This is a genomic window from Mycobacterium sp. 050128 (assembly GCF_036409155.1).
In the GTDB taxonomy this organism is placed as follows: Bacteria; Actinomycetota; Actinomycetes; order Mycobacteriales; family Mycobacteriaceae; genus Mycobacterium.
Genome location: NZ_JAZGLW010000001.1, coordinates 2,456,204 through 2,510,876, shown reverse-complemented (window position 1 = coordinate 2,510,876; position 54,673 = coordinate 2,456,204). Strand labels below are relative to the sequence as shown.

General features: G+C 67.0%; 57 protein-coding genes, 4 pseudogenes and 1 riboswitch (2 of these 62 cut by a window edge). Of the genes and pseudogenes, 30 read left to right on the top strand and 31 right to left on the bottom strand.

What is annotated here, in order from left to right:
- The 3 genes in view from SKC41_RS12185 to SKC41_RS12175 are tightly spaced (at most 37 nt apart) and all read left to right on the top strand, a layout consistent with a single transcriptional unit that may run on beyond the window.
- Positions 1–221 carry the 3' end of an acetyl-CoA acetyltransferase gene (locus tag SKC41_RS12185; RefSeq protein WP_330977861.1) on the top strand. It extends 1,012 nt beyond the left edge of the window, so 221 of the gene's 1,233 nt are visible here — the last part of the coding sequence; its start codon lies off the left edge, out of view; the stop codon is at positions 219–221.
- A 1-nt stretch (position 222) separates the two neighbouring features.
- Positions 223–1,737: a carotenoid oxygenase family protein gene (locus SKC41_RS12180; protein WP_330977860.1), complete on the top strand. Its 1,515-nt coding sequence runs from the start codon at positions 223–225 to the stop codon at positions 1,735–1,737.
- Between the two features lie 37 nt (positions 1,738–1,774).
- A complete protein-coding gene (locus SKC41_RS12175; protein WP_330977859.1) occupies positions 1,775–2,260 on the top strand; it encodes a VOC family protein in 486 nt (161 codons plus the stop codon).
- Between the two features lie 4 nt (positions 2,261–2,264).
- On the opposite strand, the gene SKC41_RS12170 is transcribed toward SKC41_RS12175, so the two are convergent.
- The 6 genes from SKC41_RS12170 to SKC41_RS12145 form a co-directional block, all read right to left on the bottom strand.
- On the bottom strand, positions 2,265–2,699 hold the full coding sequence (locus SKC41_RS12170; protein ID WP_330977858.1) for a hypothetical protein: 435 nt from the start codon (positions 2,697–2,699) through the stop codon (positions 2,265–2,267).
- A gap of 75 nt (positions 2,700–2,774) precedes the next feature.
- Positions 2,775–4,028, bottom strand: a complete 1,254-nt coding sequence (locus SKC41_RS12165; protein WP_442931594.1) for a class I SAM-dependent methyltransferase — start codon at positions 4,026–4,028, stop codon at positions 2,775–2,777.
- Positions 4,009–4,482, bottom strand: coding sequence for a type II toxin-antitoxin system Rv0910 family toxin (locus SKC41_RS12160; protein ID WP_330977856.1), 474 nt, complete (start codon positions 4,480–4,482; stop codon positions 4,009–4,011). Before SKC41_RS12160 ends, SKC41_RS12165 begins: the two co-directional genes overlap by 20 nt.
- 3 nt (positions 4,483–4,485) lie before the next feature.
- Entirely contained in the window at positions 4,486–4,674 is a 189-nt protein-coding gene (locus SKC41_RS12155; protein ID WP_330977855.1) for an antitoxin, read from the bottom strand.
- A gap of 97 nt (positions 4,675–4,771) precedes the next feature.
- Positions 4,772–7,156, bottom strand: a complete 2,385-nt coding sequence (locus SKC41_RS12150; RefSeq protein WP_330977854.1) for a cation-translocating P-type ATPase — start codon at positions 7,154–7,156, stop codon at positions 4,772–4,774.
- Positions 7,153–8,733, bottom strand: coding sequence for a serine hydrolase (locus tag SKC41_RS12145; protein ID WP_330977853.1), 1,581 nt, complete (start codon positions 8,731–8,733; stop codon positions 7,153–7,155). Before SKC41_RS12145 ends, SKC41_RS12150 begins: the two co-directional genes overlap by 4 nt.
- A gap of 41 nt (positions 8,734–8,774) precedes the next feature.
- Between SKC41_RS12145 and mug the strand changes: the two genes are divergently transcribed.
- Positions 8,775–9,308 (top strand): G/U mismatch-specific DNA glycosylase, encoded by a 534-nt coding sequence (gene mug / locus SKC41_RS12140; protein ID WP_330977852.1) that lies wholly within the window; start codon positions 8,775–8,777, stop codon positions 9,306–9,308.
- Here mug and SKC41_RS12135 read toward each other — a convergent pair.
- Both SKC41_RS12135 and SKC41_RS12130 read right to left on the bottom strand, forming a co-directional pair.
- Positions 9,286–10,404, bottom strand: coding sequence for an MBL fold metallo-hydrolase (locus tag SKC41_RS12135; protein ID WP_330978855.1), 1,119 nt, complete (start codon positions 10,402–10,404; stop codon positions 9,286–9,288). The genes mug and SKC41_RS12135 overlap by 23 nt on opposite strands.
- Before the next feature lie 5 nt (positions 10,405–10,409).
- Positions 10,410–11,141, bottom strand: a complete 732-nt coding sequence (locus SKC41_RS12130) for an enoyl-CoA hydratase (RefSeq protein WP_330977851.1) — start codon at positions 11,139–11,141, stop codon at positions 10,410–10,412.
- A 27-nt stretch (positions 11,142–11,168) separates the two neighbouring features.
- On the opposite strand from SKC41_RS12130, the gene SKC41_RS12125 reads away from it, so the two are divergent.
- Positions 11,169–12,641 carry a carboxyl transferase domain-containing protein gene (locus SKC41_RS12125; protein ID WP_330977850.1) on the top strand — a complete coding sequence of 491 codons (1,473 nt, stop codon included), beginning with the start codon at positions 11,169–11,171 and terminating at the stop codon, positions 12,639–12,641.
- Positions 12,642–12,684: 43 nt separating this feature from the next.
- Here SKC41_RS12125 and SKC41_RS12120 read toward each other — a convergent pair.
- Positions 12,685–13,581 (bottom strand): annotated as a pseudogene (locus SKC41_RS12120) (ATP-binding cassette domain-containing protein); the annotation flags it as partial.
- Between the two features lie 258 nt (positions 13,582–13,839).
- Between SKC41_RS12120 and prrA the strand changes: the two are divergent.
- Together prrA and SKC41_RS12110 are read left to right on the top strand one after the other, a co-directional pair.
- A complete protein-coding gene (gene prrA, locus SKC41_RS12115; RefSeq protein ID WP_090609587.1) occupies positions 13,840–14,550 on the top strand; it encodes a two-component system response regulator PrrA in 711 nt (236 codons plus the stop codon).
- Between the two features lie 22 nt (positions 14,551–14,572).
- Complete coding sequence (locus SKC41_RS12110) at positions 14,573–15,913, top strand: HAMP domain-containing sensor histidine kinase (protein ID WP_330977849.1); 1,341 nt, start codon at positions 14,573–14,575, stop codon at positions 15,911–15,913.
- Positions 15,914–15,917: 4 nt separating this feature from the next.
- Here SKC41_RS12110 and arfC read toward each other — a convergent pair whose 3' ends face one another.
- From arfC to arfA, 3 genes and pseudogenes are all read right to left on the bottom strand, one after another.
- Positions 15,918–16,328, bottom strand: coding sequence for a channel accessory protein ArfC, sunset domain variant (gene arfC / locus SKC41_RS12105; RefSeq protein WP_330978854.1), 411 nt, complete (start codon positions 16,326–16,328; stop codon positions 15,918–15,920).
- Positions 16,328–16,423 (bottom strand): annotated as a pseudogene (gene arfB, locus SKC41_RS12100) (channel accessory protein ArfB); the annotation flags it as partial. The pseudogene arfB and the gene arfC, both read right to left, overlap by 1 nt.
- 79 nt (positions 16,424–16,502) lie before the next feature.
- A pseudogene (arfA, locus tag SKC41_RS12095) lies at positions 16,503–16,883 on the bottom strand (channel-forming protein ArfA/OmpATb); the annotation flags it as partial.
- Positions 16,884–17,150: 267 nt separating this feature from the next.
- Between arfA and SKC41_RS12090 the strand changes: the two are divergent.
- A complete protein-coding gene (locus tag SKC41_RS12090; protein ID WP_330977848.1) occupies positions 17,151–17,408 on the top strand; it encodes a DUF2630 family protein in 258 nt (85 codons plus the stop codon).
- Between the two features lie 2 nt (positions 17,409–17,410).
- Positions 17,411–18,997: a phytoene desaturase family protein gene (locus SKC41_RS12085; RefSeq protein ID WP_330977847.1), complete on the top strand. Its 1,587-nt coding sequence runs from the start codon at positions 17,411–17,413 to the stop codon at positions 18,995–18,997.
- On the opposite strand, the gene SKC41_RS12080 is transcribed toward SKC41_RS12085, so the two are convergent.
- On the bottom strand, positions 18,994–20,286 hold the full coding sequence (locus SKC41_RS12080) for a citrate synthase (protein ID WP_330977846.1): 1,293 nt from the start codon (positions 20,284–20,286) through the stop codon (positions 18,994–18,996). The genes SKC41_RS12085 and SKC41_RS12080 overlap by 4 nt on opposite strands.
- A gap of 181 nt (positions 20,287–20,467) precedes the next feature.
- Positions 20,468–21,139 (bottom strand): pyridoxamine 5'-phosphate oxidase, encoded by a 672-nt coding sequence (pdxH, locus tag SKC41_RS12075; RefSeq protein ID WP_330977845.1) that lies wholly within the window; start codon positions 21,137–21,139, stop codon positions 20,468–20,470.
- A gap of 71 nt (positions 21,140–21,210) precedes the next feature.
- Between pdxH and SKC41_RS12070 the strand changes: the two genes are divergently transcribed.
- Positions 21,211–22,332, top strand: coding sequence for a citrate synthase 2 (locus tag SKC41_RS12070; RefSeq protein ID WP_330977844.1), 1,122 nt, complete (start codon positions 21,211–21,213; stop codon positions 22,330–22,332).
- A gap of 127 nt (positions 22,333–22,459) precedes the next feature.
- Positions 22,460–22,915, top strand: coding sequence for a VOC family protein (locus SKC41_RS12065; RefSeq protein ID WP_330977843.1), 456 nt, complete (start codon positions 22,460–22,462; stop codon positions 22,913–22,915).
- Here the strand turns inward: SKC41_RS12065 and SKC41_RS12060 are convergent.
- On the bottom strand, positions 22,912–24,594 hold the full coding sequence (locus tag SKC41_RS12060; protein WP_330977842.1) for an FAD-dependent oxidoreductase: 1,683 nt from the start codon (positions 24,592–24,594) through the stop codon (positions 22,912–22,914). The two genes, SKC41_RS12065 and SKC41_RS12060, sit on opposite strands and share 4 nt — an antisense overlap.
- Before the next feature lie 17 nt (positions 24,595–24,611).
- A complete protein-coding gene (locus SKC41_RS12055) occupies positions 24,612–25,637 on the bottom strand; it encodes an AurF N-oxygenase family protein (protein WP_330977841.1) in 1,026 nt (341 codons plus the stop codon).
- A 227-nt stretch (positions 25,638–25,864) separates the two neighbouring features.
- Here SKC41_RS12055 and serC point away from each other — a divergent pair, with 227 nt between their 5' ends.
- On the top strand, positions 25,865–26,989 hold the full coding sequence (serC, locus tag SKC41_RS12050) for a phosphoserine transaminase (RefSeq protein ID WP_442931593.1): 1,125 nt from the start codon (positions 25,865–25,867) through the stop codon (positions 26,987–26,989).
- Positions 26,990–27,158: 169 nt separating this feature from the next.
- Positions 27,159–27,932: a septation protein SepH gene (sepH, locus tag SKC41_RS12045; RefSeq protein ID WP_330977839.1), complete on the top strand. Its 774-nt coding sequence runs from the start codon at positions 27,159–27,161 to the stop codon at positions 27,930–27,932.
- Here the strand turns inward: sepH and SKC41_RS12040 are convergent, their stop codons facing one another.
- Genes SKC41_RS12040 through SKC41_RS12030 form a run of 3 tightly spaced genes read right to left on the bottom strand, consistent with a single transcriptional unit; the run spans position 27,933 to position 29,469 of the window.
- A complete protein-coding gene (locus tag SKC41_RS12040; RefSeq protein ID WP_330977838.1) occupies positions 27,933–28,220 on the bottom strand; it encodes a DUF2537 domain-containing protein in 288 nt (95 codons plus the stop codon). It abuts the gene before it with no gap.
- Positions 28,217–29,041: a TrmH family RNA methyltransferase gene (locus tag SKC41_RS12035; RefSeq protein WP_330977837.1), complete on the bottom strand. Its 825-nt coding sequence runs from the start codon at positions 29,039–29,041 to the stop codon at positions 28,217–28,219. Before SKC41_RS12035 ends, SKC41_RS12040 begins: the two co-directional genes overlap by 4 nt.
- Positions 29,038–29,469 (bottom strand): MarR family transcriptional regulator, encoded by a 432-nt coding sequence (locus SKC41_RS12030; RefSeq protein ID WP_090606326.1) that lies wholly within the window; start codon positions 29,467–29,469, stop codon positions 29,038–29,040. Before SKC41_RS12030 ends, SKC41_RS12035 begins: the two co-directional genes overlap by 4 nt.
- A gap of 130 nt (positions 29,470–29,599) precedes the next feature.
- Here SKC41_RS12030 and SKC41_RS12025 point away from each other — a divergent pair, with 130 nt between their 5' ends.
- Entirely contained in the window at positions 29,600–29,875 is a 276-nt protein-coding gene (locus tag SKC41_RS12025; protein WP_330977836.1) for a DUF2530 domain-containing protein, read from the top strand.
- 21 nt (positions 29,876–29,896) lie between these two features.
- The gene (locus SKC41_RS12020) at positions 29,897–30,352 is read left to right on the top strand and encodes an SRPBCC family protein (protein WP_330977835.1); all 456 of its coding nucleotides are present in this window, start codon (positions 29,897–29,899) and stop codon (positions 30,350–30,352) included.
- Positions 30,353–30,561: 209 nt separating this feature from the next.
- On the opposite strand, the pseudogene SKC41_RS12015 reads toward SKC41_RS12020, so the two are convergent.
- Positions 30,562–31,356: pseudogene (locus SKC41_RS12015) on the bottom strand (DUF3027 domain-containing protein); the annotation flags it as partial.
- Between the two features lie 209 nt (positions 31,357–31,565).
- Here SKC41_RS12015 and SKC41_RS12010 point away from each other — a divergent pair.
- Both SKC41_RS12010 and SKC41_RS12005 read left to right on the top strand, forming a co-directional pair.
- Positions 31,566–33,161, top strand: coding sequence for an MFS transporter (locus SKC41_RS12010; RefSeq protein WP_330978853.1), 1,596 nt, complete (start codon positions 31,566–31,568; stop codon positions 33,159–33,161).
- Positions 33,158–33,646, top strand: coding sequence for a DUF2771 domain-containing protein (locus tag SKC41_RS12005; RefSeq protein ID WP_330977834.1), 489 nt, complete (start codon positions 33,158–33,160; stop codon positions 33,644–33,646). Before SKC41_RS12010 ends, SKC41_RS12005 begins: the two co-directional genes overlap by 4 nt.
- A gap of 3 nt (positions 33,647–33,649) precedes the next feature.
- Here the strand turns inward: SKC41_RS12005 and SKC41_RS12000 are convergent, their stop codons facing one another.
- The 3 genes from SKC41_RS12000 to SKC41_RS11990 all read right to left on the bottom strand — a co-directional run bounded on the left by SKC41_RS12000 (position 33,650) and on the right by SKC41_RS11990 (position 37,117).
- The gene (locus SKC41_RS12000; protein ID WP_330977833.1) at positions 33,650–34,654 is read right to left on the bottom strand and encodes a glutathione S-transferase family protein; all 1,005 of its coding nucleotides are present in this window, start codon (positions 34,652–34,654) and stop codon (positions 33,650–33,652) included.
- A 13-nt stretch (positions 34,655–34,667) separates the two neighbouring features.
- A complete protein-coding gene (locus tag SKC41_RS11995; protein ID WP_330977832.1) occupies positions 34,668–36,623 on the bottom strand; it encodes an acyl-CoA dehydrogenase family protein in 1,956 nt (651 codons plus the stop codon).
- Positions 36,624–36,706: 83 nt separating this feature from the next.
- On the bottom strand, positions 36,707–37,117 hold the full coding sequence (locus SKC41_RS11990) for a cold-shock protein (protein WP_330977831.1): 411 nt from the start codon (positions 37,115–37,117) through the stop codon (positions 36,707–36,709).
- A gap of 165 nt (positions 37,118–37,282) precedes the next feature.
- Between SKC41_RS11990 and SKC41_RS11985 the strand changes: the two genes are divergently transcribed.
- From SKC41_RS11985 to SKC41_RS11970, 4 genes are all read left to right on the top strand, one after another.
- Positions 37,283–37,690, top strand: coding sequence for a YccF domain-containing protein (locus tag SKC41_RS11985; protein WP_330977830.1), 408 nt, complete (start codon positions 37,283–37,285; stop codon positions 37,688–37,690).
- Positions 37,687–38,766 (top strand): GTP 3',8-cyclase MoaA, encoded by a 1,080-nt coding sequence (moaA, locus tag SKC41_RS11980; RefSeq protein WP_330977829.1) that lies wholly within the window; start codon positions 37,687–37,689, stop codon positions 38,764–38,766. The genes SKC41_RS11985 and moaA overlap by 4 nt, the downstream gene beginning before the upstream one ends.
- A complete protein-coding gene (locus SKC41_RS11975; RefSeq protein WP_330977828.1) occupies positions 38,759–39,046 on the top strand; it encodes a MoaD/ThiS family protein in 288 nt (95 codons plus the stop codon). Before moaA ends, SKC41_RS11975 begins: the two co-directional genes overlap by 8 nt.
- A gap of 237 nt (positions 39,047–39,283) precedes the next feature.
- Positions 39,284–39,460, top strand: a riboswitch (cyclic di-AMP (ydaO/yuaA leader).
- A gap of 11 nt (positions 39,461–39,471) precedes the next feature.
- Positions 39,472–40,308 (top strand): transglycosylase family protein, encoded by an 837-nt coding sequence (locus tag SKC41_RS11970; RefSeq protein ID WP_330977827.1) that lies wholly within the window; start codon positions 39,472–39,474, stop codon positions 40,306–40,308.
- Positions 40,309–40,338: 30 nt separating this feature from the next.
- Here the strand turns inward: SKC41_RS11970 and SKC41_RS11965 are convergent, their stop codons facing one another.
- The 4 genes from SKC41_RS11965 to SKC41_RS11950 are packed head-to-tail and all read right to left on the bottom strand — an operon-like array spanning position 40,339 to position 41,983.
- Positions 40,339–40,764, bottom strand: a complete 426-nt coding sequence (locus SKC41_RS11965; protein ID WP_330977826.1) for a molybdenum cofactor biosynthesis protein MoaE — start codon at positions 40,762–40,764, stop codon at positions 40,339–40,341.
- A complete protein-coding gene (locus tag SKC41_RS11960) occupies positions 40,761–41,243 on the bottom strand; it encodes a MogA/MoaB family molybdenum cofactor biosynthesis protein (RefSeq protein ID WP_330977825.1) in 483 nt (160 codons plus the stop codon). The genes SKC41_RS11965 and SKC41_RS11960 overlap by 4 nt, the downstream gene beginning before the upstream one ends.
- Entirely contained in the window at positions 41,243–41,770 is a 528-nt protein-coding gene (gene moaC / locus SKC41_RS11955) for a cyclic pyranopterin monophosphate synthase MoaC (RefSeq protein WP_330977824.1), read from the bottom strand. The genes SKC41_RS11960 and moaC overlap by 1 nt, the downstream gene beginning before the upstream one ends.
- A gap of 12 nt (positions 41,771–41,782) precedes the next feature.
- Positions 41,783–41,983 (bottom strand): hypothetical protein, encoded by a 201-nt coding sequence (locus tag SKC41_RS11950; RefSeq protein WP_330977823.1) that lies wholly within the window; start codon positions 41,981–41,983, stop codon positions 41,783–41,785.
- Positions 41,984–42,065: 82 nt separating this feature from the next.
- Here SKC41_RS11950 and SKC41_RS11945 point away from each other — a divergent pair, with 82 nt between their 5' ends.
- The 3 genes from SKC41_RS11945 to SKC41_RS11935 all read left to right on the top strand — a co-directional run bounded on the left by SKC41_RS11945 (position 42,066) and on the right by SKC41_RS11935 (position 47,481).
- Positions 42,066–44,318 (top strand): helicase-associated domain-containing protein, encoded by a 2,253-nt coding sequence (locus SKC41_RS11945; RefSeq protein WP_330977822.1) that lies wholly within the window; start codon positions 42,066–42,068, stop codon positions 44,316–44,318.
- Between the two features lie 95 nt (positions 44,319–44,413).
- Positions 44,414–46,063 (top strand): DNA repair helicase XPB, encoded by a 1,650-nt coding sequence (locus SKC41_RS11940; protein WP_330977821.1) that lies wholly within the window; start codon positions 44,414–44,416, stop codon positions 46,061–46,063.
- A 233-nt stretch (positions 46,064–46,296) separates the two neighbouring features.
- Positions 46,297–47,481, top strand: coding sequence for an FAD-binding domain (locus SKC41_RS11935; RefSeq protein WP_330978852.1), 1,185 nt, complete (start codon positions 46,297–46,299; stop codon positions 47,479–47,481).
- Positions 47,482–47,646: 165 nt separating this feature from the next.
- Here SKC41_RS11935 and SKC41_RS11930 read toward each other — a convergent pair whose 3' ends face one another.
- On the bottom strand, positions 47,647–48,792 hold the full coding sequence (locus tag SKC41_RS11930; protein WP_330977820.1) for a thiolase family protein: 1,146 nt from the start codon (positions 48,790–48,792) through the stop codon (positions 47,647–47,649).
- A 17-nt stretch (positions 48,793–48,809) separates the two neighbouring features.
- On the bottom strand, positions 48,810–49,235 hold the full coding sequence (locus tag SKC41_RS11925; RefSeq protein ID WP_330977819.1) for a Zn-ribbon domain-containing OB-fold protein: 426 nt from the start codon (positions 49,233–49,235) through the stop codon (positions 48,810–48,812).
- A gap of 247 nt (positions 49,236–49,482) precedes the next feature.
- On the opposite strand from SKC41_RS11925, the gene SKC41_RS11920 reads away from it, so the two are divergent.
- Genes SKC41_RS11920 through SKC41_RS11905 form a run of 4 tightly spaced genes read left to right on the top strand, consistent with a single transcriptional unit; the run spans position 49,483 to position 52,348 of the window.
- Positions 49,483–50,289: an ABC transporter permease gene (locus SKC41_RS11920; protein ID WP_442931679.1), complete on the top strand. Its 807-nt coding sequence runs from the start codon at positions 49,483–49,485 to the stop codon at positions 50,287–50,289.
- Positions 50,286–51,023: an ABC transporter ATP-binding protein gene (locus SKC41_RS11915; protein ID WP_330977818.1), complete on the top strand. Its 738-nt coding sequence runs from the start codon at positions 50,286–50,288 to the stop codon at positions 51,021–51,023. The genes SKC41_RS11920 and SKC41_RS11915 overlap by 4 nt, the downstream gene beginning before the upstream one ends.
- The gene (locus SKC41_RS11910; RefSeq protein ID WP_442931592.1) at positions 51,020–52,036 is read left to right on the top strand and encodes an ABC transporter substrate-binding protein; all 1,017 of its coding nucleotides are present in this window, start codon (positions 51,020–51,022) and stop codon (positions 52,034–52,036) included. The genes SKC41_RS11915 and SKC41_RS11910 overlap by 4 nt, the downstream gene beginning before the upstream one ends.
- A gap of 18 nt (positions 52,037–52,054) precedes the next feature.
- Positions 52,055–52,348, top strand: coding sequence for a putative quinol monooxygenase (locus SKC41_RS11905; protein WP_330977817.1), 294 nt, complete (start codon positions 52,055–52,057; stop codon positions 52,346–52,348).
- Between the two features lie 5 nt (positions 52,349–52,353).
- Here SKC41_RS11905 and SKC41_RS11900 read toward each other — a convergent pair whose 3' ends face one another.
- A complete protein-coding gene (locus SKC41_RS11900; protein ID WP_330977816.1) occupies positions 52,354–53,337 on the bottom strand; it encodes an LLM class F420-dependent oxidoreductase in 984 nt (327 codons plus the stop codon).
- A gap of 141 nt (positions 53,338–53,478) precedes the next feature.
- On the opposite strand from SKC41_RS11900, the gene SKC41_RS11895 reads away from it, so the two are divergent.
- Positions 53,479–53,670, top strand: a complete 192-nt coding sequence (locus SKC41_RS11895; protein WP_330977815.1) for a hypothetical protein — start codon at positions 53,479–53,481, stop codon at positions 53,668–53,670.
- 62 nt (positions 53,671–53,732) lie between these two features.
- Here SKC41_RS11895 and SKC41_RS11890 read toward each other — a convergent pair whose 3' ends face one another.
- A complete protein-coding gene (locus SKC41_RS11890; RefSeq protein WP_330977814.1) occupies positions 53,733–54,269 on the bottom strand; it encodes a TetR/AcrR family transcriptional regulator in 537 nt (178 codons plus the stop codon).
- 70 nt (positions 54,270–54,339) lie between these two features.
- On the opposite strand from SKC41_RS11890, the gene SKC41_RS11885 reads away from it, so the two are divergent.
- Positions 54,340–54,673, top strand: partial view of an FAD-dependent monooxygenase gene (locus tag SKC41_RS11885; RefSeq protein WP_330977813.1) — the 5' end (the start) only. It continues 875 nt past the right edge of the window; the window shows 334 of its 1,209 coding nt (coding positions 1–334); it begins with the start codon at positions 54,340–54,342; the stop codon falls past the right edge of the window.

Genomic DNA, 54,673 nt, shown 5'->3' with positions numbered 1-54,673 from the left:
TCGGGGGGCGGCTCCCGATCAACCCCAGCGGTGGGCTGATCGGCGGTGGACACCCGGTTGGGGCCTCCGGCGTGCGAATGCTGCTGGACGCGGCCAAACAAGTCAGCGGCGGGGCCGGCGACTATCAGGTCGAGGACGCAAAGACCTTCGGAACGTTGAACTTTGGCGGCAGCACCGCCACGACGGTCAGCTTCGTGGTGGGCACAACCAAAGGCGCATGACATGGATGTTGAGATCGTTGGCAAGTTCTTGTCGTCGCTGCCCGAAGACGACGACCACCCCTACCGGACCGGCCCATGGCGACCTCAAACCACCGAGTGGGATGCCAACGACCTGATCGCGGTGGCGGGAGAAATCCCGGCCGACCTCGACGGGATCTATCTGCGCAACACCGAGAACCCGCTGCATCCGGCATTGAAGACATATCACCCGTTCGACGGTGACGGCATGGTGCACGTGGTCGGCTTCCGCGATGGAAAAGCCTTCTATCGCAACCGTTTTATCCGCACCGACGGCTTTCTGGCCGAGAACGATGCTGGGCAGCCGCTGTGGCCGGGGCTGGCCGAACCGGTGCAGTTGGCCCAGCGCGAGCAGGGCTGGGGCGCGCGGACGAAGATGAAAGACGCGTCGAGCACCGACGTCGTCGTGCACCGGGGAATCGCACTCACCAGCTTCTACCAATGCGGTGATCTTTACCGGATCGACCCGTACTCGGCCAACACCCTCGGCAAGGAAAGCTGGAACGGGCGCTTCCCCCTCGACTGGGGTGTCTCGGCGCATCCGAAGGTGGACAACAAAACCGGAGAACTGCTGTTCTTCAACTACAGCAAGCAGGATCCGTACATGCGCTACGGCGTCGTCGACGAGGCCAACGAGCTGGCCCATTACGTCGACATCCCGTTGCCCGGCCCGCGCCTCCCCCACGACATGGCATTCACCGAAAACTACGCCATCCTCAACGATTTCCCGTTGTTCTGGGATCCGCGGCTGCTCGAACACGATGTGCACCTACCCCGCTTCTACCCCGATATTCCGTCGCGCTTCGCGGTGATCCCGCGCCGCGGATCGACCGCCGACATCAAGTGGTTCGAAGCGGACCCGACGTTCGTGCTCCACTTCACCAACGCCCACGAGGACGGCGACGAGATCGTGCTGGACGGTTTCTTCGAAGGCGATCCGCAGCCGCTCGACACCGGGGGAACCAAGTGGGACAAGCTGTTTCGCTTCCTCGCGCTGGACCGCCTGCAGGCTCGGCTGCACCGGTGGCGATTCAACCTGGTGACGGGTGCGGTCAAAGAGGAGCAATTGTCGGACTCGATCACCGAGTTCGGGACGATCAACCCCGACTATGCGGGCGGCAGCTACCGCTACACCTACGCCGCCACCGGGAAGCCGGGCTGGTTCCTGTTCGACGGGCTGGTCAAACACGACCTGCGCACCGGGGGCCAGGAGGGCATCTCGTTCGGCGACGGCGTCTACGGCAGTGAGACCGCGATGGCGCCGCGGGTGGGTGCGACCGGTGAGGACGACGGCTACCTGATCACCCTCACCACCGACATGAACACCGACGCCTCCTACTGCGTCGTGTTCGACGCAGCTCGGGTCACCGACGGCCCGGTATGCAAACTGCAGCTGCCGGAACGTATTTCGAGTGGAACACACTCGACGTGGGCGCCCGGTGCCCAGTTGCGCCGCTGGGACACTGCCGAGTCGGCGGCATCCGCCGTGGGCCTGTGAACCCCCCGACTCGGCGACACGTCGTCATAAGATGGCAATGAACTCCGAAAAGCCCCGCCGGACCACACACTGGCCCATGCAGTTGGCCTCGATCGGCGCCATCCGTTTCGCACGCAGGTCGTCGAACTTCGAAGAAACCGTGCATTTTTACCGTGACCTGGTGGGTTTGCCGCTCTTCGAGACGTTCGAGGCCAGCTATGGCAGCAACGGCGCGATTTTCGGTTTGCCCAGCTGGAACCTGACGATGGAGATCGTCGCGGCCCCCGACGGCGACGTCGCCGTCGATCACCACGAACAGCTGTGCCTGTACTTTCCAGACGAGCAGTCTCAGCGCGCCGCGATCGCGCGCCTAAAGGAAGCCGGGGTTGAAGAGGTGCAGCAGCATCCGTACTGGGCAGCAACCGGTGCGGTGACCTATCGCGACCCCGACGGTCGCGAGGTTGTGTTCGCGCCGTTTGTGTTCGGGGTCAACGAGCCCGCCGACAGCTCCATCTCGGGCAAACACGAGTTCCCGTCGCACTGAGATCTCACCGCGCGGCGCGGCCGGCGACGACGGCGGCGATCAGCGACGCGACCGAGCACGCGACTGCGCCGAGCGCGGCGATCCCGCCGACATAAAGCCCGTATTCCGCGGACACCGGCGGGTTGACGTTGAGTTTGTAGTACCACACCACCAACGCCACGATGAGCAGCGAAATCACCAGCGCGACAATCGAAGCAATCCGCACCGACAGGCCGCGGGCCACCATCGCCCCGGCGACCAGCAAGGCCGAGGACAGCAGCACGATCAGCTGGCCCGCGCCGAATCCCGGTGGAAGCTGCAGGCTGCCGTGTTTGCCACCGATCGCGCTGGCCCAGCCACCGCCACCGACCGACGTCGTCAGCCACGGCAACCAGGCACTGGCCGAGACGACCATGGCAAACAACGCCACCAGCCATCCAGGACGCAGGCGGCGGGTCATGGGTGCGACCTTAATAGGGCACCGGACCGACCGCCCGCTCGCCACGCTCGGATCGCCAGCCTGGGCCCGGACCCATCACTCCCGCAGCGAGGACTGGTTGAATTTGACGGCGAGGATCTGATCCACGCCCATCCGGCCTTCCTCGAAGGCCAGCATGCCGCCGGCCAGATACAGCCGCCACACCCGCGCGACTTCCTCGCCCAGCAGCGCGACGAATTCGTCGAAGCGCTCGTCCAGCGTCGCGATCCAGCACTGCGCGGTGCGGGCGTAGTGCTCGCGCATCGCCTGAACGGACGCGATCTCGAAGTCGCCGTCTTGCAGGTAGCGCAACGTCTGCCAGAGCGGTCGCATGTGCATGTCGGGGGCGATGTAGGCCTCGATGAACGCTCCCCCGCCCGGCGCCGCGTCGGCCCGTCGCGACATCTGCTGCAGCAACAGCTTGCCGCCGGGTCGCAGCGCGCGGCCGAGGATCCGCACGTAGGCGGGATACCACTGCTCGCCGACGTGTTCGCCCATCTCGATGGAAGCGACGGCGTCGAAAACACCCGCCCACTCCGGGTCATTGCCGAAGTCGCGGTAATCCTGCAGCCGAACCTCGATGGCCTCGCCCAGCCCGCGCTCGGCGGCGCGGGTTTCGATGAACTCGCGCTGCTGGCCCGACAGCGTGATACCGGTGGCGCGCACGCCGTAGCGCTGTGCCGCGTGCAGGATCAGCGATCCCCAGCCGCATCCCACGTCCAGCAGCCGCATGCCCGGTTCGAGCTCGAGCTTACGACAGACCAGATCCAGCTTCGCGGTCTGGGCGTCGTGCAGCGACTGTCCGGCATCGGTGAAATACGCCGACGAGTAAGCCATGTGGTCGTCGAGCAGCAGGCGGTAGAAGTCGTTGGACAGGTCGTAGTGATGGGCGATCACCGCCCGGTCGCGCCGGCGGCTGTGCAGGCGCCCGGACAACCGCGCCTCGCTGGCCGGGGCTCTCGGCGGCGGCCCGAGCGCCCCAAGCCGCAGCGCGCGCAGGGCGGCCACCAGCGCGCCGCGCGGCGAGATCGAGACGGCGGGGCGCTCGCGCGCTTGACGCCAGGCCCGCCGCAGGCCGTCGGCCAGGTCACCCTCGACGTCGATATCGCCGGTCACATACGCGCGGGCCAGGCCGAGTTCGCTTGGACGCCAAAGCAATCGGCGCAATGCCCGACGGGAACGGACCACCAGGACCGGGCCCTCCGGGGGGCCGGCCTCGCTGCCGTCCCAGGCGCGCAGTCTTACCGGCAGCTCGACACCCACGGTGGTTGCAAGCAGGTCCGCCAGACGGTCAGCGGCCGACGCCACCATGTCCGTTGCGGCCGGGATCGGGAGCGGTGAACACGGTGACGAATCTTTCCAGGGATTCGTCGATGTCGCTTCTTAGCGCGGCGGCCACGATCATGCCGATCGGGCCGAACAGCGCGGGGCCGCCGAGGTGCACATCAAAGCTGACGACCGATCCGTCGTCCTTCGGCTTGACCTTCGCGATCAGTTTGACCTTGACGCCGCCGACGCCGTCGCCGTTGAGCGTCATGGCTTCGGGCGGCTTGTAGTGCACGATCGTCCACTTGATCCGGTTGAGCATGCCCTTGACCTCGACGATCGATTCGATGATCGTGCCCTTTTGCAGGTCGTCGGGCAGCTTGCTGCGCCACACCCGGTGGATGCTCAACCAGTCCTTGAAACGGGACAGGTCAGATGCGTGCGTCCAAGCCCGCTCGGGCGACAGGGGTACGTCGATGGATCCGGAAAGTTTCGCCATGCGCTAGTCCTGCTGGTCGCCCTGAGCCTGAGGCGCTGCCGCCTTCTTGGCCTCTTCGGCCACCTTGTGGATGGTGTCGGAGTACTTGCCCCCGGTCTTGTCGTCGACGAACTCACCGGCCTTGTCGATCGCGTTCTCGACCTTGTCGGCGTTCTGCGCCAACAGATCCTTTGCCTTGTCCAGGAATCCCATGCGCTGTCCCTTCCCCGCGGATCCCCGGGGCCGCCGGGGATCCTGCTTTGCTGGTCAACCCTAGCGGCTGGCCGCACACTCGCGGTCAAGAGTCGGCTCAACCTGGCTGGGGAGCCCGCCACAACCGCGGCTCGATGTTGAGCATTCTGGCCCGGATCCACCATGTCGCCTCGATCGCCACGGCGCCCAATGCCCCGATCCCCAGCGCGGTCGACGTCACGGCCGGATTCGACGGGTCGAGCAGAAACTTCTCCTGAGCCAGCGGGATGCTGAAGATCGCGACGTACGCCAGGCCGCAGGCAGCGATCAGCGCGACCCGCCACCACTGGTAGGGACGCGCCACCACCGCCAGCACCCAGAGCGCGGTCACCAGCAGCGTGATCAGCGCGGCGGTCGACGCCTGGTCCTGTTCGGCGAAGGTGGCATGCCGACCGTGGTAGGCCACCAGGTAGGAGACGAAAGTCGCGGTGCCGACGATCAATCCGGACGGCAGCGCCGAGGTCAGCACGCGCCGGACGAAGCCGGGATAGGCGCGCTCGTTGTTGGGAGCAAGCGACAGGATGAACGACGGAATCCCGATGGTGAACCAGGCGGCGATCGTGACGTGGATCGGCTGAAACGGGTAGAGCAGCGGATCTGCCCCGAGTGGTTTCGCCAACAGGCATTCGATACCCACGAACAGCGCCAGCAGCACCGAGTACACCGTTTTCGTCAGAAACAGGTTGGCGACCCGCTCGATGTTGCCGATCACCCGCCGGCCTTCGCCGACGACGTAGGGCAACGTCGCGAACCTGTTGTCCAGCAACACGATCTGCGCCACCGCGCGCGATGCCGGGCTTCCGGCACCCATCGCCACGCCGATGTCGGCGTCCTTGAGCGCCAGCACGTCGTTGACGCCGTCGCCGGTCATGGCCACGGTGTGCCCGTGCTCTTGCAGGGCGTGCACGATGGCCCGTTTCTGATCGGGCCGCACCCGGCCGAAGGTTGTGCAGGTGTCCAGCGCGTCGGCCAATTCCGCTGCGTTCGTGGGCAATTGGCGCGCGTCCAGCGCTTCGCCGTGCAGCCCGAGCCTCGCGGCGACAGCGCCGACCGATACTGCGTTGTCACCGGAGATCACCTTCACCGAAACACCTTGGGCGGCAAAGTACTCCACCGTTTCGCGGGCGTCCGGGCGTATCTTCTGCTCGAGCACCACCAGCGCGACCGGCGTGACCTGACCCGGCGCGTCCGGGTGGTCCACGGCAACATCGGCGGCGCCGAGCAGCAGTACCCGCAATCCCCGGGCGCCGATCCGTTCGGCCTGTGCGGCAGCGACCGAAGCCGGATCGAGCAATACGTCGGGCGCGCCTATCACCCAGTTCCCGTGGTCGGCGTAGGACACACCGCTCCATTTGGTGGCCGACTTGAAAGGTGCTGTGGCCGTGACGATCCAGCCGGGCGACTCGGCAAAGGTCTCGGCGATCGCCCGCATGCTGGCATTGGGGCGGCGGTCGGCCGCGGCCAGCGCGGCCAGCGCGTCGGGCATAGCCTTGTTGCCGGTGAGTTCGACGACGTCGCATACCCGCATGCCGCTTTCGGTCAGCGTGCCGGTCTTGTCGGCGCACACCACGTCGACGCGGGCCAATCCTTCGATCGCGGGCAATTCCTGTACCAGGCAACGACGTTGCCCCAGCCTGATGACGCCGACCGCGAACGCGATCGAGGTCATCAGCACCAGGCCCTCGGGCACCATCGGCACCAGCGCGCCAACCGTGCGCAGCACCGCCTGCCGCCAGCCCGCATGCGTGGTGGTGAACAGCTGCGTGTAGATCGTCAGCAGACCGGCCGGCACCAACAGATAGGTGATGAACTGCAGAATCCGGTTAATGCCGTTGCGCAGTTCGGATTTCACCAGGGTGAACTTGCTTGCCTCCTCGGCGAGCTTGGCGGCATAGGCCGCCGGGCCGACCTTGGTCGCACGATAGGCGCCGGTGCCGGCGACGACGAAACTCCCCGACATGACGGCGTCGCCGACGTCCTTGCCGATCGGGTCCGCCTCGCCGGTCAGCAGCGATTCGTCGACCTCCAGGTTGTCTTCCTCGAGCACCTGGCCATCGACGACGATCTGATCTCCGGGGCCGAGCTCGATGACGTCGTCGAGCACCACCTCGCTGGGCAGCAGTGTCGCGGTCCCCGATTGCCTGCGCACCAGAGGTTTTGCCTGACCGACGATCGCGAGGGCGTCCAACGTCTGTTTGGCCCGGATCTCCTGAATCATCCCGATGACGCTGTTGGCGATGATCAGCAGGCCGAACAGCCCGTTGATGACCGAGCCGGTCGCGAGCACAATCGCCAGCAGCACGCCCAGGATCGCGTTGATCCGGGTGAAGACGTTGGCGCGGACGATGTCCGCGGTGCTGCGGGCGGCACGTGCCAAAACCGCGTTGCTGTGACCGTCGGCTACCCGCTGCGCCACCTCTGCATCGGTTAGCCCGCGATTCATCGGGTGAACGTTCCCAGCTTGTCGGAGTCGTAGTACTCCAGGTTCAGGGTGTTCCCGGAAAACACAGCCTTGGAAATCGTTCCGGGCGGGGCATTTTCGTCGGTGATCGAGAAGGTGAAGGTGTCGCCGTCCCAGTGCGTGAGTCCGAATGCCTGATTCTTCAGCCCCAGCGCGAGCTGAAGTTGCCCGTTGTTCTGGGTCACGACGGCCGGGCCCCAGTAGTCGCTGGCGTAGACGCCCAGGTAGTCGGTGAGCGGCCGGGCCGGCGCGGGATTCGCGGGGGCCTGCTTGCCGACCAGCGAACCCTCGGCGTTGTTCATCCAGCCGATTGCATGGTTGTACAGCGCAGGCCAATCCTCACGAATTTGGCCGTACTGCACCAGGTCCATGAATTGGGCGGTCAGCGCTTCCGGAATGCCGTAGGGCGCACCGTTGGTCAACGCGATGATGCCGACGTCCTCGGACGGCATCGCGACGAAGTTGGTCGCTGCGCCCGATCCGAAGGCGCCGGAGTGGCTGTACTCGGTGCGTCCCGACGAGGTCACCGACGTGTTGAAACCGTGACCATAGGTCCCGGCCCGGGCTTTTGGCGATGACGCGGGCGACGAAACGACCTGCGGCGTGATCGCGGGCAGCAGAGCTTCGGGCGAGGTGATCTGCTGCCCGTTGTAGGTTCCGTTGGCCATCACCATTGTCAGCCAGCGCGCCATGTCGTTGGTCGACGAACTCACCCCACCCGCCGGGGTCTGCGCGTCGGGGTCACGCTGGAAGCGTGGCTCCCACTTGTCGCCAACCTTGACATGCAGCACCGCGCGGTTGGGCCGGGCCAGATAATCGGCGTACTTCGAACTCGTCGACGCCATACCGAGGGGGCGGTAGAGCACCTCGTCGGACAGGTCCTCCCAGGGTTTGCCCGCGGCTGCCGCCACCGCCTCGGCGGCTGCGGTCAAGCCAAAGTTGGTGTAGAAGTAGCTACTTCGAAAGGGAGCCAGCGGCAGGTACTTCAGACGCTCCAGCACTTGCCGGCGGTCATACCCGAGATCCTCGAGCTTGTCGCCGGCATGATCGGGCAGCCCGGAGCGGTGCGAGTACAGGTCGGCGATGGTCACATGGCTGGTGACGTAGGGATCCGACAGCGCAAACCACGGCAGTCTGGACACCACCGGCGTGTCCCAGGTGACGACATTGCTAGCCACTTCGTGTGCGACCACGGTCGCGCCCACCGATTTCGACACCGATGCCAACTGGAAGACGGTGTCCGCGTCGACCTTGTTGTCTTGGCCGTTGCCTTTGGTCGCGTCCTTCACTCCGAAGCCCTTGGCGTACACCGTCTTTCCGCCACGAACAATGGCGACCGACAGGCCGGGGACGCCGGTGCTGCGCATCAGGTCGTCGACCAGGCCGTCGACCTTCGCGATGGCGGCGTCGATGCGGCCGGCGGGAACGTCCAGGCCCGACACCTCGTTGGGAGGTGCTTCAGACAACGTCGAGAGCGGGCTCGATATGGGATGACCGGAGCCGCATCCGACCAGCGACAGCAACAACACGACAGCGGCGAGGGCCGCGCGTTTCGTCATGCCCGCAGACTTTAGCGTGCTCGCCCGATGGGAGTATCACCATGATGCATTATGAATCGGACATCCTTGCCCCGGGTCTCGACGTCGTCTTCTGTGGCATGAACCCGGCTGCGACGGCCGCCGCCGACGGGCACAATTTCTCGAATCGCAGCAACCGGTTCTGGTCCGTATTGCAGCTGGCCGGCTTCACCGATACGCGGTTACGCCCCGAGGATGAGCGCCGATTGCTCGACTACGGTTGCGGCATCACCGCGGTCGTTGCGCGACCGACTCGAAGGGCCAGCGACGTCTCGACCGAGGAGTTCCGGCACGCCCGAGCCGAGTTCGAAGCGAAGATGCGACGTTACGCGCCGCGCGCGATCGGCTTCCTCGGCAAGCGTGCCCTGGCCGCGATGACCGGCGTATCGAGAATCCCCTGGGGCCGCTACGCCCCCGGATTCGCCGACACCACGGCGTGGGTACTACCCAACCCCAGCGGCCTCAACCGAGGGTTCACCCTCGACGATCTGACTCGCGCATACACCGAATTGCGTTGTGCGTTAACCGATAGCTCTATAACCGCCACCACGGGTTGAATCGCAGCGGCCCGGACGGATCCAGTCGTTGCCCGGGGGCCGGAACCGCCACCGCGACTCCGGCGGCTTCGGCGGCCGCCAGCATCCGCTCGACCGGCTCGGCCCACGGGTGTGGTGCCAGCCGGAAGGTGCCCCAGTGGATCGGCACCAACAGGCCGGACCCGCCGGCCGTGAGATCGAGGTGGGCCCGGACCGCCTCTTCGGGATTCATGTGAATGTCGGGCCATCCCGGGTTGTAGGCGCCGATGGGCAACAGGGTCAGGTCGAACGGTCCGTGCTCGGAACCGATCTGCTGGAAGCTCTTCGTGTATCCGGTGTCCCCGCCGAAATAGGCGCGGTGACTGGGACCGGCGATTCCCCACGACGCCCACAGCGTGGTGTTACGGTCCAGGAAGCGACCCGAAAAGTGCCGTGCCGGAAAGCAACTCAGGGTCAGCTCGTCGACGTGACCACTTTCATTCCAGTCGAGCTCGACGATGCGGTGCCCCGGTATGCCCCATGCGCGCAGGTGTGCGCCCACGCCGAGCGGGACGAAGAACGGCGCCCGCTGGGTGCGGGCCAACGCCGTGACGGTGTCGATGTCGAGGTGGTCGTAGTGGTCATGGCTGATCACCACCGCGTCGACGGCGGGCAGCGCTTCGAGCTCCACCGGCGGCGGATGCAGGCGCTCGGGTCCGACCACGTCCGACGGTGAGCAACGGTGGCTCCACACCGGATCGGTCAGCACCCGGTAGCCGTCGATCTCCACCAGGGCGGTCGAGTGGCCCAGCCAACTGACGGCCAACCGGCCCGGGGTGGCGTCAAAGGTCCCCGGCGCACCCAGCGGGATCGGCCCCGGCGGGCGGCTGCGCCCGCGTCGCCCTACGAATTCCCACGCGATCAGCGCAAACTGCTCGCGGTCCAAGTTGGCATTCGAGGCGGGGTCGAGGTTGACGAAGACGCCGTCGCGCACATTGGGCGAGTGCTGCGTCACGTCGCGGATCGACGACGGGTCGGCACCCAGCGCGGCCGGCGCCCCATGCAGCGCACGCAACATCCACCCCCCGGCGGCGAGCGACACCGTGCCGGCGGCCAGGCGAAGCGCTGCGGGCACCATCACCGTCAGGCCCCTTGGAACCTCGGCGGCCGCTTCTCCACCCTGGCGACCTGCGCCTCGATCACGTCCTGGCTGCCCCACGCCTTGTCGAACAGTTCCTTGTGCACCGGCCAGGCCTCCTCGATCGAACCGTCGTCGTTGAGTACCCGCTTGGCGTGCTGAATCGCCAGCGGCGCCAGCCCACTGATCTCGGCGCCCCAGACCTGGGCGTCCTGCAGCGTCCCGATCCGGTTGGCCATCCCGGTCTGCAGCGCGGTCTCGGCGGTCAACTTCTCCGCCGTCAGCAGCATCGCCCGGGCCCGGCCGTGGCCGACCAGCGACGACAATCGCCGGATGCTCCAATTATCCAGGGCCAGACCGTATTTCGACGTCGGAAATTGAAAGAACGCGTCCGGGGCGACGACTCGCAGATCGCATTGCATGGCCAGCTGCAGGCCGGCGCCGATGGCGGGGCCGTTGATCGCGCCGATCACCGGGATGGGAGCGGCGTCCAGGGCCTTGTGCAGCTCGATGAGCCGGTCCGGGTAGTCGGCGGCAAACGCATCGCCGGACAGGTCCGCGCCGGCGCAGAACACCGTGCCCTGCCCGGTCAGCACGATCGCGCGGGTGGATCCGTCCCCGGCCTTCAGCACCGCCTCCCGCAGCTCGTCGACGAGCTGTGAGTTCAGGGCGTTGCGACGCTCGGGACGCTGCAACTCGATGGTCATTACGGCTTCGACCTGCGTGATACCGATCATGGGCGCCAGCCTATATAGCCTGGCCGCGTGAGTCGCATCACGACCGAACAACTGCAGGATGCAGTGCTGGACGAGGGCTCGTTTGTCAGCTGGGACAGCGCTGCGCTACAGATACCGACCAGCGAGGCCTATGCGCGCGAGCTCGCCGACGCCCGGGCCGCCACCGGCCTGGACGAAGCAGTGCTGACCGGCGAGGGGCGACTACACGGGCGCCGGGTGGCGATCGTGGTATGCGAGTTCGGTTTCCTCGGCGGGTCGATCGGGGTGGCGGCGGCCGAACGAATCACCACCGCCGTGCAGCGGGCCACGGCCGAGCGGCTCCCACTGCTGGCCTCGCCGAGCTCCGGCGGCACCCGCATGCAGGAAGGCACCGTCGCGTTCCTGCAGATGGTGAAGATCGCCGCGGCCGTCCGGCTGCACAAACGGGCGCACCTGCCCTACCTCGTCTACCTGCGCAACCCGACCACCGGCGGGGTGTTCGCCTCATGGGGATCGCTGGGTCATATCACCGTCGCCGAGCCGGGCGCGCTGATCGGGTTCCTCGGGCCACGGGTGTACGAGCAGCTCTACGGCGAACCGTTCCCCAAGGGCATCCAGACCGCGGAGAACCTGCAGCGGCACGGGGTGATCGACGGCGTCGTCGCGATCGACGAACTGCGCCGGACGGTGGATCGCGCGCTGACCGTCATCGCCGACGCTCCCGAGCCGCTGCCCGCCGTGCCGCCCCGCGAATCGATACCCGATGTGCCGGCCTGGGATTCGGTGATTGCGTCGCGGCGACCGGACCGGCCGGGTGTTGGGCATCTGCTGCGCCACGGCGCCACCGACCTGGTGCTGCTGTCCGGTACCGGCATCGGGGAAGCGGCGACCACGCTGTTGGCGCTGGCTCGATTCGCCGGCCAACCCGCGGTGGTCCTCGGCCAGCAGCGCCTGACCGGCGGCCTGGTGGGGCCCGCGTCGTTGCGGGAGGCCCGCCGCGGCATGGCGCTGGCCGCCGAGCTGCGGCTGCCGCTGGTCCTGGTGATCGACACCGCCGGGCCCGCGCTGTCGGCCGAAGCTGAGCAGGGCGGGCTGGCGGGTCAGATCGCCCAATGCGTGGCCGAGCTGGTGACGCTGGACACCCCGACGGTGTCGGTCCTGCTGGGCCAGGGCAGCGGCGGGCCGGCGCTGGCCATGGTGCCGGCCGACCGGGTCCTGGCCGCGCTGCACGGCTGGCTGGCCCCGCTGCCGCCCGAGGGCGCCAGCGCGATCGTCTTCCGCGACACCGCGCATGCGCCTGAACTCGCTGCGGCCCAAGGCATTCGGTCGGCTGACCTGCTGCGGTCCGGGATCGTCGACGCCATCGTGCCCGAGCATCCCGACGCCGCCGACGAGCCGCTCGAGTTCTCCCAGCGATTGTCGGGTGCGATTGCCGCGGAGGTGCACGCGCTGCGCGGCATCCCCGGCGACGAGCGGATTGCCGAGCGGCTGCGCCGCTACCGCGGCATCGGATTACCTTGACGCACAGCGTAATACGCGCTGCATAGTGCAGAAGCGATTGCAGTTAGATCTTGAAGTCTCGTGTGGTGCGGTCTGTGGCGTCGCCGACGGGTCTGCGACGTGTGGTCAATAGCTGGCGATATCGCGGTACTCGAGCGAAAAGCTCTGCATGCCTGCCGACATGGGTGATCGTGGGCCCCGACGCATCCTCGTCCAGGAACGCCACCCGATCCGCGAGCAGCATGGTGGACAGCCGGCGCGCGACGACGATGCCGGTGGCGCCCTTCAGCGCCACCCGCAGCCCCGCGGCGGTCTCGGTCCCGGTATGCGCGTCGAGCCCGGACCGGGCCTCGTCGATCACCAGGAGTCTGGGCGTCGCGACAATCGCCCGGGCCAGGCACAAGCGCTGGCGCTGACCGCCGGAGAGCCGAATGCCCTGTTCGCCGATGCGGGTATCGACCCCGAAAGGCAGGTCGTAGACGAACCGCGCCGCCGCGATGTCGATCGCCGCGGACAATTCCGCGTCGGTGGCATCCGGCCGGCCCATCCGGAGGTTCTCGGCCACCGACATCGAAAACACCGTCGGGTCCTCGAATGCCGTACACACCGCGCAGCGCAGTGACGGCAGCGACATGTCGCGAATATCCCTGCCGTCCAGCAGTATCCGCCCTTCCGAGGCGTCATAGAGCCGGGAAAGCAGCGCTGTCAGTAGCGATTTCCCCACGCCCAGTGCGCCGACCAGGGCCACCGTCTCGCCGGGTTGGACAACCAGCGTGACATGGCGAAGCAACCATTTGTCGCCCGCGACCCGGTCGGGCACCCGAAAGCCCACGTCGTGCAGCTCAAGACGGCCGGCCGGGCCAGGTTGGGCGCTGGGTCCGCCGGCGATATCGCCCGGCGCATCGGAGATTTCGGCGACGCGGCCCGATGCCGCCATCACCTCCTGGTTCATCGACCGCAGGACGGCAGGTGCATCCGGCGGGCGCATGGCCTCAGTCACAACGATTCCGTCTCTCGGAGTTCCGTTACGCGGGGTGGCACCGAAATCGAAGGCCCGCAACAACAACGCTGACCAAGACCTCCAATGTCTTGGCCTGCCATCTGGATTCGATCATGACACGGCGGTACCGATCGCCAGTCGCGGCCGAGACTCGAAAACGTAACCATTTGGGCACCGGGTCACTCCCCGATGACCCGTTCACGGCAACAATCCGGCAAAATGGGCGGCATGGACTCTGGCGTCAGCTCACCTCGCGTCTTGGTCGTCGACGACGACTCCGATGTGCTTGCCTCGCTAGAACGCGGCCTGCGGCTTTCCGGCTTCGAAGTGTCCACCGCCGTCGACGGGGCCGAGGCCCTGCGCAGCGCCACCGAAACCCGGCCCGACGCGATCGTGCTCGATATCAACATGCCGGTGCTGGACGGCGTCAGCGTGGTCACCGCCCTGCGGGCGATGGACAACGACGTCCCGGTCTGCGTGCTGTCGGCGCGCAGCTCGGTGGACGACCGCGTCGCGGGCCTGGAGGCAGGCGCCGACGACTACCTGGTCAAACCATTCGTGCTGGCCGAGCTGGTCGCCCGGGTCAAGGCGCTGCTACGCCGCCGCGGTGCCGTCGCGTCGACCTCGTCGGAAACCATCACCGTCGGCCCGCTGGAAGTCGACATTCCCGGCCGGCGGGCTCGGGTCAACGGCGTCGACGTCGACCTGACCAAGCGCGAGTTCGACCTGCTGGCCGTGCTGGCCGAGCACAAGACCGCCGTGCTGTCCCGCGCGCAGCTGCTGGAGCTGGTGTGGGGTTATGACTTCGCCGCCGACACCAACGTCGTCGACGTCTTCATCGGGTACCTGCGCCGCAAGCTGGAGGCCAACGGTGGCCCCAGGTTGCTGCACACCGTCCGTGGAGTTGGGTTCGTTCTGCGGATGCAGTAAAGACGCGGTAGGCAGCACAGCCATGAAATTCCTGTCGCGGATCTTGGCCCGTACGCCCTCGCTGCGGACCCGGGTGGTGCTCGCGACGGCCATCGGTGCCGCGATTCCGGTGCTGATCGTCGGCGCCGTCGTCTGGGTCGGCATCAGCAACGACCGTAAGGAGCGGCTGGACCGCCGGCTCGACGAGGCCGCCGGTTTCGCGATCCCATTCCTGCCACGCGGCCTGGACGAGATTCCGCGCTCGCCCAACGACCGTGACGCGATCATGACGATCCGGCGCGGCAGCCTGGTGAAGTCGAATTCCGACGTGACGCTGCCCAGGCTGGACGTCGACTATGCCGATACGTACGTGGACGGTGTGCGCTACCGGGTTCGCACGGTGGAGATCCCGGGGCCGGAGCCGACCTCGCTGGCCGTCGGCGCGACGTATGACGCCACCCTCGCCGAGACCAACAATCTGCACCGCAGGGTGCTGCTCATCTGTGGCTTTGCCATCTTCGCGTCGACGGTGTTCGCTTGGCTGCTGGCCTCTTTCGCGGTGCGACCGTTCAAACAGCTTGCACAGCAAACCCGATTGATCGATGCGGGCGACGAGGCACCCCGGGTCGAAGTGCACGGCGCCACCGAGGCCGTCGAGGTCGCCGATGCCATGCGCGGGATGCTGCAACGCATCTGGGACGAACAGAACCGAACCAAGGAGGCACTCTCGTCGGCGCGCGATTTCGCTGCCGTGTCCTCCCACGAACTCCGCACTCCCCTGACCGCGATGCGCACCAACCTCGAGGTGCTCTCGACCCTCGATATGCCCGACGACCAGCGCAACGAGGTGCTCCGCGACGTCATCCGGACCCAGTCCCGCATCGAGGCGACGCTGACCGCGCTGGAGCGGTTGGCGCAGGGCGAACTGTCCACCTCTGACGACCACGTGCCGGTCGACATCACCGAACTGCTGGACCGCGCCGCCCACGACGCGAGCAGGGTCTACCCCGACCTGGATGTCTCGTTGGTGCCCTCGCCGACCTGCATCATCGTGGGGATGCCGGCCGGGTTGCGCCTCGCGGTCGACAACGCGATCGCCAACGCCGTCAAACACGGCGGCGCCACCCGGGTCCAGCTGTCGGCGGTCAGTTCGCGCGCCGGAGTGGAAATCGCCGTCGACGACAACGGCAGTGGCGTGCCCGAAGGCGAGCGCCAGGTGGTGTTCGAGCGCTTCTCACGTGGGTCCACGGCATCGCACTCGGGCTCCGGTCTGGGGTTGGCCCTGGTGGCCCAGCAAGCCCATTTGCACGGCGGGACGGCGTCGCTGCAAGACAGCCCGCTGGGCGGTGCGCGGCTGCTGCTGCGCCTGCCCGCCCCGAGTTAACCCCTCACGTGCCGGAGTTGTTGTGCCACGGCGTAAATCCCGCCCTCAAGGCCGACTGCTCGTCGCAGAACCACACCTGCGCGATCGCGGGGTCGTAATCGGCGGTGTCGGGGGTGTAGTAAAGCCGGGTATCGGTGCGCGCCTTGACCAACCATCCGGCCGGTCCACGGCCGCCGGGGCCGGCCGGCGCGGAGCCGGGCCCGTACGGGGCGGGCGGCGGCACCGCGATCTTCCTGGTCGGCGACTCCCGTTGCGCGACGGGAATCTTCGTCGTCGGAGGGTCGGGTATCACCGGGTGATCGACCGGGACATCAAGTGCCACTTCACGTTTGACGGGCCTGCCCAAAAACGCAAACGTCAACACCAATCCCATTGCGAACGACACGCCGAAGAGCCACCAGTTCAGATGGGTCATCGGCGCACACCCATGGCCACGGCTATCAACCAGGCGACCGCCGAGCCCGCCGCGAAGGCCAGTAGATACCACAACCAGTGGATCACGAGATCCATGCCGGGGTCCTGCCTGACCACCCCACGATTTCGACCCGGCGACTCGTGGCACGACCATCGGCGAGCCGTCAACGGCAAGCTGGTCGACGACCGTCAGATTTGACCACGTGCGGGCGGCCTGCGTGTCAATCGTCGTCTTCTGGTCTTGCGACGCCGCGGTTCCGGTCAAGGTGATCATGTCCCCGTTGACGGTGAGACCGAAGTCGGTAATCGACGCGCTGTTCTTGAAAATCGGCCCGGCATTGGAGAAATCGAGCGTGTCGACATTCGGGTTGATTTGGATTCGGTCGATGATGTTGACGCCGGCGGGCAATGCACCTTTCAGCGCCTTCGTCAGCACGGCTTTCGCGTAATCGTCGGGGAATTCGCCGGTGAGGGTTATGTCGTTGCCGTTGCGGGCAATTGAGAGCGGCGCCAGCGACAACGGCGGCTTGCCGGGCTTGTCTGACGACGCGGCCACCGGGGGCGCATGGGCGGCCGGTGACGGGGCGTAGCCGATTGCGGCTATCAGCAAGGGAATAACCACCAAACCGATCAGCCAGCCCAGCGAACGCCGGTAGGAGATCGGGGTCCGGCGCGACGCGTCGGGCGGCCCGCCGCAACGCGCCCCTGGGCCCACGACCGCCCCCTCCTCGATTCCGGCACCCTGACGCGTCCGTCCCGCGGGCGATAATGCAGCCTACCGACCGCGCCCGTTGTCACCCGATGCGTCGGGCACACTAGAGCAATGGGCAGTAAACCGACCGACAGCGAAACCCTGGCGCACATCCGCAACCTGGTCGCGGAGGAGAAAAGCCTGAGGGCACAAGTGCAGCACCGCGACATCAGCGAGTCCGAGGAGCATGAACGGCTCCGGCGGGTCGAGGTCGAACTCGACCAGTGCTGGGATCTGCTACGTCAGCGGCGCGCGCTGCGCGAAACCGGTGGTGATCCGCGTGAGGCCGCGGTGCGCCCCGGCGACCAGGTCGAGGGCTACCTGGGCTAGCCATGTCCCTCGGTGGCGCGCCGGATTGCGACCCGGATTCCGACGTAGTCGTCGTGGGCGGGGGCCACAACGGCCTGGTGGCAGCCGGCTACCTGGCCCGAGCCGGTCTGCGGGTGCGGTTGCTGGAGCGGTTGGGGCACATCGGCGGGGCCGCGGTGTCGGCGCAGGCCTTCGACGGCGTCGAGGTCCGGGTGTCGCGGTACTCGTACCTGGTCAGCCTGTTGCCACCGCGCATTGTCGCCGACCTGGGCGCCGAAGTACGGCTGGCCCGGCGGCAATTTTCGTCCTACACACCCCAGCCCGCGACGGGCGGGCGTCGCGGGCTGCTGGTCGGGTCCCAGGAGTCGTTCCGCGCGGTCGGCGCCGCCGACGACGAGCACGGTTTCGCCGATTTCTACCGGCGCGCCTGCCTGGTGACCGAGCCGCTGTGGCCGACGCTGACCGAGCCGCTGCGCACCCGCGAGCAGGCCCGCGGCCTCGTCTGCGACCGCGGCGATCCGGCTGCCGACGCGGCATGGCGGTCGATCGTCGAAGAGCCGATCGGACGCGCGATCGCCGACGCGGTGCGCGACGACCTGGTCCGCGGCGTGATCGCCACCGACGCGTTGATCGGCACGTTCGCGCGTCTCGACGATCCGTCGCTGCGCCAGAACATCTGCTTTCTGTATCACGTGCTCGGCGGGGACTGGGACGTCCCGATCGGCGGGATGGGCGCGCTGACGGCTGCCCTGGCTGCCGCCGCTGTCCGTCATGGGGCCGAAATAGTTACCGGCGCAGAGGTTTACGGTGTGGAGCCGGACGGCCAGGTCCGCTATTACCAGGACGGCGAAGAGCGTCAGGTTCGAGGCCGGTTCATTCTGGCCGGCGTCACCCCGACGGTGCTGGCCGAGCTGCTCGGTGAGCCGCCGGCACCGATGGCGCCGGGGTCGCAGGTGAAGGTGAACATGGTGCTGGCGCGGCTGCCCCGATTGCGCGACGACAGCGTCACCCCCGAACAGGCGTTCGCCGGCACGTTTCACGTCAACGAGACGTGGAGCCAACTGGATACGGCCTACGCACGCGCGGCCGCCGGCAGGCTACCGGATCCGTTGCCGTGTGAGGCGTATTGCCATTCGCTGACCGACCCGAGCATCCTGCCGGCCGGGCTGCGCGAGTCGGGGGCGCAGACGATGACCGTATTCGGCTTGCACACACCGCACCCGTTGATGGACACCGTCTCGCGCGACCAGCTGACGGAGTCGGTGCTGGCGTCGCTGAATTCCGTTCTGGCCGAACCGATCCAGGACGTGCTGATGAGCGACGCGCAGGGCCGGCCCTGCATCGAGACGACGACCACGCTGGATCTGCAGCACACGCTGGCGATGACGGCGGGCAACATCTTTCACGGCGCCCTGTCCTGGCCGTTCGCGGACGACGACGAGGCGCTCGACAGCCCGGCCCGTCAATGGGGTGTGGCCACCGCCCACGAACGAATCATGGTGTGCGGCTCCGGTGCTCGCCGCGGTGGCGCAGTGTCCGGCATCGGCGGGCACAACGCCGCGATGGCGGTACTTCAAGCAGTGTTCGCCGGGGCCTGCCCGGTCACCTAGCGCCCGTCGATGGGGGCGTAGTCGCGCTCGGTGTAGCCGGTGTAGATCTGGCGCGGACGGCCGATCTTGCTGTCACCCTCGTCGTGCATCTCACGCCAGTGCGCGATCCAGCCCGGCAGCCGGCCCAGCGCGAACAGCACGGTGAACATCCGGACGGGGAAGCCGAGTGCCCGGTAGATCAGCCCGGTGTAGAAGTCGACGTTCGGGTACAGCTTGCGCTCGATGAAGTAGTCGTCGGTCAGCGCGGCCTCTTCGAGCTGCTTGGCGATATCCAGCAACGGGTCGCCGCCCAGCTTGGCCAGGATCTTGTCGGCCTGCTCCTTGACGATTCGGGCCCGCGGGTCGTAGTTCTTGTAGACCCGGTGGCCGAAGCCCATCAGCTTGACGCCCTCTTCGCGGTTCTTCACCTTGCGGACGAACTCACTGACGTCGTCCCCGCTTTCGCGGATCTGCTGAAGCATCTCGAGCACGGCCTGGTTGGCGCCGCCGTGCAGCGGCCCCCACAGCGCGTTGATGCCGCCCGAGATCGAGGTGAACAGGTTGGCCTGCGAGGACCCCACCAGCCGAACCGTCGACGTCGAGCAGTTCTGCTCGTGGTCGGCGTGCAGGATCAGCAGCATGTCCAGCGCCCGAACCACCTCGGGGTCGGCCTGGTACGGCTCGGCGGGCAGCCCGAACGTCATCCGCAGGAAGTTCTCCACCAGCGACATCGAGTTGTCCGGGTAGAGGAACGGCTGGCCGACCGACTTCTTGTAGGCGTAGGCGGCGATCGTCGGCAGCTTGGCCAGCAACCGGATCGTCGACAGCTCGACGTCCTCGGTGTCCATCGGGTCCAGCGAATCGGGGTAGTACGCCGACAGCGCGTTGACGGCGCTGGACAACACCGGCATCGGGTGCGCGTTGCGCGGGAAGCCGTCGAAGAACCGCTTGAGGTCCTCGTGCAGCATCGTGTGCAGCTGGATTCGCTTGGTGAAGTCGGCCAGCTGGTCGGTGGTGGGCAACTCGCCGTAGATCAGCAAGTAGGAGACCTCGAGGAAGGTCGACTTCTCGGCGAGCTGATCGATCGGGTAACCGCGGTAACGCAGGATGCCGGCGTCACCGTCGATGTACGTGATCGAGCTCTTGCACGCGGACGTGTTGACGAAGCCGTTGTCGAACGTCGTGTAGCCGGTCTTGGACAACAGCGGACCAAGAGCAATACCGTCGGCGCCTTCGGTGGCTTTGACGATCTGCAGGTCGATCTCACCGCCTGGGTACTTCAGATTTGCGGTGTCGTCGGTGTCGGCCACGAGAACCCCTTTGCGCTCTGGCTGGTATGGCTGCGCCTGACTAGGTGCGTACAGCTGAAGGTAGTCGTTCTCGCGGCGATGCGCCTGCCCGGGGTCGGGTCTGCTGACCGCACCGCTTTCCTTGAGGTGAACCGCGCCTTATCGTGCGGTGTTAGGCCTCACAGATGAGCTTCGCATGTGATCAGGGCTGCAGGCGTTCCACGCGGCCGCCGGCGACCCGAATGCGGTTATGCAGCCGGTTTTCCCGGCCCTGCCAGAACTCCACCGCCTCGGGCGCGATCAGGTACCCACCCCAGTTCGGCGGCACCGGGACGCTCTCGGAATCGGCGAACCGGGCGGTCACTTCGGCGAGCTGATCGAGCAGCGCCGCCCGGGATGCAATCGGCTGCGACTGATGCGAGGCCCACGCGCCCAGCTGTGAGCCGCGCGGCCGCTTGGACCAGTAGTCCGCGGTGTTCTGCGGGTCGACCTTGGTCACCGCGCCGCGGACGTGCACCTGGCGCCCCAGCAGGTACCAGGGAAAGGTCGCCGACGCGTACGGCGTCTCGGCCAGCTCGACGCCCTTGGCCGAGTCGTAGTTGGTGAAGAAGGTGATGCCGGTCTCATCGACGCTCTTGCACAGCACCGTGCGGCTCATCGGCTTGCCGTCCGCGACCGTCGCCAGCACCAGCGCGTTGGGCTCGGAGACCCCGAAACGTTCGGCGTCTTCAATCCACGCCCGCAGCAGCGCAACCCATCCCTCGTCGAGCCAGGAGGCGTCGAGATCGGAGCTGCCGTCGCGCTCCGCCGACCCGTATTCCACGCGCATCCGTTGCAGGTGATCTCGGTCCGTCAAGGGGTCTGGTCCGGCCATCGGACCAACGCTACCGGCGGTAGCTACCGGCCGGTAGCGTCGGCAAGAAGCCGAGGTGCAAGAATTTTCCTATGTCTGTTGTCCCGGAAAATTTTGTCCCCGGTCTCGAGGGCGTCGTGGCCTTCACCACCGAGATCGCCGAACCGGATAAAGACGGCGGCGCGCTGCGCTACCGCGGCGTCAACATCCAAGATCTGGTGAATCAGCAGGTGACTTTCGGCGATGTCTGGGCTCTTCTGGTCGACGGTAGGTTCGGCCACGGTTTGCCGCCCGCCGAGCCGTTCCCGTTGCCGATCCACACCGGCGATGTGCGCGTCGACGTTCAGGCGGGGCTGGCGATGCTGGCACCGATCTGGGGCTACAAGCCGCTGCTCGACACCGATGAGAGCCTCGCCCGCGACCAGCTGGCCCGGGCGTCGGTAATGGCACTGTCCTATGTCGCGCAGTCCGCGCGAGGAATCTACCAGCCGGCGGTGCCGCAGCGGGTGATCGATGAATGCCCAACCGTCACAGCACGTTTCATGACCCGCTGGCAGGGTGAGCCCGACCCGCGGCACGTCGAGGCCATCGACGCGTATTGGGTGTCGGCTGCCGAGCACGGCATGAACGCCTCGACGTTCACCGCGCGGGTGATCGCGTCCACCGGCGCCGACGTCGCCGCCGCGTTGTCGGGGGCGATCGGGGCGATGAGCGGTCCGCTGCACGGTGGCGCGCCGGCGCGGGTGTTGCCGATGATCGAAGAGGTCGAGCGCACCGGTGACGCGCGAGGTCTGGTCAAGAAGATCCTGGACAGCGGCGACAAGCTGATGGGATTCGGGCACCGCGTTTACCGCGCGGAAGACCCCCGGGCGCGAGTACTGCGCGCCACCGCCGAGCGACTCAAAGCGCCGCGCCATGAGGTCGCGGTCGCGCTGGAGCAGGCGGCCCTGGCCGAGCTGCGCGAGCGGCGTCCGGACCGGGCGATCGAGACCAACGTCGAGTTCTGGGCCGCGGTCATCCTGGACTTCGCCGAGGTGCCGGCCAACATGATGCCGGCGATGTTCACCTGCGGGCGCACCGCGGGCTGGTGCGCGCACATTCTCGAGCAGAAGCGGCTCGGCAAGCTGGTGCGCCCATCGGCCATCTACGTGGGCCCGGGCCCGCGCAGCCCGGAGGCCGTCGAGGGCTGGGACCGGGTTCTCATCCACGCTTAACCCACTTGTCGGTGCCCGGCGTTTGAATGGGTCTCGCCGCGATGAGTTTGTATCGCGGGCGCAGTCAATATCCGTGAGCCAGTCCCCAGCCGGGGCCGGCGCGCGACACGACAGCAAGGAGATCACAATGCCCATCACCATCGAACCCGCCCTGTCCCCGCACCTCGTCGTTGACGATGCCGCGGCCGCAATCGACTTCTACGTCAAGGCCTTCGGCGCCGAGGAGCTGGGGCGCGTGCCCGGCCCCGACGGCCGGTTGATCCACGCCGCGCTGCGCATCAACGGATTCACCGTGATGCTCAACGACGACTTCCCGGAGACCTGTGGCGGTAAGTCGATGACACCGAAGTCGCTGGGCGGCACGCCGGTGACAATCCACCAGACGGTCACCGATGTCGACGCGAAGTTCAAGCAGGCAGTCGACGCGGGAGCAACCGTGGTGGCCCCGTTGGCGGACCAGTTCTGGGGCGACCGCTATGGCGTGGTCGAAGACCCGTTCGGTCACCGCTGGTCGCTGGGCCAGCCGGTGCGCGAGGTCAGCATGGAGGAGATCGAAGCGGCGATGTCGGGGCAGGCAGGCTAACCGAGCAGCCGCGCCAGCAGCCGGCGTTTCGGCGCCGGTGGCGCCGTCGCCGCGACAGCCAGCATGTCGGCGACATCGGTGAACTTGTTACGCGGGCGGCCGTCGTCGATGCCACGGGCGATCTCGGCGGCATCGATGGCGGCCCATCCCGCGGAGTCGACGACGCCGGGCTGACGAGCGTGCACGAGCCGGTCCAGGCCGTCGGGTTTGGTCACCGGGTCGTTCAGCGTGCCTGCGTTGTAATCGGCCACCAGCGACTGGACGGTCTGGAACGAGCACGACTTGTTGGTGCCGATGAATCCCGTCGGCCCTCGCTTGATCCACCCGGCTACGTAGGCCCCGGTCACCGCCCGACCGGAGGCGGGGTCGACGACACGACCGCCGTCGTTCGGAACAACCGACGTCGACTCGTCGAACGGAAGATCGCGAATCAGCTTGCCGCGGTAGCCAATCGACGTCAGCACCAGGCCCGCATCGATCCGGTGCGTGTCTTGGGTGCCGGTGATCGAGAACTCCACGCCGGTGGCGCGCTGCTCACCCAGGACGCGGGTGGGCGTGAGCTGATAGGCCAGCCGGATGCGCCCGCGGGTGCCCGGAATCGACGCGTCGCCGAGCTTGCTCAGGATCTCGAGCTTGTTGCGGGTCAACGTGTCCGAGGTGGTGGCGAGATCGCGCTCCACCAGGTCGTGGTCGCCGGCATCGAGCACCACGTCGGATGCGCCGGTCAGGCCGATCAATTCGGGCAGGGTGAACGCCGAGTGGGCGGGACCGCGCCGGGCGGCGATGACGACCTCGCGGACCGCCGAATGGCGAAGCACCTCGAGTGCACGGTCGGAGATGTCGGTGCGGGCCAACTCGTCCGGGTCGCTCGTGAGGATGCGGGCAACGTCGAGAGCGACGTTGCCGTTGCCGACGATCACCACGCGTTCGTGGCTGAGATCGACCGGCAGATCGACGGAGTCGGGATGACCGTTGATCCACGCGACGAGCTCGGTGGCGGTGCCGGTGCCGGGCAGGCCCATGCCGTCGATGTCGAGTCGTCGGTCGTCGGGCGCACCGACCGCGTAGAGCACGGCGTGATGGTGCGCCAGCAGCTCGGCGTGGCTCAGGTGCTTGCCCACCTCGACGTTGAGATAAAACCGGAAGTGGCGATGCCGGGAGACCCGGTCGAAGAGCGCGGTCACCTTCTTGGTGTTCTGGTGATCGGGGGCGACCCCGGCGCGCACCAAACCGTAAGGCGTGGGCAGCTTTTCGAAGACGTTGACCCGCACGCCGTGCTGGGTGAGCAGCTCGTCGGCGGCATACATCGCCGCCGGGCCGGACCCGACGATCGCCACGGTCAGCGGCCGGCGGCGGGCACGCACCTGCGCGGCCGGGATCACCGGCGCCAGCTTCGACGTCGGCGGCAGCTTCACGTCGGCCGGTCGCTTCGGGTAGAACGACGCGTTGATCTCGACGAAAGGCAGTTGCTTGCCTTCCAGCCGGTTGTCGGGCGCAATCGCGCCCACCGGACAGGCACTCACACACGCGCCACAGTCCACGCAGGCGTCCGGATCGATGTAGAGCATCTCCGTCGTCGCGAATCCCGGCTCATCCGGTGACGGGTGGATGCAGTTCACCGGGCAGGCGAAGACACAGGACCCGTCGTTACAGCACGACTGGGTAATAACGTGCGGCATAAAGGAACTCGCGGTGGTTACGCGGCCGGGACAGCAGACAGGTGCTGACGCTGCGGCTCGCTGCGGTAGCGCGACGGCTTGCCGTTGATCTTGCAGATCCGCCACATCAGCCGTGCGGACCGGTTCTCCATCAGCCCGGTGTCGTAGGCCAGCATGCGCACATCACCGAACATGTCGGACAGCCACTTACGCGATTCCGGCGACCGGAAGAACAGTTCCTTTTTGACCTCGCGCGGAATGTCGAACTCGCGCCAGAAAGACTTGGGCGGCACCACAATTGCCCGGCACAACATCTTCATGGTCAACGGCAGGTACAGCGCCGTCCAGAACCGCTGCCGCTTGGTCAACTCGGGCAACCGCTTCCGCAGGAATTCGTGCGCGAACGAAATGTGCCGTGCTTCCTCGGCCACGTGAATCGCCATCACCCGTTCCATGATCGGATGCAGCGACTTGCCTTCGCGCAGAACGTTTTTCTGCGTGTGATCGATGGGCTCCTCGCCGGCCAGCACACCGATGAAGAACGCCACCGGCAGCGGCCCAGCCACCAGCGGAACCAACGGCGAGAGCCACTTCAGCATCCGCGGCATACCCGGGACGTCGGCGCCGATGCGGTTGACCATCTCCTGGAACATCATGGTGTGGTTGCACTCTTCAACCGATTCGTGCAGGCAGTACCGGTATTCCGGGGATCCATTCGGCACCCAGAACGTGTAGTTCATCAGGCCGCGGATCAGGATCGACTCGAAGTGCAGACCCACCTTGGCCACGTTCGCCTGGCGCCACATGCCGATCTTGATCTGGCGCTCTTGCGGCTGAGCCTGATACCAGGGGTGGCGCCCCAACGGGTCGGTCGCCGGCAGAATCCACCGCGGGTCGTTCTCGGTGACGGCGAACTCGGGTGACTCCCAATCGATGTCGGTGTACGGGTTGAAGTTTCGCCGCACCGACCCCTCAGACAGTGTGGCGAGCATCTTGACGTACTCAGCGTCGTCGCGCACTTCCATCTTCTTGCGCCAACGCCGGACCATTCGTGTCCTAGCCATATCCAAGCCCTCCCCAACGAGGTTTACATTTGGACGTCGTATGTCTAAACAGTACCGCAGGTACCGGGAACTGACTAGAGCCCCGATAACCTCTGTTGCCTGACCGGTGGTCACCGACTTGGTGTGGCATGGCTCACACCTACCGGCCTTGTCCTCGGCGTGTAGCCATCGGCGCAGCAGAACAAACAGCCCGCCCCGGCACCGTCGCGGGTCGGCTCACTACCCTGATGAGCATGGCTGACCAGCTCCAGATCCCCGCTGACCTCAAACCCCGCGACGGCCGCTTCGGCTGCGGCCCCTCCAAGGTGCGACCCGAACAATTACAGGCGCTGACCACCACCGCGGCCGCGTTGTTCGGCACCTCGCACCGACAGGCACCGGTCAAGAATCTGGTGGGCCGGGTGCGCAAGGGGGTGTCGGAGCTGTTTTCCGTGCCCGACGGGTACGAGGTCATCTTGGGCAACGGTGGCGCGACCGCGTTCTGGGATTCGGCCGCATTCGGACTGATCGACAAGCGCTCGCTGCACCTGACCTACGGCGAATTCAGCTCGAAGTTCGCCTCCTGCGTCGCCAAGAACCCGTTCGTCGAGGATCCGATTGTCATCAAGGCCGACGCCGGCAGCGCACCCGAGCCGCAAACCGACCCGTCGGTTGACCTGATCGCGTGGGCGCACAACGAGACGTCGACCGGCGTCGCGGTCCCGATCAAGCGTCCGGCCGGATCGGGTGACGCACTCGTCGCGATCGATGCGACGTCCGGGGCCGGCGGCCTCCCGGTCGACATCACCGACACCGATGCTTATTACTTCTCGCCGCAGAAGAACTTCGCCAGCGACGGCGGACTGTGGCTGGCTGTCATGAGCCCGGCCGCGCTGGCCCGGGTCGACGCCATCGCCGCGGCCGGTCGCTGGGTTCCCGACTTCCTGTCGCTGCCGATCGCAATCGAGAACAGCCTGAAGGATCAGACGTACAACACCCCGGCGATCGGCACGCTCGCCCTGATGGCCGAACAGCTGGACTGGATGCTGGGCAACGGCGGACTCGACTGGGCGGTCAAGCGCACGGCGGACTCGTCGCAGCGGTTGTACTCGTGGGCGCAGGAGCGGCCGTACACCACGCCGTTCGTCACCGACCCGGCGCTGCGCTCCCAGGTGGTGGGCACGATCGACTTCGTCGACGACGTCGACGCCGCGGCGGTCGCCAAGATTTTGCGGGCGAACGGGATCGTCGACACCGAGCCGTACCGCAAGCTCGGCCGCAACCAGCTCCGGATCGCGATGTTCCCCGCGGTCGATCCCGATGACGTCAGCGCGCTGACGCAGTGCGTCGACTGGGTCGTCGAACGGCTTTAGTCCGGCGAGGGGGCGAGGCGGACGATTCCATTCCGCCCGTCCGGCCATCGGCGCGCAAACCGCCCAGCGTGTCAGCACAGGTTGTGGGCGTTAGCTGGACTAGAGTGCGGCACAGTGATGGGTCCGGAGAAATTGAAGCTGACCTGCACAAAGCCTGCGAGGAGAAGCCATGCGGGAACTCAAAATGGTTGGGCTCGACGCCGACAGCAAATACATCATCTGCGAAAGTGATGGCCTTGAGGAGCGCTTCAAGCTGGCGGCCGACGATCGACTGCGTGACCTGCTGCGCGAGAAAACGGCGGCGCCGGAGCAACCCCACCTCGACATGGAAGTCACCAACATGCTGAGCCCCAAGGAGATTCAGGCCAAGATCCGCGCCGGTGCCTCCGTCGAGCAGGTGGCCGCGGCGTCGGGTTCAGACATCTCCCGGGTTCGCCGGTTCGCCCACCCGGTGTTGCTGGAGCGCTACCGCGCCGCCGAGCTGGCAACCGCCGCGCATCCGATGCTGGCCGATGGCCCCGCGGTAATGACCCTGCTGGAGACCGTCACCGCCGCGATGGTCACCCGCGGCCTGGACCCCAGCGGACTCAGTTGGGACGCCTGGCGCAACGAGGACAACCGCTGGACCGTGCAGCTGGCATGGAAGGTCGGTCGCTCCGACAACCTGGCGCATTTCTTCTTCATTCCCGGCGCCCACGGCGGCACCGTCAGCCCGGTCGACGACGCGGCCAGTGAGCTGATCGACCCGGATTTCGAGCGTCCGCTGCGCCCGCTGGCGCGGGTGGCCCATGTCGAATTCGAAGAGCCGGCTCCGCCGGCGACCACGGAGCCGCGCGCACCCGCTCCCGCCCCGGATCCGCCGGTGCACAGCCGCCGGGGCAAGCCGGTCATTCCGGCGTGGGAAGACGTGCTGCTCGGCGTGCGCTCGGGCGGACAGCGCTAGCTACGACAGCGTGAGCGCGAGCAGCGCCAGCCACGCGATCGTCACGCCCACTGCCGCGCCCAGCACAAACCAGCGCAACACCGGCGTGCGCCGCCACCCCCACAGCGTCGGCGCCAGGCCTCCGGCGGCCACCACGTTGAGCCCGACGGCCAGCAGCGGATGCACCCGGACCAGCCCGAGACTGAGCACCACAATCGCGGCGCCGGTCACCGCGGCGACAAACGCCGCGACCGTCAAACCCGTTGCCCAGGGCACAGACTGGGCGGGCTGGCCGAGTCTGTCGCTCACGCGCCGAGCCTAACCCGCTCGTAGAACGCCAACGCCGCCGCGGTCGCCACGTTGAGCGAGTCGGTGCCGCGCGACATCGGGATGCGTACCAGCACGTCGCTGATCCGCAGCGTGGCCGGGGCCAGGCCCGGGCCTTCGGCGCCGACCAGCACCGCGATCCGGTCGTCGCGGGCGGCCGCCATCGCGTCGGCCAGCGTGCACGCCCGGGCGTCCGGGGTCATCGCCAGCAGCCGGAAGCCGGTGTCCTTCAGCACGCCGAGATCGGCGGGCCAATTCGCCGAGCGGGCATACGGCACCAGCAGCGCATGTCCCATCGACACCCGGACGGCGCGGCGGTAGAGCGGGTCGGCGCAGCCGCTGCCGAACACGACCGCGTCCACTCCCAGCCCGGCCGCGTTGCGGAAGATGGAACCCAGGTTCTCGTGATCGTTGACGCCTTCGAGTACGGCGATCGTCCGCGCACTCTCGATCAGCTGCGCAACGCTCGGCTCGGGCACGCGTCGCGCGACGGCCAGCACACCGCGGTTGAGGTGGAACCCGACCACCTGCGCCATGACCTCCGCGGACGCGCGGTAAAAGGGCGCCCCGGCTCCGGGCAGGTCGCCTTTGAGCTCGTCAAGCCGGCGCTCGGTACCCAGCAGCGCGTGCGGGGTGAACCGAGACGCCAGCATGCGTTGCACGACCAACACTCCCTCGGCGATCACCAGACCTTTGCCGGTGGGCAGGTCTGGTCGCCGGTCGATGCTGTTGAGGTCGCGGAAATCGTCGAGCCGTGGGTCGTCGGGATCGTCGACGTCCTGGACATCGAGGCGCGAGCTCACGGGCTTTCGTCGACGAGCGCCAACATCAGGTCGGCCGCCTCGCGCAGGGTGGCGCGTTTGTCGCTGTCCATCGTCGCAAGCTGCTCGGCCAGCCACTCCTGGCGGGCGCGACGGGCCGCTTTGACCAATTCGGCGCCGGACTCGGAGACCGAGACCAGGACCTGCCGCCCGTCGACGGGGTGTGGGGTGCGGTCCACGAAGCCCTCGTCGGCCAGGGACGCGATCACCCGGGTCATCGACGGGGGCCGGACGCGTTCGCGAATCGCCAAGGCGCCGGGCGTCATCGCGCCCTCGTTGGCCAGGGTCGTCAATGCCGACAGCTGAGAAAGCGACACCGGAGCGGACGGATTCCGGAACCGCAGTTGGCGCGCCAACCGCATCACCGCCAACGACAGGTCGGCCGCCAGCCGCGCATCGCTGTCAGGCATGGCGCGAGGTTACATCGGAAGTCGAGAATTCGGGCCGAGAAACGTCGAACGATGGGCGAGGACGCATTCGCTGGGACAGCGACCGAAGCCCGCGCCGCGGTGGCCTCGGCTGCGGGTTAGATTGATCGCGATGAGCGCCCAACCCGGCCAGGCTCCCGAGCCGCCACCGCTGCCACCCGCGCTGCTGCGCGTGTGGCCGTTCATCACGATCGGCGGCGCGGGCTGGCTGATCGCCGTGGCCGCCGCGTTTCTCGTTCCCTCTCTGGAGAGTTGGCGCTCGGTGGCCCTGGCCGGGCTGGGAACCGGCGTGGTGGGCACGTCGATCTTCGTGCTGCAGCTCGCCGGGGCCCGTCGCGGCATGCGAGGCGCGCAGACCGGTCTGGAGACCTTTCTCGACCCTAAATAGCTTCAGCCGGAAGGAAGCCCGATGGTAGCCCCGCTACTGCAGGCGCAGATCGACATCGACGCGCCGGCCTCGAAAGTCTGGGCCTTGATCTCCGACTTCCGCCGCATGCCGGAGTGGAGTCCGCAGTGTCGCTGGATGAAGTCGTTCGGACCGCTGCGTCCGGGCACCCGCACGCTGAACCTCAACCGGCGCTTGGGCCTGCTCTGGCCCACCACGGCCACGGTCGTCGAGGTCATTCCGGAGAAGAAGCTGGCGTTTCGGGTCGACACCAACCGGACGATCTGGAGCTATGAGCTCGAGCCCAACGGCGAAGGCACCCGGGTAGTCGAGAGTCGGCACGCCGAAAACGGCCTCAGCGCGTATGCGAGCTTGTCGATCAACGCGTTCCTGGGTGGGACGGCGAACTTCGAATGCGAATTGGTCGAGGGTATGAACGCCTCGCTGGCCAGAATCAAGGCCGCGGCCGAGAAAAGCTAGTCGGGCGAATCCGTCGCGGATTCCGCAGCGGCATCCGGTGACTCGACCGTTTCGGAGGCTTCCGGCGACCCCGATGCTTCGGCCGCTTCAACCACAGCCTCCGGCGTTTCGGCCACGGCCTCGGGCGCCGCGGTGGGCTCCTCCGGTAACTCCGCCGACACCTCGGGCGATTCGTCGGACGGCCCGGACGCCGCTGCCGGCGCCTCGGGCGGATCGTCCGGAGGCTCCATGACGTCCAGGACGCCGTCGTCGTAGGGCTCGTACGCCGGCGACCCGCTGCCCGCCGGTGCCGGTGTGTCCGAATGCGCGCCGCAGCCAAACTGCTTGTCGACGATGTGCCCGTCGGCGGACAGCTCGTTGCCGCACACGCCGAACATCGCGCCCAGCGATCCCGCCAGCGGCAGGAAGAAGCCGCAGTCGCGGCACACCCGCTTGGTGGACCGCGCCATCGTCGAGTCGGGGCCGTAGTCGCCGTTGTGCCAGCGCTCGGCGGCGTCGGCCCGGCCCCACAGACTCATCACCCAACGACGGCCCAGCCCGACTTCGGCGGCGGTCTCGTCGACCTGAGGGTCACCGCTGGACATGAAGCCGGGAACCAGTCGCTCGTCGTTCGCCGCCGGCGGCAGCAGATCGCCGGGGCTCAGATCCCCCTGGCGTACCCGCTGGTCCCAAGGCACCCAATCGGGCGCCAGCAGCGACGTCGGCCCGGGAACCAGCACGACCTCACTGATCGTGGCCCGGTCGGCGCCGGGGTAGGCAGCGACGACGGCGGCCCACTGCCACCCGGTGTAACCGGGCAGGCGGGCCAAGAACCGGTGCGTGGCGGCGCTCGGGTCCTCGTAGCTGACGCCCAGGTAGTCGCCGACCGTGTCGGGTCCGCTGAACTCCTCGACAGCGGCCCTAGCCTGGTCGACCGCACGCGTGAGCACCGCCGCCAACTCTTCTGGCCAGTCGGCCACGGTTGCCACGGCGGCCACGGCGGATTCCTCGGTGGGTCGGGTCACACTGTCTTCTCCATGCATTGCGTCTCCAATAGTAGGTTGACGAGCCCTGCCCGGTTGCCCCTCGGTATAAGTTGGCGAGCCACGCCCGGTTGGCCCCCGGTATAAGACAGAATTGATTTGTGTCTGGACGGCGGCGTGACGATCCGGGCCGTGCGCCCTCCAACCCGGGCCGCCGGACCCGCACTGGATCGACGAATCAGCACCCCGGCATGGCCAACTACCCGACCGACGACGCGGACTATCGACGCACGCGCCGCCCACCACCGCCGCCCAGTGCCAACCGCTACCTGCCGCCGCTGGGCCGGCAGAAAGAACCGAACCGCGACACCCCGCCCCCGCGGCGCGAGTCCTCCGGTGAACGTGAACGGATCACCGTCACCCGCGCCGCCGCCATGCGCAGCCGCGAGATGGGCTCCCGGATGTATTGGATGGTGCAACGGGCGGCCACCGCCGACGGTGCCGACAAGTCCGGCCTCACCGCGCTGACGTGGCCGGTGGTCGCGAACTCCGCGGCCGACTCCGCGATGGCTGTCGCGCTGGCGAACACGCTGTTCTTTGCCGCGGCCAGCGGGGAGAGCAAGTCGAAAGTCGCTTTGTACCTGCTGATCACGATCGCGCCGTTCGCGGTGATCGCACCGCTGATCGGTCCGGCGCTGGATCGCTTACAGCACGGCCGCCGCGTCGCGCTGGCGCTCTCTTTTGGGCTGCGTACCGCGCTGGCGGTGCTGCTGATCATGAACTACGACGGCGCCAGCGGCAGTTTCCCGTCGTGGGTGCTCTATCCGTGTGCGCTGGGGATGATGGTCTTCTCGAAGTCGTTCAGTGTGTTGCGCAGCGCGGTGACGCCCCGGGTGATGCCGCCGACCATCGACCTGGTGCGAGTCAACGCGCGGCTGACGATGTTCGGTCTGCTCGGCGGCACCATCGTCGGCGGCGCGATCGCAGGCGGCGTCGAGTACGCCGGTGCGAACCTGCTCAAGCTGCCCGGAGCATTGTTCGTCGTGGTGGCGGTGACGGTGGCGGGCGCCTTCCTGTCAATGCGAATACCACGTTGGGTCGAGGTGACCGAGGGTGAAGTCCCGGCCACCCTGAGCTATCGCCAGGACAGCGAGCCGCTGCGCCGCAGCTGGCACAAGGAAGTCAGCGGGGCGCTGCGACAGCCATTGGGCCGCAACATCATTACCTCGCTGTGGGGTAATTGCACGATCAAGGTGATGGTCGGCTTCCTGTTTCTGTATCCCGCGTTCGTCGCGAAGTCGCGCGAAGCCAACGGCTGGGAGCAGCTCGCGATGCTGGGCATCATCGGCGCGGCGGCCGGGCTCGGAAACTTTGCCGGCAACTTCACCAGCGCACGGTTGAAACTGGGCCGGCCCGCCGTGCTGGTGGTGCGCTGCACGGTGGCGGTGTGCGCGGTCGCCTTGGCCGCCGCGCTGGCCGGCAGCCTGATGGCCGCCGCGATCGCTACCCTGATCACCTCCGCCGCTGCCGCCATCGGCAAGGCGTCGCTGGACGCATCCCTGCAAGACGACCTGCCCGAAGAATCCCGGGCGTCGGGGTTCGGGCGCTCGGAGTCGACGCTGCAGCTGGCCTGGGTGCTGGGCGGCGCGGTGGGCGTGATGGTCTACACCGAGCTGTGGGTAGGCTTCACGGCCATCAGTGCGATATTGATTCTGGGTCTGGCCCAAACCATCGTCAGCTTCCGCGGCAACTCGCTGATCCCGGGCCTGGGCGGTAACCGGCCGGTGATGGTCGAGCAGGAAGGCATGCCCCGCGACAGCGACGTGACCGCGGCGGTACCGAAGTGAAACGTGGTGTGGCCGTTGCCCTTGCGGTCGTGGTCGCGCTGTTGGCAGCGGGCGCTGGAGTCGGCACCTGGTGGCTGCTGCGCGACTCGGGCCCGCAGCGGCCGGAGATCAGCGCATACTCACACGGACACTCGATCCGGGTGGGGCCCTACATGTACTGCAATGTGCTCAACCTCAATGACTGCCAGCAACCGCAGGCTCAGGGCGAGCTGCGGGTCACCGGCAGCTATCCGGTGCAACTCTCGGTCCCCGAGGCGATTTCGCGCGCACCGTGGCGGCTGCTGCAGGTGTACGAAGACCCCGCGAAGACGTCGACCACCATGTTCCGGCCCGGCACCCGCCTGGCCGTGACGATCCCGTCGGTCGACCCGCAACGCGGTCGGCTGACCGGAATAGTCGTGCAGCTATTGACCTTGGTGGTCGACCAGGCGGGTGAACTGCATGAGGCCCCGCATGCGGAATGGTCCGTACGGCTCACTTCTTAACGCCTAAGCGCCGTGGCCGGCCGGCACCCGCTCGCCCTCGACCGGCGGCCCGGGCGGCGTTCCGTCGCCGAAAGGCTTGCCGCCCAATGCCTCCCGGCCGTGTGCGGTCAGCCAGCTCGCCAGTTCCGGACCCTTCGGCACGATACGGGTCGGGTTGATGTCGGCGTGCACGATGTAGTAGTGCTGCTTGATCTGCACGAAGTCGGTCGTGTCGCCGAAGCCGGGCGTCTGGAACAGGTCGCGCGCATAGGCCCACAACACCGGCATCTCGCTCAGTTTGCTTCGATTGCATTTGAAGTGCCCGTGATACACCGGGTCGAAGCGGGCCAGCGTGGTGAACAGTCGCACGTCGGCCTCGGTGATGGTGTCTCCCACCAGGTATCGCTGATTGGCCAGGCGATCGCTCACCCAATCCAATGCGGTGAACAGCCGGTCGTAGGCGGCGTCGTAGGCGTCCTGCGAGCCGGCGAAGCCGCACCGGTATACCCCGTTGTTGATCTCGGTGTAGATCCTCTTGCTGACCTCGTCGATCTCGGCGCGCAGCCGCTCCGGATAGAGCTCGGGCGCACCCTCGCGGTGCAACGCGGTCCACTCGGTGGACAAGTCCAGCGTCATCTGCGCGAAGTCGTTGGTGACAACGGCACCCGTTCCGACGTCGACGATCGCCGGGACGGTGATCCCCTTGGGGTAGTCGGGGAAGCGCTTGAAGTAGGCGTCCTGCAGCCGCGGGATCTTCAGGACCGGGTCCACGCCACCCGGGTCGAGGTCGAATGTCCAGCTGCGCTCGTCGTGGGTGGGTCCGCAAAACCCAATGGAGAGAGCACCTTCCAGGCCCAGCAAGCGCCGGACGATGATCGCGCGGTTCGCCCACGGGCAGGCGCGGGCGACGACAAGCCGATATCGGCCAGGCTCGACGGGATAGCCGTCGCGTCCGTCGGCGGTGATGCGAGTGTTGATGTAGTTGGTGTCGCGGGTGAACTCCCCTGCACCGGCAACGTAGGTGGCCATGCCGACGATTCTGCTACTCGGCAATCGAGCCGGTCGACGCGGCCACCGTCAGAAATCGTCGAGCCAGGTTGGTCTCGGTCGACTCACCCGCTTCCCAGTGCGCGATCCACGGCCCGGTGCCGTCGGACTGATCGACGATCCCGTCCTCGAGCCAGCTGTACCGCCCCTCCAACACGTCGTGAGTGAGCCGCACATCGCTGCTGTCGGTGTTGGCCCACAGCGCCTCGAACAGGGCCTCGACCCGCAAGCTCGCCTGCTGGCAGAACGTTTCGGCCAGCTCGTAAGCCTGTTGTCCCAGTTCAGGATCCGCGACGCGCTGCCCTTCGGCGCGCACGCACGCCGCCGACATCGCGAACAGCTCGGCGCCGATGTCGACGATGCGCCCCAGGAACCCCTGCTTTTGCTCGAGCTTGGCTTGCCAGCGTGCCATCCCGTAGAAGGTGTTGCGAGCCAGCTTGCGGGTGGAGCGCTCGATGAAGCGCAGGTGGGATGCCAGCGGACCGAACTCGCTAAATGCCCGCGGGCGCTGTCCTTCACCAAAAACGAGCTGTGGCAACCACTTTGCATAGAAGCCACTGGCACCGACCGCTGCGGCGGCCTTCTCGCGCAACCCCGTGTCGGGCTTCGCGAGGTCACCGGCGGCGCTCAGGTGTGCATCGACTGCCTCGCGGGCAATCAGCAGCCGCATGATCTCGCTGGATCCTTCGAAGATGCGGTTGATTCGAAGATCGCGCACGGCCTGCTCGGCCGGCACCGCCCGCTCGCCGCGCGCGGCCAGCGACTCCGCGGTTTCGTAACCCCGGCCGCCGCGGATCTGCACGAGCTCATCGGCGATGAGGCAAGCCATTTCGCTGGACCACAACTTAGCCAGCGCCGCCTCGATGCGGATATCGTTGCGCCCCTCGTCGGCCATCTGGGCGGACAGTTCCAGCACCGCGTCCAACGCGTAGTTGGTGGCGGCGATGAATGAGATCTTGTGCGCCACCGCTTCATGTTTGGCCAACGGCTTGCCCCACTGCACCCGCTCGCCGGACCATTCGCGGGCGATCTTCAGCGCCCACTTCGACGATCCCGTCGCGTTCGCGGGAATCGACAACCGCCCGGCATTCAGCGTGGTGAGCGCGATCTTCAGGCCGTCGCCTTCCCTGCCGATGAGGTTCTCGCTGGGCACCCGGACGGCATGCAGCCGCGTCACACCGTTCTCGATGCCGCGCAATCCCATGAATTTGTTGCGCCGCTCCACGGTGATCCCGGGCGAATCCGCTTCCACCACGAACGCGCTGATGCCGCCGCGGTGCCCTTCGCTCTTGGGCACCCGGGCCATCACCACCAGCAGCTCGGCGACCACGCCGTTGGTGGTCCACAACTTCACGCCCTCGAGTTCGTAGGCCCGCCCGTCGTCGACCGGCGTCGCCGTGCAGGCCAGCCGCGCCGGATCCGAGCCCACGTCCGGCTCGGTCAGCAGGAAGGCTGATATCGCGCCAGCGGCACAGCGCGGCAAGAACTTTCGCTTCTGCTCGTCGGTCCCGGCAAGCTTCAACGGCTCGGGCACCCCGATAGACTGATGCGCCGACAACAGCGCGCCCAGGCTGGGGTGAACCGACGAAATCATCATCAGTGCCCGGTTATAGGCGACCTGCGACATGTTCAGCCCGCCATATTCGGACGGAATCTTCATGCCGAAACAGCCCAATGCGGCTAAGCCCTTGACGTACTCGTCGGGAATCTGTGCATCCCGTTCGATGACGCTGCCGTCGACGGTTTTCAGGAATTCGCGCACCTGGGCGAGAAACTCCCGGGTGCGTGCCTCATCGGCTTCCGACGGCTTGGGGAACGGGTGTATCAGCTCTAAAGGAAAGTGACCAAGAAACAGCTCCTTGGCGAAGGACGGTTTATCCCAACCACTTTCGCGGGACTCTTCGGCGAGCGCTCTCGCTTGCTCCTCGGTGACCTGCGCCTGCTGTGCCATCGCAGCCTCCTCGCTACACGACTGTCGCGAGGAGTGAGTACCCAAACTGGGCCGCGGTACTCGCTGCGCCGGGCGGCGGGCAGTTAGGCGTCGAGCTCCCGGGCCACGGCCTTGACCACCTCGGAGACCCGACGCGCCACCTTGCGGTCCGGGTAACGCCCCTTGCGCAATTCGGGCTGCACGGTGCCCTCCAGCAGCGTGATCATGTCCTCGACCATGCCGTGCAGCTCGTCGGGGCTGTGCTTGTGCTCGACAGCAGGTGTCTCGCGGCGCGTCTTGGCGAGGGTGGGCGGTGGGTCGATCAGCTTGAGACTCAACGCCTGCGGTCCGCGCCGGCCGGAAGCCAGGCCGAACTCCACCTTCTGCCCCGCCTTCAGCCCCTCAACGCCCTCGGGCAACGCCGACGAACGGACATAGACGTCCTCGCCGTCTTCCTGCGATAGGAAGCCGAACCCCTTCTCGGCGTCGTACCACTTAACCTTGCCGGTCGGCACTGGTCTCACCTGCTTGTCTGAAGGAAATACCTAGGAATGGACAACATAAGAAGCGTCCCGCCTGTGCAGGACGCGATGCGGATTCAGATCCTACTCGGGTGGTTGCCCGGCCAGCACCCCTGTTTCCTCGTCACTCGCTAGGCTGGCAGTACTGCTGGAGGAGATATGCGCCTGGTTCTGAACATAATCTGGCTTGTATTCGGCGGCCTCTGGATGGCCGTCGGATACCTCGCTGCGGCGCTCATCAGCTTCTTGCTCATCATTACGATTCCGTTCGGGTTCGCGGCGCTGCGCATCGCCTTGTACACGTTGTGGCCATTCGGCCGGACCATCGTCGACAAACCGACCGCTGGGACCGGCGCCCTGATCGGAAACATCATCTGGGTGCTGCTGTTCGGCATCTGGCTGGCGATCGGCCATGTGGTGAGCGCGGCGGCCATGGCGGTAACGATCGTCGGCATCCCGCTGGCGCTGGCCAACCTCAAACTGATCCCGGTGTCGTTGATGCCGCTGGGCAAGGAGATCGTTCCGGTCGGGGCGAGGGCCCCATTATTCGCGCGGGTGCCCGCATGACGCTGACCGCGCTGGGTTTGCCCGTGGTGCCGAGCCTGACCGGCGACGCGCCCGCCGCCGGTATGCCAACGGACGGCCCCCTGCTCGACACCTACGGCAGGGCCGCCACCGATCTGCGGGTGTCACTGACCGATCGCTGCAACCTGCGGTGCAGTTACTGCATGCCGGCCGAAGGACTGGACTGGCTGCCCGGCGAGCAGCTGCTGCGGCCCGAGGAGCTGGCCAGGCTGATGCACATCGCCGTCACCCGGCTCGGCATCACCAGCGTCCGGTTCACCGGCGGTGAGCCGCTGTTGTCCCGCCACCTCGAGGACGTGGTCGCGGCGGCGGCCGCATTGCGTCCCCGTCCGGAGATCTCGCTGACCACCAACGCCGTCGGGCTCGCGCGTCGCGCGGCCACGCTGACCGCGGCCGGGCTGGACCGCGTCAACATCTCGCTGGACAGCGTGAACCGGGATCGCTTCGCGGCCATCACGCGCCGGGACCGGCTCGCCGATGTGGTGGCCGGCCTGGCCGCCGCCAAGGCAGCAGGGCTGGCGCCGGTCAAAGTGAACGCGGTGCTGGATCCGGCCACCGGTCGCGAGGACGTCGTGGAGCTGCTGGGGTTCTGCCTCGAACACGGCTACCAGTTGCGCATCATCGAGCAGATGCCGCTGGACGCCGGGCACCAGTGGCGGCGGGAGGCCGCGTTGACGGCCGACGACGTGCTGGCGGCGCTGCGGCCGCACTTCCGGCTGCGCCCTGACCCCACCCCCCGCGGTTCGGCGCCAGCCGAGCTGTGGCTGGTGGACACCGGCCCGAATACGCCGGCCGGAAAGTTCGGCGTCATCGCCTCGGTGTCGCACGCCTTCTGCGGGACCTGTGACCGCACCCGGCTGACGGCCGACGGCCAGATCCGCAGCTGCCTGTTCTCCGCCGACGAGACCGACCTGCGCGGCATGCTGCGCGCCGGCGCGACCGACGACGCGATCGAGGCGGCCTGGCGCACCGCGATGTGGGCCAAGCCCGCCGGCCACGGGATCAACGACCCGAACTTCATCCAGCCCGACCGCCCGATGAGCGCGATCGGTGGCTGAGCTTCCCCTGAAAATCGAGGACACCGACGGCATCCAGGTGACGGTCCGCTACTTCGCCGCCGCGCGGGCCGCGGCCGGAGCCGAATCGGAAACTGTGGTGCTGCGCCCGGGCGCCACGGTGGCCGAGTTGGTTGAAAAGCTCGCCGTTGCGGGTACCCGCCTGGCAACCGTGTTGGATCGCTGCTCGTACCTCTGCGATGGCATCGCGGTCCGCGACGAAACCAAAGCGTTGCGCTCGGGTAACACGATTGACGTGTTACCCCCCTTCGCTGGCGGTTAATTTTGTGAGATAGCTCACGTAACGGAATGATAACGGCCCGGACACGGCCCGATATCGGGTTGTGGTGAGCTGGGCAAATCCCCGGTGTTCCTGCGTCTTTCGAAGATGTCCGCGCGGGAAACGCCGAGTTTCGCAAGAAGTGACGCGACCAACAGAACCGGCTACGGTCTCCGGAGGCTCGCCAAGATCAACCGAGTGGCGGTCCTCCCTCACCCGTAGCGCCGAGCTCCATCCAATGGGCGAGGGACACCGAAACCTGGATGGAGACGGGGGACCCACCGGTCCGCCGGACTGGGGTCGCGTGCGACTCCTTGGGGTGAAGCCGACGTCGGCTCTCGCGAGACGACGGAGGCCGGGTGACCTCTTGAACCCGAACCCGACAGCTGACCTCGCAGGCGCGTCACGAGAGGAAAATTTCGGCGCGTATGAGTGGACGTCACCGCAAGCCCTCGACATCCAACATCAACGTCGCCAAGATCGCCTTCACGGGGGCGGTACTTGGTGGCGGCAGCATTGCCATGGCTGGTCAAGCAGCCGCGGCCACGGATGGCGAGTGGGATCAGGTAGCCCGTTGCGAATCGGGCGGCAACTGGGGAATCAACACCGGCAACGGCTATTACGGCGGCGTTCAGTTCAACGCCGGCACGTGGGCCTCGCATGGCGGTGGCGAGTACGCCCCGTCGGCTCAGCTGGCCACCAAGGAGCAGCAGATCGCCGTCGCTGAGCGAGTTCTCGCGACCCAGGGCCGCGGCGCCTGGCCCGTGTGCGGTGGCCCGCTGTCGGGTCCCACGCCGCGCGAGGTCCTTCCGGCCCCGGCCGGCTTCGACCTGCCGGGGCTCAACGGCCCGCTGGCACCGCCGCCCGCGGACGCGCCGCCGCCCGACGCTCCTCCCCCGCCGCCCGCGCCGGTGCAGCTGGCGTCGTTCGATCAACCGGCACCGCCCCCCGCGGATCTGCCGCCCGCCCCGCCGGCGGACCTGCCGGCGCCTCCAGCCGACGCGCTGCCGCCGGCCCCGCCTGCCGACGCTCCGCCTCCCGCGGACGCGCTGCCGCCGGCGCCGCCCGCTGACGCCCCGCCTCCGGCTGACGCCCCGCCTCCGGCTGACGCCCCGCCGTCCGCCGACGCACCCCCGCCCGCGGACGCCGTGCAGCAGGCCACGAAGGTCGGCTACACGCAGAAACTGTGGGAAGCGATCCGCGCCGAAGACGTCAACGGCAACGACGCCCTGGACTCGCTGGCGCAGCCTGCCCCCGTCAACTGACGCGGGCGGGCCGGCGCTGAACCGAAGGCGCTAGGCCGAACCCACCCATTCGTCGGTTCCGTCGTCGAAAAACTGGTGCTTCCAGACCGGTAGCCGCGCCTTGATGGTGTCGACCAGCTGGGCGCAGGTGGCGAATGCTTCCTGTCGGTGATCGGCGGCAACCGCGGCCACCAGCGCTGCCTCGCCGATGTGCAGCAGGCCGATCCGATGGCTGGCCGCGACCGCGCGTACGCCCTTGGACGCCTCGCTGACCTCGGCCACCACTTCCGCCATCACCTGCGCGGCCGACGGATGCCCGGAGTACTCGAGCCGTAGCACCCGTCGCCCTTCGTCGTGGTCGCGAATCATGCCGACGAACCCGACGATGGCCCCGGCCGCGCGATGACCTACCAATTCTTCATGCTCGGCCAAAGAGATCGGCTGGTCGGTCATCGCCGCACGCAGGACGACCGTCATCGCTCGTGGTCTTTGCCCGCGATCTGGTCGAGAGCATGGTCGAGCACGTCGGCGAGCACCCCCAGGCCGTCACGTACGCCACCGGGCGAACCGGGCAGGTTGACGATCAGGGTTTGGTCGGCCACGCCGCACACGCCGCGCGACAGCACCGAAGTCGGCACGTTGGGTAGCCCGGATTGGCGAATCGCCTCGGCCAGGCCGGGAATCATGTAGTCGACCACCGCGACGGTCTGGTCCGGGGTGCTGTCGGTCGGCGAGATACCGGTGCCACCCGTGGTGAGGATGACGTCGACGTCGTCGTCGAGCGCCTTGCGCAGCGCCTCGCCGACCGGGTTCCCGTCGGCGACGACTTCCGGTTCTGTGGCCGAAAACCCATGCTGCTCAAGCCATTCAGCGATGATCGGTCCGCATTTGTCGGTATACACACCGTCCGAGGCCCGCGTCGACGCGACAATGATGCGTGCGGATCGGGCGCCCATCAGCGCGCCCAACTTCCGGTCTTGCCACCCTCCTTGCGGAGCACGCGGACATCATCGATACGGGCCGCCGGGTCAACCGCTTTGATCATGTCGTAAAGCGTAAGCGCGGCCACGCTGACAGAGGTCAGCGCCTCCATCTCCACGCCGGTCCGGTCGGTGCTGCGCACCGTTGCGACGATCTCGATATCCGACTCACCGACTATGAAGTCGACGTCGACTCCGGTGAGCGCGAGCTGGTGGCATAGCGGGATCAGGTCACTGGTGCGCTTGGCTGCCAGAATGCCCGCCACCCGAGCGGTCGCCAGCGCATCGCCCTTGGGCAGACCTCCGCTGGAGATCAGCGCGACGACGTGCGGGGTGGTCCGCAAGGCGCCCGCGGCAACGGCGGTGCGCTTGGTGACTCCCTTTTCGCTGACATCGACCATGTGTGCCGCACCCCGCTCATCGAGGTGCGACAGGGCGTCCGGGCGGGCTTCCTGCGACTGCCCGGCCTGCTCAGGTCTGGACGGCCCGGATGCCCCAGCCATCGGTGGCAATGCCTACCGGTTTACGACCGTGACCGGGTGGACGTAGGGCAGGTGGTCGGATTCCACCGGGAACACCAGGTCACCGAACGGCGACAGCGCGCCCGTGCGATCGGTCACCAGCTCGCTTACCGCATGGTCGTCGGGGTCCGTCGTCGGCCAGCCGTTGTCGACGTACCTGGTTTTGCCCGCGTTGCCCTCAGCAATGTCAGCCACGCGGTCCATTCTGACAGGTCGGGCCCGCGCGCGTGACGCTAGGCGGAATGCGGATCCGCAAGCTGCTTTACGCTGGTCAGCAATGACCGACAACACCCCGGATATCCCGCTGGGGTCCTGGCTGGCCGACTTGCCCGACGAGCGGCTGATCCAACTGCTGGAACTACGGCCGGACCTTGCCCAGCCGCCGCCCGGCAATATCGCGGCCCTGGCCGCGCGCGCCGGGGCCCGACAGTCGGTCAAGGCTGCCACCGACGAGCTCGATTTCCTTCGGCTGGCGGTGCTCGACGCGCTGCTGGTGCTGCACGCGGACAGCACGCCGGTGCCGACCGCCAAGCTGCTGGCGCTCATCGACGACCGCGCTCCCGAGGCCGACGTGATCGACGCGCTGAACGACCTGCGGCGGCGTGCCCTGGTGTGGGGCGACGTCGCGACGCGGATGGCCACCGATGCCGGCATGGCGTTGCCCTGGCATCCGGGGCAGGTGACGCTCGAGGACGCGTCCCGCACCGGCGAACAGATTTCGGAGCTGATCGGCGGGCTCAACCAGGCCCAGCGGGAGGTGCTGGACAAGCTGCTCGAAGGCTCTCCGATGGGACGCACCCGCGACGCCGCACCCGGCGCCCCGGCGGATCGGCCGGTGCCGCAGCTGCTGGCCATGGGACTGCTGCGCAGGGTCGACGCCGAGACGGTCATCCTGCCCCGCCACGTCGCGCAGGTGCTGCGCGGCGAGCCGCCCGGCCCGATGCAGCTGACCGAACCCGACCCGGTGGTGTCCACGACGACATCCGATGATGTCGACGCCTCGGCCGCCGGAGCCGTTATCGACCTGCTGCGTGAAGTCGACGTGCTGCTGGAAAGCCTTGGTATGACACCGGTTTCCGAGCTGCGCAGCGGTGGTCTGGGAATACGCGAAGTCAAGCGACTGGCCAAGGCGACCGGCATCGACGAGCCGCGGCTTGGCCTGGTGCTCGAGGTCGCGGCCGCGGCGGGGCTGATCGCCAATGGCACGCCCGATCCGGAGCCGGAGAACGCCGACGGCCTGTACTGGGCGCCGACAGTGGCCGCCGACCGCTTCGCCGCGATGTCCGCCGCCGAGCGGTGGCACCTGTTGGCCAGCGCCTGGCTGGATCTTCCGGGCCGCCCGGCGCTGATCGGCGGTCGTGGCCCCGACGGCAAACCCTATGCGGCCCTTTCGGATTCGCTTTACTCCACGGCGGCCCCGCTGGACCGGCGGTTGCTGCTGGGCATGCTCGCCGAGCTGCCCGCGGGCGCCGGCGTCGACGCGACCACGGCCTCGGCGGCGCTGATCTGGCGGCGCCCACGCTGGACCCGGCGCCTGCAGCCCGGGCCGCTGGCCGATCTGCTGGCCGAGAGCCACGCGCTGGGCTTGGTGGGCCGCGGGGCGATCAGCACACCCGGCCGCGCGCTGCTGGCCGAAACCATCGACTTCTCCGGCACGGTCGACGCCATGGCGCGAGCCCTGCCCAAACCGATCGACCACTTCCTGATGCAGGCCGACCTGACCGTCGTGGTGCCCGGGCCGCTACAACGCGACTTGGCCGAGGAACTGGCGACCGTGGCCAACGTCGAATCGGCGGGGGCGGCGATGGTGTACCGCATCAGCGAGCAGTCGATCCGTCATGCGCTCGATGTCGGCAAAACCCGCGACTGGATGCACGCATTTTTCGCCAACCACTCCAAAACGCCAGTGCCGCAAGGACTCACGTATCTCATCGATGACGTTGCCCGCCGCCACGGCCAGCTTCGCATCGGCATGGCCGCCTCGTTCGTGCGCTGCGAAGACCCGGCGCTGCTGGCCCAGGCGGTCGCGGCGGGCGAGGACCTGCAACTGCGGGCGCTGGCCCCCACGGTGGCCGTTTCCCCCGCGCCGATCGCCGAGATGCTGGCCACCCTGCGGGCCGCCGGTTTCGCCCCGGCCGCCGAAGATTCCACCGGGGCCATCGTCGACGTCCGTCCGCGGCGGTCGCGAGTGCCCACGCCGCAGCAACGTCGGCCCTACCGCCCGGCACCACGGCCCAACACCGAGACGCTGAACGCGGTGGTCTCGGTGCTGCGCAAGGTGACCGCCGCGCCGTTCGGCAACAGCCGCGTCGACCCGGCGGCCGCGATGTCGCTGCTGGCCGATGCCGCGAAGAATCAGGACACGCTGGTGATCGGCTACCTCGACGCCGCGGGCATGGCCAGCCAGCGGATGGTGTCGCCGATCGCCGTACGCGGCGGGCAGCTGGTGGCGTTCGATTCGGCGTTGGGAAGGCTGCGCGACTTCGCGATCCACCGCATCACGTCGGTGGTGTCGGCGGACAACGGATAATGGACAGATGCGCGCCAACGACAATGCTGGGGGCACCCCCAGCCGCACAGCGGCCGGGGGGACGCGCCGAGCGCAATGCGGAGGAGTGGCGCTAGATGTCTGACGGACCATTGATCGTGCAGTCCGACAAGACGGTGCTGCTGGAGGTGGACCACGAGCTGGCCGACGCGGCGCGCGCCGCCATCGCGCCGTTCGCCGAGCTCGAGCGCGCACCCGAACACGTGCACACCTATCGCATCACGCCCCTGGCGCTGTGGAACGCGCGCGCCGCCGGGCATGACGCCGAGCAGGTCGTCGACGCGCTGGTCAGTTTCTCGCGCTATGCGGTGCCGCAGCCGCTGCTGGTCGACATCGTCGACACGATGGCCCGCTACGGGCGGCTGCAACTGGTCAAGAACCCGGCGCACGGGCTGACCCTGGTGAGCCTGGATCGCGCCGTGCTCGAAGAGGTGCTGCGCAACAAGAAGATCGCACCGATGCTGGGTGCCCGCGTCGACGAGGACACCGTTATCGTCCACGGCAGCGAACGCGGCCGGGTCAAGCAGATGCTGCTCAAGATCGGTTGGCCCGCAGAGGATCTTGCCGGGTATGTCGACGGCGAGGCACATCCGATCAGCCTGGACCAGGAGGGCTGGGAGCTACGCGATTACCAGCGGCTGGCCGCGGACTCGTTCTGGGCCGGCGGCTCCGGGGTGGTGGTGCTTCCGTGTGGCGCCGGCAAGACGCTGGTCGGTGCGGCCGCGATGGCGAAAGCCAGTGCCACGACGCTGATCCTGGTCACCAACATCGTCGCGGCCCGGCAGTGGAAACGCGAGCTCATCGCGCGCACCTCGCTGACCGAGGAGGAGATCGGCGAATACTCGGGTGAGCGCAAGGAAATTCGGCCGGTCACCATCTCGACCTACCAGATGATCACCCGCCGCAGTAAGGGCGAATACCGCCATCTGGAACTCTTCGACAGCCGCGACTGGGGGCTGATCGTCTACGACGAGGTGCACCTGCTGCCCGCACCCGTGTTCCGGATGACCGCCGACCTGCAGTCCAAACGACGGCTCGGCCTGACGGCCACGCTGATCCGCGAAGACGGCCGCGAGGGTGACGTGTTCTCCCTGATCGGCCCGAAGCGCTACGACGCCCCGTGGAAGGACATCGAGGCACAGGGCTGGATCGCGCCGGCGGAGTGCGTCGAGGTCCGGGTCACGATGACCGACAACGAGCGCATGATCTACGCGACCGCCGAACCCGAAGAGCGTTACAAGCTGTGCTCGACGGTGCACACCAAAATCGCTGTGGTCAAGTCGATTCTGGCGAAGCACCCCGGCGAGCAGACCCTGGTGATCGGCGCCTACCTCGATCAGCTCGACGAGCTCGGTGTCGAACTGAACGCCCCGGTGATCCAGGGTTCCACCAGAACCAAGGAACGTGAGGCGTTGTTCGACGCCTTTCGCACCGGCGAAATTTCGACGCTGGTGGTGTCCAAGGTCGCCAACTTCTCCATCGATCTACCGGAAGCCTCAGTGGCGGTACAGGTTTCGGGCACTTTTGGCTCGCGACAGGAGGAGGCCCAACGGCTGGGCCGGCTACTGCGGCCCAAGGCCGACGGCGGCGGCGCCATCTTCTACTCAGTGGTGGCCCGCGACAGCTTGGACGCCGAATACGCCGCGCACCGGCAGCGGTTCCTGGCCGAGCAGGGCTACGGCTACATCATCCGCGACGCGGACGACCTTCTGGGACCGGCTATTTAGAGCGCCAGCCGGCCCGTAACGCCGAACGTGCACTGACTGCGAGATTTTCGACGATTTTTCGCAATGACAGCACGCTCGGCGAAAATGACTGCACGCTCGGCGAAGACAGGCCGGAGTTCGGGACACTTCGCGGTGCCGGCGGGAGATGGACGTGTTCGCTCGTGATTTATATCTGTATGCAACTATTGCATAGTGCTATAGTGGACCCAACTCCATTCGCAGCGGAGGTGGGCATGAAGATCGCCATTGTCGGTGCCGGCATCTCCGGCCCAACTCTTGCGTATTGGCTGTCGCACTATGGCCACGAGCCAACCCTGATCGAAAAGGCGCCACGACTGCGCACCGGAGGCTACGTCGTGGACTTTTGGGGCGGAGGATATGCCGTCGCCGAACGGATGGGACTCACCGCCGAATTGCATGCCGCAGGGTACGCGGTACGCGAAGTGAGACTCGTGGACCAGAATGCGCGAAGAGTCGGAGGATTTTCGACTGAACCGTTCCGGCAAAACCTCAACGGCCGATTCGTTACGATTCCCCGTGGTGATCTGGCGGCCATGATCCATCGCTCCATCGACCACCGTGCCGAAACTCTCTTCGGCGAAAGTATTTCGGCTATCACGCAACACGAGTCGGGCGTGTGCGTCACACTCGAGCACGGCGGACCACGACAATTCGACCTCCTCATCGGCGCAGGTGGCATCCATTCGCCGGTGCGAGACTTGGTGTTTGACCCGGAAGACCGATTTGTGACCGATCTCGGTTACCGAGTCGCGGCATTCGAAGCCGAGGGCTATCAGCCGCGTGATGAACTCGTCTACCTCGCCTACACGATGCCGGGGCGCATGGTCGCACGGTTCGCAATGCGCGACGAAAAGACCTTGTTTCTCTTCATTTTCACCACTGACCATATGAGTGGGCCGGAACCACAGGATGTGTCGCAGGTGCGCCAGGTCCTGCACCAAGTTTTCGGCACCGCCGGCTGGGAATGCCCAGAGATCCTCCACCGACTCGAGAGGGCCTCCGATGTGTACTACGACCGCGCAAGCCAAATCGTCCTAGACCATTGGTCGGACGGGCGAGTAGCGCTCATCGGGGATGCCGCGGCCGCGGTCTCTCTGCTGGCGGGCGAGGGAGCGGGTCTGGCTATGGTGCAGGCCTACATACTGGCCGGCGAGCTCAATCGCGCAGGGACGGATCACCAGAGTGCGTTTCGTCGCTATGAACGACAGTTGCGTCCGATCGTTGAGGCCAGGCAGCGGTCGGCGCGCGGATTCGCCACGACCTTTGCACCCAAGACGGCGCTGGGCGTGCGGACCCGCAATCTGGCGTCCCGACTGCTGAACGTTCCATGGCTGGCCGAGTGGGTCGTTCGGAGCGAATTCCGCGACGACGTCAGATTACCCGAGTACATCGGATAACCGACGACGTGCGAGGCCCCGGCGATTTAACGGCGATCAGACAACTCACCCGTAACGCCGAACGTGCACTGACTGCGAGATTTTCGACGATTTCTCGCAATGGCTGCACGCTCGGCGAAAATGACTGCACACTCGGCGAAAACGCGGAGCGATGTAACGACAGATCTAGAGCGACAGGATCGTCGCCGACGCGGTGCCAGGAGCGCCGTACACCTGCGCCAAGCCGACTCGCGGGTCGCCGGGCACCTGACGGTCGCCAGCCTCGCCGCGCAGCTGACGCACCAGCTCGTGCACCTGCCGCAGCCCCGACGCACCGATCGGCTCGCCGTTGGCGATCAGCCCGCCATCGGTGTTCACCGGCATCGAGCCGTGAATCTCGGTGGCCCCGTCGGCCAGCAGCTTCTCCTGTTCACCGTCGGCGCACAGGCCCGTCTCGGCCATGTGGATGACCTCGTTGCCGGCGTCGGTGTCCTGAAGCTGGGCGACGTCGACGTCCTCGGGCCCGATACCCGCGGCTTCGTAGGCCGCCTTGGACGCGTACACCGTCGGCGAGACGTCCTCATCCAAAGGCGCGAACGTGGCGTGCACCTCGTACGCACCGAACGTGCGGGTGCGGATCTCGCAGGCGCGCACATACACCGGCTTGTCGGTGTACTTGTGCGCGATGTCGGCGCGACACATGATGACCGCCGCCGCACCCTCGTCGGGCGCGCAGAACATGTACTGCGTCAACGGGTAGTTGAGCACGTTCGAGTTGAGGATCTCTTCGACCGAGATCTCCTTGCGCCGGAAGGCATTCGGGTTCCGTGCGCCGTTGCGGAAATTCTTGTTGGCCACCCGCGCCAGGGTTTCCTGCGAGATGTTGTGGTCGTGCAGGTACTTGTTGGCCTTCATGCCGAAGAATTTGGTGGTGACGAACTGTCCGTTCTGCGCGTACCACTGCGGCAGCGCCAGCTTCGCCGGGTCGTCGGTGAACGCCCCACGCGGGTGCTTGTCCAAGCCGATAGCGATGCCGATGTCGTACTTGCCCAGCCGGATGGTGTCGGCGGTCTGCTGGATGGCGCTGGCCGCGGTGGCACACGCGTTGAAGACGTTGGTGAAGGTGATGCCGGTAAGCCCGACCAGTCGGGTCACCGCGTCGGGGTTGGACACCTCGTGGCTGCCGCCGAACCCGAACTGGATGTCCTTCCACCCCACACCCGCGTCGGTGAGCGCGGATTGGATGGCCTCGGCGCCCATCTGCATCGCGGTCTTCTCGAACCGGCCGAAGGGGTGCAGGCCCACGCCGATGATGGCGACGTCGTTAGTCATCTCGGATTCTCCTGGATCTAGACCGGCTGGAACGCGAACGTGATGATCTCGTTGCCGTCGGCGTCGGTGGTGAACGGCACCATCGTGAGCTCGACCTCCTGGCCGAACTGCAGTTTGGCCGGGTCGTTCTCGGTCAGCCGGCCCTCGACCCGGATCACCGCGTCTTCTCCCAAGCCGAGCTGCACCAGACCCACGCCGAAGGGTACGAAGTCCTTGCCGGTCGGACCGGCGTAGGGGGCCCCGGGCGGGAAGCCCTGGGTCGTCCAGGCGACCACGGTTCCGGTCCGCGGCAACAGCACGTCGCTCATCGAGCCGCCGCTACAGCGCGGGCACCGCTCCTGCACCGGGAAGGTGGTGGCACCGCAATCACCGCACCGACTGCCGATCAGCTGCGGATTCTCGTCGGGCCAGGTCGAGATCTCGGGAGCGAGTGCCTTCTGCATTGACGGGTCCTCCAGGAACGTCCGCGGGTGCGCCAAAAGAACAGTTCTGACTGAACCGTATAACAGCCTTCCGAAAAGTGGAAACCGCATTCTCATAACTTGCGGCGGCGACGGTGGCCATTCCCGTCACCCGGAGCCAAACCCTTCAGCCCCTGGCCGGGCCCGCCTAGCGTTTTCACCGGGCACCGCCGCCGCCGTCCATCTGCGATCCCGCGCTCCCCAAAGGTTCCTCGAATACATGGTCAGCATTCCCGCCGAGAAGGCCGTCGGATCTGCGCCCAGGGCTGTGGTCGCCAAACCCCGCAGGCAGCGCCGCTGGGCGATCATCCGAATATCCTCACCACTGGTGCTGCTGCTGTTGTGGCAACTCTTCAGCGCCACCGGCCTGATCCCCCAGAACGTGCTGCCGGCCCCGCAGCTGATCTTCGACGCCGGCCTACAGCTGATCCGGAACGGGAAGCTCATCGAAGCCCTGGAAGTGTCCGGGCTGCGCGTGGTGGAGGGGTTACTGCTCGGCGGTGTGATCGGTGTTGCCCTGGGCGTGGTGGTCGGGTTGTCGCGGTGGTTCGAGGCGACCGTCGACCCGCCCTTACAGATGGTGCGCGCACTCCCGCATCTGGGCCTGATTCCGTTGTTCATCCTGTGGTTCGGCATCGGCGAGTTGCCGAAGGTACTGCTGGTCGCGCTCGGCGTCAGCTTCCCGCTGTACCTCAACACGGTATCCGCGATCAGGCAGGTCGACCCGAAACTGCTGGAAACCGCTGACGTTCTTGGCTTTTCGTTATGGCAGCGACTGCGGACGATCATCTTCCCGAGTGCGGCTCCGCAGGTACTGGTCGGGCTGCGGCAGTCGCTGGCGATCGCGTGGCTGACCCTGATCGTCGCCGAACAAATCAACGCGGACAAGGGTATTGGGTTCTTGATCAACAACGCCCGCGACTTCCTGCGCATCGACATCATCATTTTCTGCCTGGTCATCTACGCGCTGCTGGGCATCGGGACCGATGCCATTGTCCGAGCGCTGGAACATCGAGCCCTGAGGTATCGCGCATGACATTGACATCCGAGCGACAGACCGCCGTCGTCGGCAGGCTCCACAACATCGACAAGTGGTACGGCACCCGCAAGGTTCTCGACGGCATTTCCCTCGAGGTCCGCACCCGCGAGATCGTCGCGCTGGTCGGCCGCAGCGGTTGCGGCAAGTCGACCGTATTACGGGTGCTGGCGGGGTTGTCCCCGGACCACACCGGAGATCGCGAAGTCGTCGGCGCACCTGCGGTCGCGTTCCAGGAGCCCCGCCTATACCCGTGGCGCAACGTGTCGACCAACGTGCGCTACGGCCTCAACCGCGCCAAGCTGTCCCTGGACGCGGCGCGGGAACGGACGGAGCAGGCATTGGGTGAGATCGGCCTGGCCGATCATGCCGCGGCATGGCCACTGACGCTGTCCGGCGGTCAGGCACAACGGGTTTCGCTGGCCCGCGCACTGGTGGCCGAACCCCAGCTGCTGCTGCTCGACGAGCCGTTCGGCGCGCTGGACGCGCTCACCCGGCTTTCGATGCGCGCGCTGCTGCTCGACCTGTGGCGCCGGCACGGATTCGGCGTGCTGCTGGTGACCCACGACGTCGACGAGGCCATCGAGCTGGCCGACCGAGTGCTGGTCCTCGAGGATGGCCGGGTCGCCCACAGCATCGAGATCGAAGCCCCGCGGCCCACCGCGTCCGAGCGCACCGCTGAGCACGACCATTATCGCGCCGATCTTCTCGACAAGCTCGGCGTTCGGCTTTGAAAGCCGAGCACCGCATCGTGATTCGCGCCGCACTGGTGCTGGCATTGGTCGCCGCCACACCGGGGTGCGTTTCACGGTCGTTGGGACCGCAATTGATCGCCGTGCCGGCATCCGTTCCGGTATCCGAGCTTGCCGGCATCACACTACAAGTCGGTGACCAAAAGGGCGGTACCCAAGCGCTTTTGCGCGCCGCCGGTGAACTCGACAATCTGCCGTACCAGATCGCGTTCTCGACGTTCACGTCCGGGCCCCCTCAGATCGAGGCGTTGACCGCGGGCAAGATCGACTTCGCGGTCACCGGCAACACCCCGCCGGTGTTCGGCGCCGCGGCAAACTCGAAGACCCGGGTGGTCTCGGCGTGGGACGGTGCCCAGAGCGGAGAGCAGATCCTGGTGCGCGTCAATTCATCGATCGACTCGATTCCCGGCCTGAAGGGCAAGACGATTCTGGTGGCCAAGGGCAGCGCCGCACACGCCAACGTGCTCGAGCACCTCGCCGACGTCGGGCTGACGGCCAAGGACGTCAAGCTGGTTTTCCTGCAACCCGCCGATGCACTGTCGGCATTCGCCAACGGACAGGGCGACGCCTGGGTGATTTGGGAGCCCTACACGTCGCAGGCCACGCTCACGCTGAAGGTGCGCAATATCGGGACCGCCGAAAACGGCTATCAGTTCGGAAGCGCATCCACCCAGGCCCTCACCGACCCGAAGCGCAATGCCGCGCTGCGCGATCTGCTGGTCCGCTACCAGCGGGCCGCGCAATGGGCGCGCGAGAACCCGTCGGAGTGGGCGAAAAGGTACGCCAAGGCCGTGGGGCTGGACATCAAGATCGCCGAGCTCGCCCAGAGCCACCTGCTGCGGCTGCCCGTCCCCCTCGACGACAAGGTGGTGGCCGCCGAACAACGCCTCGCCGATCTTTTCGCGGCCGCCGACCAAATTCCGGAGGCGCCCGATTTCGCCAAGTGGGTCGACCGTAGGTTCAACGGTGTGCTCGCGGCGAGCGGCACACAGTGACGATACGAGGAGACGACTGTGACGGTCATCGTGCTACTGGAACTGAAGTTCAAGCCCGAAGAGGTCGGTGCAGGGCGTGAACTGATGGGCCGGACGCTGGAAACCACTCGGGCATTCGAGGGAAATCTCCGTACCGACGTCTGGGTCGATGAGGACGACGAAGCGCACTGGATCATCTATGAAGAGTGGGAGTCCGTCGAGCACGACGAGGCCTACCGCGCGTTTCGCGCCGGCGAAGGCAAGGTGACCCAGCTGCCGCCGCTGCTGGCCGCGCCTCCGGTCAAGACGAGGTACACGACCACGGATGTCTGAGCGCGCTAGCTCAGGGCGGGAATGATTTCGCGCTCGAACAATTCGATGCCGGAGCGGTCGTAGGCGGCCTCGGGGAAGTAGACGATCGCGTATTCGCAGCCGAGGTCGCGGACCTTGGTCAGACGCTCGATCACCTGTTCCGTGGTGCCCATCGCTGAGTCGGGAAGGCTACTGGTCATCGAATCCGCCAGGGACTCAGGCACATAGTCGACCAGCCGGTCGCGCACCCGCTGCTGGCGGTCTTTGACCTCGGACTCGGACGTGCCGACGATGGCGGTGAAGTTGGCCGAACGCACGATCGCGTCGAAGTCGGTGCCCACGTCGCGGCAATGTCCGGCGAGCACCTCCGACTTGTGGGCAAACGCCTCGGGCTCCGGCGTGAAGTTGGTGTACTGCGCGTACTGTGCCGCGATGCGCAGCGTCACCTTCTCGCCCCCACCGGCGATCCATAGCGGAATGCCGTTGTCCTGCAACGGCTTCGGCTCGACGATCGCACCGTCGACCTGGTAGTGCTTGCCGTCGAAGCTGACTTTGCCGTCGCGCCACGCGTCCCGCATGATCTGCACGCCTTCGTCAAGCCGGCCCAATCGCACGCCGGCCGACGGGAACCCGTAACCGTAAGCGCGCCACTCGTGTTCGTACCAGCCGCCGCCGATACCCATCTGGATGCGACCGCCGGAGATGATGTCGGCGGTTGCCGCCACCTTGGCGAGGTAGACCGGATTGCGGTAGCTCATCGCCGTACACATTTGGCCGAGCTTGACGCGTGACGTGGTCGCGGCGTAGGCCGACATCAACGACCAGGCCTCGTGCGTCGCTTCGGCGCTCGGCATCGGGACGGTGTGGAAGTGGTCGTAGACCCACACCGAGTCCCAGGCGCCGGCGTCGGCGTAGGACGCCAAGTCCCGCATCACCGCCCAGTGTTTCGCCGGGTCGATGCCTACCAGATCCATCCGCCAGCCCTGCGGAATGAAGAAACCAAAGCGCATGGTTAGGGACTCTAGCTCTCGTCGGGGCGAGCCGGAATGGGCTGGGATGCCCCGTTCGCTCACAGCAGATCGATATCAGCGGCCCAGCGTGTGCCTGGCAAGACAGCGCTAAATGAATGCATGGCAAACAAGGCGATACAAGTGACACTGACCGGGGCGGCCGCCTTCGCGGCACTCGCACTGCTCAGCGGCGGGTCGGCAACCGTGGCCGCCGCGCCGGTCGGCGCCCGCATCGTCACCGTCGACGACGGCGACGAAAACTTCGTGAACGACAACGGCCAGACGTCCGGCGACATCTTCCAGCAGAACGCCCAGGATCAAAGCACGGCATAGCGACGCCGTTAGGCCACGGGCCGCCAGAAGATTTGGCAATTCGCCGGATTCGGCCCCTTTGCTTACCCGCCCAGCGCGGCGAGTGCTGCGTCGACCGAAGTCGCACGCAACGCCTCATACCCGGTGTCGGGAAACTGTAGGCAGCAGTCTTGCAGTCCACCGAATGCGACCACCGCGCGGGTGGACTGCGCGAGCGTCGGCCGGGACCCAAATACCTTCTTGCCCAAACGATCACGCCACGCCAGCACCTTGTCGATGAGGCCGAGATCGGCCAGCATCGTCAATTCCGTGAGCACCAGCACGATGTACTGACGGTGCCGGTAGTGGAAATCGAAATAGCCCTCCAGCAATTCGCGCACGTCGATGTCGCGCCGGGTTTCCTGCTCGGCCACGAACCGCTCGCCGTCTTCGATCAACGGCATCACGATGCTGCGCACCAGTTCTTCACGCGAGGTGAAGTGGTAGTACAGCGCGGGTTTGGTGATCCCCAGCCTGTCCGCGATGTCCTGCAAGCTGGTCCGCTGCACGCCCTGCTGAAGGAACAGCTCCCGGGCGACCTCTTGGATGCGCTGACGGGTATCGGATCGTGGTCTCGTCACCCGGAAATTTTAGCTGACTTACCGCTTAGTAAGTGATATCTTAGGGTCACCTAACTGCGAGGGAGTCGACATGCGGATTCTGATCTCGGGGGCGAGCATCTCGGGCCCCGTATTGGCGTACTGGCTTGCCCGCCGCGGCTTCGATGTCACGATCGTCGAGCGCGCGCCCGAATTGCGCAAAACCGGCGGCCATGCCGTCGACCTGTTCCGGCCTGCCATGGAAATCTCGGCAAAGATGGGCGTGCTGCCGCAGATCGAGGCGCTGGCCACCGGGACGACCGCGATGACCATGTATCGCGAGGGCGTCGAGCGGCCGGCGCACGTCGATCTCACGAAGATCTTCGGGGCGTCTTCCGACCGGCACGTCGAGATCATGCGCGACGACCTCAGCGAGGCGTATTACC

Bases quoted from the DNA above. Each gene is read 5' to 3' on its own strand.
- SKC41_RS12160 (WP_330977856.1), bottom strand. From the start codon at position 4,482: ATGGCGAAACTTTCCGGATCCATCGACGTACCCCTGTCGCCCGAGCGG.
- SKC41_RS11960 (WP_330977825.1), bottom strand. From the start codon at position 41,243: ATGGGCGCCCGATCCGCACGCATCATTGTCGCGTCGACGCGGGCCTCG.
- arfC (WP_330978854.1), bottom strand. From the start codon at position 16,328: ATGACCCATCTGAACTGGTGGCTCTTCGGCGTGTCGTTCGCAATGGGA.
- SKC41_RS12170 (WP_330977858.1), bottom strand. From the start codon at position 2,699: ATGACCCGCCGCCTGCGTCCTGGATGGCTGGTGGCGTTGTTTGCCATG.
- SKC41_RS11935 (WP_330978852.1), top strand. From the start codon at position 46,297: ATGAAGATCGCCATTGTCGGTGCCGGCATCTCCGGCCCAACTCTTGCG.
- SKC41_RS11930 (WP_330977820.1), bottom strand. From the start codon at position 48,792: ATGACTAACGACGTCGCCATCATCGGCGTGGGCCTGCACCCCTTCGGC.
- SKC41_RS12070 (WP_330977844.1), top strand. From the start codon at position 21,211: ATGTCTGTTGTCCCGGAAAATTTTGTCCCCGGTCTCGAGGGCGTCGTG.
- serC (WP_442931593.1), top strand. From the start codon at position 25,865: ATGAGCATGGCTGACCAGCTCCAGATCCCCGCTGACCTCAAACCCCGC.
- SKC41_RS12110 (WP_330977849.1), top strand. From the start codon at position 14,573: ATGAAATTCCTGTCGCGGATCTTGGCCCGTACGCCCTCGCTGCGGACC.
- SKC41_RS12175 (WP_330977859.1), top strand. From the start codon at position 1,775: ATGAACTCCGAAAAGCCCCGCCGGACCACACACTGGCCCATGCAGTTG.
- SKC41_RS12150 (WP_330977854.1), bottom strand. From the start codon at position 7,156: ATGAATCGCGGGCTAACCGATGCAGAGGTGGCGCAGCGGGTAGCCGAC.
- moaA (WP_330977829.1), top strand. From the start codon at position 37,687: ATGACGCTGACCGCGCTGGGTTTGCCCGTGGTGCCGAGCCTGACCGGC.
- SKC41_RS12055 (WP_330977841.1), bottom strand. From the start codon at position 25,637: ATGGCTAGGACACGAATGGTCCGGCGTTGGCGCAAGAAGATGGAAGTG.
- SKC41_RS12020 (WP_330977835.1), top strand. From the start codon at position 29,897: ATGGTAGCCCCGCTACTGCAGGCGCAGATCGACATCGACGCGCCGGCC.
- SKC41_RS12085 (WP_330977847.1), top strand. From the start codon at position 17,411: ATGTCCCTCGGTGGCGCGCCGGATTGCGACCCGGATTCCGACGTAGTC.
- SKC41_RS12010 (WP_330978853.1), top strand. From the start codon at position 31,566: ATGGCCAACTACCCGACCGACGACGCGGACTATCGACGCACGCGCCGC.
- SKC41_RS12135 (WP_330978855.1), bottom strand. From the start codon at position 10,404: ATGGTGCCCGCAGCGCTTCGCCTGGCCGCCGGCACGGTGTCGCTCGCC.
- sepH (WP_330977839.1), top strand. From the start codon at position 27,159: ATGCGGGAACTCAAAATGGTTGGGCTCGACGCCGACAGCAAATACATC.
- SKC41_RS12000 (WP_330977833.1), bottom strand. From the start codon at position 34,654: ATGGCCACCTACGTTGCCGGTGCAGGGGAGTTCACCCGCGACACCAAC.
- SKC41_RS11945 (WP_330977822.1), top strand. From the start codon at position 42,066: ATGACCGACAACACCCCGGATATCCCGCTGGGGTCCTGGCTGGCCGAC.
- moaC (WP_330977824.1), bottom strand. From the start codon at position 41,770: ATGGCTGGGGCATCCGGGCCGTCCAGACCTGAGCAGGCCGGGCAGTCG.
- mug (WP_330977852.1), top strand. From the start codon at position 8,775: ATGATGCATTATGAATCGGACATCCTTGCCCCGGGTCTCGACGTCGTC.
- SKC41_RS11940 (WP_330977821.1), top strand. From the start codon at position 44,414: ATGTCTGACGGACCATTGATCGTGCAGTCCGACAAGACGGTGCTGCTG.
- SKC41_RS12090 (WP_330977848.1), top strand. From the start codon at position 17,151: ATGGGCAGTAAACCGACCGACAGCGAAACCCTGGCGCACATCCGCAAC.
- SKC41_RS12180 (WP_330977860.1), top strand. From the start codon at position 223: ATGGATGTTGAGATCGTTGGCAAGTTCTTGTCGTCGCTGCCCGAAGAC.
- SKC41_RS11900 (WP_330977816.1), bottom strand. From the start codon at position 53,337: ATGCGCTTTGGTTTCTTCATTCCGCAGGGCTGGCGGATGGATCTGGTA.
- SKC41_RS12165 (WP_442931594.1), bottom strand. From the start codon at position 4,028: ATGGTGGCGTCGGCCGCTGACCGTCTGGCGGACCTGCTTGCAACCACC.
- SKC41_RS12060 (WP_330977842.1), bottom strand. From the start codon at position 24,594: ATGCCGCACGTTATTACCCAGTCGTGCTGTAACGACGGGTCCTGTGTC.
- SKC41_RS11925 (WP_330977819.1), bottom strand. From the start codon at position 49,235: ATGCAGAAGGCACTCGCTCCCGAGATCTCGACCTGGCCCGACGAGAAT.
- SKC41_RS12145 (WP_330977853.1), bottom strand. From the start codon at position 8,733: ATGACGAAACGCGCGGCCCTCGCCGCTGTCGTGTTGTTGCTGTCGCTG.
- pdxH (WP_330977845.1), bottom strand. From the start codon at position 21,139: ATGGCCGGACCAGACCCCTTGACGGACCGAGATCACCTGCAACGGATG.
- SKC41_RS11970 (WP_330977827.1), top strand. From the start codon at position 39,472: ATGAGTGGACGTCACCGCAAGCCCTCGACATCCAACATCAACGTCGCC.
- SKC41_RS12025 (WP_330977836.1), top strand. From the start codon at position 29,600: ATGAGCGCCCAACCCGGCCAGGCTCCCGAGCCGCCACCGCTGCCACCC.
- SKC41_RS12065 (WP_330977843.1), top strand. From the start codon at position 22,460: ATGCCCATCACCATCGAACCCGCCCTGTCCCCGCACCTCGTCGTTGAC.
- SKC41_RS11995 (WP_330977832.1), bottom strand. From the start codon at position 36,623: ATGGCACAGCAGGCGCAGGTCACCGAGGAGCAAGCGAGAGCGCTCGCC.
- SKC41_RS11985 (WP_330977830.1), top strand. From the start codon at position 37,283: ATGCGCCTGGTTCTGAACATAATCTGGCTTGTATTCGGCGGCCTCTGG.
- SKC41_RS12130 (WP_330977851.1), bottom strand. From the start codon at position 11,141: ATGATCGGTATCACGCAGGTCGAAGCCGTAATGACCATCGAGTTGCAG.
- prrA (WP_090609587.1), top strand. From the start codon at position 13,840: ATGGGCGGCATGGACTCTGGCGTCAGCTCACCTCGCGTCTTGGTCGTC.
- SKC41_RS11965 (WP_330977826.1), bottom strand. From the start codon at position 40,764: ATGACGGTCGTCCTGCGTGCGGCGATGACCGACCAGCCGATCTCTTTG.
- SKC41_RS12155 (WP_330977855.1), bottom strand. From the start codon at position 4,674: ATGGGATTCCTGGACAAGGCAAAGGATCTGTTGGCGCAGAACGCCGAC.
- SKC41_RS12030 (WP_090606326.1), bottom strand. From the start codon at position 29,469: ATGCCTGACAGCGATGCGCGGCTGGCGGCCGACCTGTCGTTGGCGGTG.
- SKC41_RS11915 (WP_330977818.1), top strand. From the start codon at position 50,286: ATGACATTGACATCCGAGCGACAGACCGCCGTCGTCGGCAGGCTCCAC.